Origin of the sequence: Rhizobium sp. Root1220 (genome assembly GCF_001426265.1) — a bacterium.
Taxonomy (GTDB): Bacteria; Pseudomonadota; Alphaproteobacteria; order Rhizobiales; family Rhizobiaceae; genus Rhizobium.
On record NZ_LMDG01000001.1, the window covers coordinates 173015 to 229014 of the forward strand.

Below are 56000 nucleotides of genomic sequence, written 5' to 3' on the forward strand. Positions count from 1 at the left end.
AATCCAATTGAATTATTAATTCCATCTGGCATGCTGCAGGAAAATAGCGCATAGGCCAACGACGGGAGGAGTGGCCAATGTCGTCGCTGGACGATCCGGTGCAGGCGCCGGTACAACTACCAATTTTGAACCCGGCCGGAGGTGCGAACCAGATTAGGGTGCGCGCCTACAACGAACGACTCGTGCTTTCGCTGGTGCGCCTCTACGGCTCGCAGTCGAAGGCTGATATCGCACGGCGCACCGGCCTCTCGGCGCAGACCGTTTCGGTCATCATGCGGGCGCTGGAAAAGGAAGGCCTGCTGTCGCGCGGGGAGCCCGTGCGCGGCCGTGTCGGCCAGCCATCGATCCCGATGCGCCTCAACCCCGACGCCGTCTATTCCTTTGGCGTGAAGATGGGCCGGCGTAGCGCCGACCTCGTGCTGATGGATTTTGTCGGCCGCATCCGGATGCAGAAGCGCAAGACATACGCATATCCATTGCCCGAGGAATTCCTGAACTTCATCACGTCGGGTATCCGCGAACTGGAAGCCCGGCTCGATCCGCAGCAGCGCAACCGCATTGCCGGCATCGGCATCGCAGCCCCCTTCGAACTGTGGAACTGGGAGGAGGAGGTCGGCTCGCCGAAAGGCGCCATGGATGTCTGGCGCGACGTCGACCTGCAAACCGAAGTAGCCACGCGCGTGTCCCACCCGGTCTTCCTTCAAAATGACGCGACCAGTGCCTGCGGCGCAGAACTGGTCTTCGGCGTTGGACCTTCCTATCCCGACTTCGTCTACTTCTTCATCGGTTCCTTTATCGGTGGCGGCATCGTTCTCAATTCGGCAATCTTTTCCGGGCGCACGGGGACCGCGGGGGCCATCGGCCCCCTGCCGGTACGCGGAAAAAACGGCGAGACACTTCAGCTTCTGGAGGTCGCATCGATCTTTGTATTGGAGAACCTGCTGCGAGAACGCGGCGTCGATCCCCAGCCGCTCTGGTATTCCGCCGACGACTGGATCGATTTCGGCGAGCCGCTGGAGACGTGGATTCAGGATACGGCAAAAGCGCTCGCCCAGGCGATCGTCGCCGCAGCCTCGATCATCGACTTCAGCGCAGCCGTGATCGACGGCGGTTTTCCCGCCTGGGTTCGCGAACGCATCGTCAAGGCAACGATCATGGAGGCAGCGAAACTCGACCTGCAAGGCGTCGTCATGCCGGATATCATGGAAGGCGCCGTCGGCGCGCAGGCGCGAGCGATCGGTGGAGCGAGCCTTCCAATCTTCGCGCGCTATCTCACAGACCAGAATGTGCTTTTCAAGGAGGTCGACAATGCTGAAGGGACTTGATCCGCTGCTGAGCCCGGAACTGCTTTCGACGCTGCGGGCCATGGGCCACGGCGACGAGATCGCCATCGTCGACGGCAACTATCCTGGCGTCGAACACGCTCGTCGCCTGATCCGGCTCGACGGGCACGGCATCGTGGCGGTTCTCGACGCCGTGCTCAGTGTGCTTCCCATCGACGACTTCGTCCACGACGCCATCTTCCGCTCAACCGTCAAGACAGACCGCGACAAGCTCGATCCGGTACACGAGGAAATGATCGACTGCTGCGCCAGGCACGAGCCGCATCGCCAGGTGGTGCCGTTGATCGGGCAGGACTTTTACGGACGGGTGCGCGCGGCCCACGCCCTCATCCAGACTGGTGAGCCGCGGCTCTATGCCAACATCATCCTGCGCAAGGGAGTCATCTACCCGGGCATAGCGGGAGATCACTCCGTCACGAAGGCCGAGGTTGATCCGTTCACCTACTGAGGTTCAGATTTCGCCCGCGGAAGGCCCCCACACATCCGTCAGCGCAAAACCGCCCGGATGAGGATCGAACGGATCGAGCGCCACCTGCGAAAGGCCGAAGGTGAATCCCCGTCCAGTGATCGTCGGAATGATCGCCAGACGACCGGCAACCTCCGTCTCGGCCAACAGACCGACCTCGAACTCGGAATCGATGATCGAGCGCGACTTGAAGACATCGCCCACCTTCGCCTTGCCGCGTGCATGCAGCGTGGCAAGATTGGCGGAGTTGCCGGTGCCGCAGGGGGAGCGATCCGCCCTGCCGGGCCACATTGTCGTGCATGTGCGCACGGTGCCGTCCGCTTCGGTATCGCGGAACATCACGTAGGCGACGCCCGATATAGCCGGGATTTCGGGATGAACGACCGAAACGCTCCGATTGATCATATCCTTCAGGACCATGCCGGCCTGCACGAGCGCGGCGGCGTTGCCCTTTTCAATCGTCAGCTTGATCTGGCCGACATCGACCAGTGCATAGAAGATGCCGCCATAGCAAAGATCGGCCTTGATCGTTCCCCAATGCGGCGTGTCGATCTCGACGTCCAGCTCGTGCACGAAGGACGGCACCATGGTGAGCTTCACCTTTTCGCAACGGCCGTCACGGCAGGTCGCCGTCGCCTTGACGAGACCGGCCGCGGTTTCGAGCGTGACGATCGTTTCCGGCTCCTTCATCTCGACGATGCCGGATTCGAGCAGGGCCGTGGTGACACAGATCGAGTTCGATCCCGAGCTTGCATGTGCTTGGTCCGGCTGGAGGATGATGAACGCGGCATCGGCATCAGGATGCTTGGGAGGCAGCAGCAGGTTGACCGAGCCGATCGGTGCGCCGCGCGGCTCGAGGCAGAGGAAGCGGCGAAGCTCCTGACCCTTCGGGTCGGTGTTCAGCCAGTAAAGCTGCTCGGCGACCGTGTTGCCCGGTATCTTTGGCACGCCGCCGATTGCGACCTTGCCGATCTCACCCTCGGCGTGAACGTCCAGAAGCTGGATCGTGCGCTTCCATCTCATCAGTCAACTCCCATCAAACGTGACGCGTGATGCCGCCATCGACCCGGATATTCTGCCCGGTGATATAGCCGGCGCCATCGGACAGCAGGAAAGCCGCGGTCTTGGCTATCTCTTCCATGTGGCCGATGCGCTTCATCGGGATCTTGTCTGCCGTTTCGGGCTTGTGGTTCAGACTGTCGATGTAGCCTGGAAGGAGGCAGTTCATGCGGATGTTCTCCGCTGCATAACGGTCCGAATAGAGCTTGGTGAAAGCCCCGGCCGCCGCGCGATACGTGCAGGAAACCGGGAAGACCAACGACGGCTCGTAGGCGGCGAAGGTCGTGATGTTGACGAACGCACCCTTGCCCTGCTTCTGCATGACGGGCGTCACAAGGCGCGCCATTCGCACCAGCGATAGGACCATCATGTCGGAACCGAGCGTCCAGTTCTCGTCCGATATATCGAGCAGATCGCCCTTCGGCGGGTGGCCTGTGTGGTTGACCACGGCATCCACTCGACCGTAGGTCTTCATCGTTAGATCGAAGATTGCCTGAATGTCGTCGGCCTTTTCGGCCACTCCGCGCGAGGCGACGCCGCCGAGTTCGGCCGCCAGCTTCTCGCAGCTTTCGGACGGCGACATCAGCGCCAGCCGGTATCCCTGCGCGTGCAGTTCGCGGGCGATGGCCTCGCCCATGCCTCGGCCACCGCCGGTGATGAGCGCTACGGGTTTTGAGCTGTCGGACATGGGTTTCCTCCTAGTAACGATCGATGCGGAACGGTTTCATATCGATTGCGGGTTTGGTTCCGGTCACCATATCGGCGATCAGACGGGCTGTCGTGGCCGAATAGGTCAGGCCCAGATGGCCGTGTCCGGTCGCGTACCAGATGCCCGGCATCCGCGAAGACGCAGAGATGATCGGAATCGTATCCGGGAGCGCCGGCCGATGTCCCATCCACTCCGTCGTCTCCTCGACCTTGAGGGCCGGCACCGCGCGCTGCGCATGGCGAACGAGAACCCGCGGGCGGCGGAAGTCCGGCGCCGCATCCAGGCCAGCCAGTTCGACATTGCCGCCGACGCGGATGCCACCGGCGGTCGGGGTGATCATGAAGGCGCGATGCGGCCAGATGACCGAATAGCGCATTGAGACACCGGGCTTCATGATCTGGGTGTGATATCCGCGTTCCGTTTCGAGCGGAATCGGTTCGCCGAGCTTTTCGGCGAGGGCGCGGGTATGAACGCCTGTGGCAAGAATGACGGCATCTGCCGTGAGGCGCTGCCCGTTGTCGAGCAGCACGACCGAAGTGCCAGCCCCGCTCTTTTCGATGTTACGAACCGCGCCGGATATAAAGCCGGCGCCGAGCGATTGCGCAGCGGCGGCAAGCTTTACCACCAGCTCATAGGGATCGCGGATCGACTTGTTGTCCGGCAGCAGCACTGCCTTGACGATTGAGGGTGAAAGAGCTGGTTCCAAGGCGCGAATGTCGGCACCGCTCAGCACATCAAAATCCAGACCGTATCGGCGCATCATGTCGATGTGCGCACGATCTCCGGCAAATTCTGCCTCGTTTTCATAGATGGCAAGGCAGCCCTCCTCCGTCATCAGCTGCGGCGCCGCGATTGCCGACAACATGGAGCGAAAATCGGCCAGCGCATGTGCCGAGAGGCTCATGCCCGCATCTTCGATCTCGCGAAGCCGCGAAGGTCGACCGGCAGCGACAAAGCGCAGGAACCACGGAAGCATTTTCAATGCATAGGAGGGGCGAAGCCAAACCGGACCCTCGGGATCAAGCAGCCAACCCGGAATTTTGCGCCAGGTCGCCGGACCGGACCCTGCGGCAAAGTCGAGCGCTACGCTCGCCATGTTGCCGTAGGAGGTTCCCCTTCCCGGTTCACCCTTGTCGATCAACGTCACCTGCAAACCGCGACGCTGAAGCTCGAAGGCGATCGCAGCACCGATCACGCCTGCGCCGACAACTGCTACTGTCCTTTTTTTCTCATCCACCATGTCTTCGCCCACCAGGCAGCCGGGACTCAGCGGCTGCTCATTCATCCTGATATATCAGAACGGAATCGATTGACTATGGGAATTTTGCTCCGTGGGAATGCTGGCTCCGACAGTGGCGCCAACCGACCGCGCGGTATTTGCCATCGACTGACCTAACCGCTTCAATTGGCCATCATAGTTGCGCCGCGTGCGCTACGCACTCCAACGGTGCCAAGCGTCTGCTTGCCTCTTTCCCAAATGGGTTGCCCCGGCGGAGCGAGTCAAATCTCGACGAGGTCCGAAACTTTCCGCTGAATTTCGCCGTTAATGTCGATCGCGCTCAAAACAACGGGAGGACTGACATGAAGGCCCCGAATTTCGCCCTGCTTTTGACGCTGCTGCTTCTGCCGACGTTTGCCGTCGCTGATACACTTCTTGCAAACGACATCCGCCGCGACATTATCGGAAGGACCATCTACCTGGCGACGCCGCTCGGTGGCGAGCTGCCGCTGAATTATCACATCTCCGGTCAGGTGGACGGCAGCGGCGAGGCGATCGGCCTTGGCAAATATTTCAAACCAAGCGACACCGGAAAGTGGTGGATTCAATCCGATCAGCTCTGTCAGAAATTCCGCACCTGGTACAAGGGCGCTCCAATGTGCTTCGAGCTGGAAAGCGTAGGGCCGGGCAAGATCAGGTGGACACGGGATAACGGCGAGACCGGCATGGCACGGATCCGCGAGTGACTTCAGGGGAAGCAGAATAGAAAAAAGCCCGGTGCGGGAGGAGGTGCACCGGGCTCTTGATCCTGACTGACAACTGGGAGGAGGAGTGTTGCCAGTCCGATGAAGGAGCGCTGGGAGGAGGAGTGCGCTGCCTTCGAGACAATAGATAGCGCATTGGTTCGATTGGGAATAGCGAAATTACCGCAATGCAGCAATGCAAACGAAGCATGGCTTGCGGTTTAAAATTCCACGGAAGCCTATTTTTGCAGCAATTTTGATCAATCGGTCAATTTATTGGGCGAAAATGCAATTCGCCGTGGCCAAGTGCCACAAACGAGGGCAGCAGGAGGAAGAGGCGGTTGAAGCCGCCCTTCCTCCGTTGGCCCAATCAGTAGCCGTTGTCACACGGCATGCTGCCATCGCCATTGGTGCCACCGAAGGTTCCTTGGCAATATGTCTGGCGCTGGATGGGTTTTGCGGGATGGCGGACGATTGAACCAGTCGTTCCCGCCGCGACGCCAAAGGCCGAAAACGGGTACCAGTAACCGTCCGCGTAGCGGCGCGTGCCGGGGCGTTCCGTGCGGGAACCGCGATAGCCGTGCCAATGTCCGACGCCACTCTGTACCATTGCCACATTCGAGATAGTTGGGAGCGTGGGCATCGCCTGGACGGGAACCGCCGATAGTGCCAGGAGAGCACCGAGTGATAAAGTGGATGAAGCAACTCTGAGCATTTTCATGATAAACCCTCCTTACGGATTTACGTGAACAAAATGCGGTCGTTGCTTGCATAGTTCCCGGGTCGCAAGCGACCTCCAGCACTCGTGATCGCAGGCGACTGGGCGTGATGGAAAAGGCTGATCTATCCGTCTTGGACGACGCGATAGCCCTGGCTCGACAGGCAGGTCACATACTGCCGGCGCGCCGCTGCAGTGGCGGTGACTTCCTCGTTGGCGACGTCAATCGGCGTGTTCGTCATCCGCGCGCGGAGCTCGTATTGCTTCCGCGCCTCGTTGTACATGAAATTGCCGTCCGCAACGCAGATGCCGTGCGCAATACCCTGTGGGTTGAGCGGCGGGTCGAGCGGTGCTGCCACCGGAACGAGGATCGGCGCGTTGGCACGATCGACACAACCGGCAAGCGTGGCGGCAAGTCCGCACACGACAACCACCCGAACCATTATACTTGGCATATTCCCTCCGGCCGCGGGCCGCCATTCGCACGGCAACGCTCCGCCCGACGCACAACGCCGGGCCAACATCACCGAGCAACATTGCGTCAGGCTAGCGCGATGTCGGATCTGGCCTAGAAAATTGCTGCTTCGCCGCGCGGTTGATCGTCGGTGGCCAGCTCCTCCGCTGTCGACCGGAGGCCGCGACGCAATACTTGTTCCACGAAGAGCCGAAGGAGATCCGGGCGCGAGGAGTGACCGCCCGTATCCAGGGCGGATTTCGCAGCCAGGACGGTTTCCATCGAGCCTTCGCAGCCGGATGCCTGCGGCAGCGATGACATAGGATGCTGCTTGTGAATGCCCGGGAAAGAAGAAGCTGCCGTGGCCAAATCATATCGGGGTAGGCGGGTGCGGGATCGACCTCCCGGCCCGGCCAGGCCGCAACGTGGATCTGGGTAGCCTGGGCTGCAAGCGCATGCGTGGGAAGAATAATGTTGTGCTCCCAGCAATTGAAGCCGCTGATCCGGGCATATGGCCGCTCATGAACCCTGAGCCCGCTTGCAACGCCGTCGCCCCAAACGGCTCGCTCGACATGGGTCGGCTTGAGTTTCCTGTGGCGACCGAGAATGATGCCCTCACGGCCGATGAACAACAGCGTGCAGTAGATGCTACCGGACGTATTGGCATCGCGCACGGCAATCCCGATGACGACATCGATATCCGCCCGGCGAGGCAGACGGCAACCCCTTGTACAGGGGATTCAAAGCAGCGAATTGCTAAGACAGGAGATAGCGAGTAAAATTTCAGCCATTGGTTCGACTGGGGAGTAGGCTAATGAGCAGACTGTTGATCCTGTCGGCTGGTGCCATCCTGGCGCTAACGTCCGTGGCGTCCGCTGCGCCGGCTATGCAACCGCTAAAGATTTCTAAGGAATGCAGCCAGTACACCGGCGATACGCCGAGCTTCTGCACCATTACGGAATCGAACCTCGCGTCGATCCCGGCAGGCACCAAGATCTTATATTATGGGCCGGTGACCGGCAGTCCGCTTTTCGGCAGCAGCACGACGGTTATTGCCGTCGGAAACGGAGACACGGCGGTCGGGTACTGCGTCACCTACGACACCGCCAGCCCGATGCAAGGAACCTGTGCGTTCCACGCCGGCAGCGGAACGCTTGCCGGATTCCAGGCGGTCGTCAAGGTCACGGTCGACGACAAGCAGATCTATCACTGGGACGGAGGCTACCTGCTTGGCCCCGCCAAGTGAGTGCGAAAGAATGGTGCTCACGGCTGGCTGTTTGACGTGAATTCGTGCCCTGACTCATAAGCATGCGAATCGGGTTGCCGCTGGCGTCCCCGGAAACCCAAGCTGACTGGCAGCGAGGGTCAAAGGGTCGCGCTTAATGTGCATGGATGGCCAGAGCCGTTCCAGGAGAGTCCTCGCCGACTAAAATAGGGATCCCTTTTGCAAGATGACCTCCCGCTCGAAATGCTGGGTCTTGGGACTAACCAGCTTTCCGAGGACGGCCCGCAGGCGCGGTAGGCAGGCCTTCCTGGCCAACTCGGTGGGAAGCCGCGCCGCCGCAACAGACGTGAGCCCAGTCATCGTGTGTCCATCCTTGCGTCACCCCGTTGTGTACCACACGGAGTCCGCCAAGGTCCTGAGACCGTCGATGTATTTGGCTTTCAATGCATTAGGAAAAAAATGGCGCACCCGAAGAGATTCGAACTCCTGACCCCCAGATTCGTAGTCTGGTGCTCTATCCAGCTGAGCTACGGGTGCGTACCGGCAGCGGTCAAACCGCTTGCGTGGGCGGTTCTCTAAAGGGTCCTTTGAGTGATTGCAATAGGCTTTCTCAAAAAATCGCGCCTTTCGCACAGCAGGACGGGAATACGGAAATTGCTCTATTTTTCCTGAAGGCTGCGACTGCGGTAATCTTCCAGCGAAACCGGGCGATCCGGTATTTCGATGCGGAACTGCGTCCCGACCGACGGCTTTTCCACAAGCGCGATCGTGCCACCGTGCGCCAGCACGAGTTCGCGCGCGATCGCCAGACCAAGCCCCGTTCCACCCGAGCGCACCGATCCGCGGAAGGCGGCGAAGAGATTCTGCCGGGCCCTCGGCGGCATGCCTGGCCCGGTGTCATCGACGATAATGCTGACAACGCTGCCGACACGCTGGGCCGAGACGGTGATGCGCTTGAGCTCCGACGCCTGCCCTACCCCCGGCGCGGTCGACAGCGCCTGTATGGCATTGCGGCAGAGATTGTGGATCACACGGAAGAGCTGCTCGCTGTCGGCATCGATTTCGAGATCGTTGGCCATCTGTTCAATAAACTCGATTCCGGCCTGCGCGTCGAGCGCCAGCATGTCTCTGACATCCTGGGTCAGATCGTACAGCCGGATGCGGCGCCGGCGCGGGGTCGATTCGCTCGCCTGCCCGTAAGACAGCACCTCCGTGGTATAGCCGACAGCGCGGTCTATGGTGCGCAGCAGCTTCGGCGCGAACGCCTTCACCATCGGGTCGTCCACATGCACCAGTCGATCCGACATCAGCTGCGCCGCGGCGAGGATGTTGCGCATGTCATGATTGATCTTGGAGACCGCGAGGCCAAGCGCCGCAAGATTCTTTTGCTGCTTCAACGTCTTCTGCAGTTCCATCTGCATCGAGGTCAGGTGACGGCCGGCCACCGCCAGTTCGTCGCGCCCGCCATCCCCGACGAAGACGTGCTGCGGGTTCTCGGGATCGATCGAGAACTGCTGCATGCTGCCCGTCAGCATGCGGATCGGGCGAATCAGAATGCGATTGATGGCGAAGAACACGAGCGTCGCGGTGAAAAGCGAGATCAGGATCGACAGCAGGAACACATTGCGCGAATAGACGAGCATCGCATTGCGAAGATGCTTGTCCTTCATGACGACCTCGACGCCGGTATTGGTATCCTGGACCGGGCCGTAAACACGGATCAGGCGGTCGCCACCGAAGATCAGCGTGTCCAGCGCGTCGCGAATCGCAGTCGAGGCCGGCACGTCGGTCAGGTCATACTGTTCATCGACGGACGTCGGCATGTCAGCGGTGGCGAGCAGGCGGGAGGTGCCGTCCTTGCGCAGGACAATCGCCTTGGTGCCGGTGGCGTCCAAAATTTCCTTCTGCAAGGCGCGCGGCAACTCGACCGGCTGCAGACCGTCGATGACGATTGCAGCCGCGGCGGCGGCATTCAGCCTCTCGTCCAGCCAGCGCAAACGCATGCTGGCGACCGACGGAATGAAGATCAGCACTTCCGCCAGCATGATGCAGACGACCGTCAGCCAGAGAAGCTTGCCGGAAAGCCCCCTGAACTTGCCTGAACCTGCGCGTGCTGCCCTGCCGGCCTCGGCGGGCACCACTCTGTTCTCGGGAAAATTGTCGGCTTGACCTTGGTCTTGCATGATTTTGTGTCCGCTCAGCGCTCGGCGCCATGCCAAGTCTTTTACATTAGACGATCACAGTGCGTTTTCAAATCTCCGCGAGCAGAGGCAAGACGGCGCAACGAAAAACGCCGCCCGAAAGCGGCGTTTCCTCGCTATGGAAGGAAAATCAGAACTCTTCCCAACTCTGATCGGCAACGGCGGCGTTGCCGTTAAACGCGCGCGCGACGGTCCCCATGGCGCGGCGCGCCGGGGATGCAACGGGGCGATGCTCTTGATGCCGAGTGACGCCAACCGGTGCAGCCGGCGCATTCGATAGCTTGAACCTCGCGATCAGACGCACCAGCCCATCGGCCTCGCCAGAGAGCTTGTGGGTCGCCGCCGATGTCTCCTCGACCATCGCCGCGTTCTGCTGCGTCACCTGGTCCATCTGGTTGACGGCGGTATTGACTTCCTTGAGGCCGGTCGACTGTTCCTTGGCGGCGGTGGCGATCGAGTGGATGTGATCGTTGATGGCGTTGACGCGGCGTTCGATCTGCGAGAGCGCCTCGCCGGTTTCCTGCACCAGCTTGACACCGACCTGCACTTCGCTGCCGGACTTGGTGATGAGCCCCTTGATGTCCTTGGCGGCCGTGGCAGACCGCTGGGCCAGTTCGCGGACCTCCTGGGCGACGACGGCAAAGCCCTTGCCGGCTTCACCGGCGCGCGCTGCCTCGACGCCGGCATTCAACGCCAGCAGGTTGGTCTGGAAGGCGATCTCGTCGATGACGTTGATGATCTGGCTGATCTCGCGGGAGGCCTGCTCGATGCGACCCATGGCATCGACGGCATTGCGAACCACCACGCCCGACTTTCCGGCATCGGCCTTGGCTTCGGATACCATGACGCTGGCTTCCTGGGCACGTTCCGTCGAGTTGTTGACGACCGCCGTGATCTCGTCCAGCGCCGCCGAGGTTTCCTCCAGGGCCGCGGCCTGCTGCTCGGTGCGCTTGGAGAGATCGTCGCTGGCCGAACGCAGCTCGTTGGTATTGCCGTGAAATCCTTCGGCGGTCTCGCGCACTTCGCGCATCGTCGACTGGAGCGTCGCGAACGTGTTGTTGACGTTCTGCTGCAATTCGGCAAAGGCGCCCTGGAAGCTGCCGCGCATGGTCTGTGTCAGGTCGCCATCGGCCAGGCTTGCAATGACGCGGCGGGTTTCGCCGACCCCGCCGTCGACGCTGGACAGCAGATGATTGATGTTTCCCGCGAACTGATTGAGGTTTGCGTCGCCATAATCCTTGTCGATGCGACGGCTGAAATCGCCGGCAGCGGCCGCGGCCACCACGACCGACATGCTCGATTGCAGGTCGTCACTCTTGGCGCGCATCGCCCCTTCCTGCGCATTCATCCGGCGGACGGCAAGACCGTTTTCCTTGAAGACGGCGACGGCAGCGGCCATTTCGCCGATTTCGTCCTGACGTGCGGCAAAGGGCACGTCAGCATCGAAGTTGCCGTTTGCGACTTCCTTGATCGCGTCGGTGACCTTCTTGATCGGACGACCAAGCTGGACAGTACCTATGTAAAAGCCCATGCCCATGCCGACAGCGATACCGATCGCAGTGATGGCGAGCACCAGCCAGAGGATGAAAGCACGCGAGCTTTCAACGTGCGCGTTGACGGCATCAAGCGTTGCCTTGTCCGTTGCAACGACCGCATCGATTTCGGCCTGGAAGGCCTTGCGGTTTGCGCGGTTGGCATCGTTATTGCCCTGCTCGTTGGCAGCCTGCGGAGTTACTTCGGTACCGAGACGCGCGGTTTCGGTGCGGAAGGCGCGGAATTCCTTGGCGCGCTCGGTCAGCTTTGCGAAAGCGTCCCTCTGTGCCACGGGAACCAGCGGCGCCCAGGATGCAATGACCGTGTCAATCTGGTCGAGATCCGTCATCAGGCCCTTGGCAAACGGCCCGGCTTCCTTCGTGGAGGGGGCACCGTAGATGCCTCGGGCTTCCATGACGGTCGCGGTCACGAAACGGTTGAGACGCTCGCCGGCATAGGCGCGATCGGACGCATCTTCGTAGGCCGAAAGATTTTGATCGTATTGATGCACTGCCCACAAAGCAGTCGCGCCAACAAGTAACGCAACGCCGCACATGGCAGAGACGAGTAGATTGATCTTACCGCGAATTTTCAAAGAAGGCCCCCCTGGAACGAATGACGAGCCGAGAAAGCGTTCCGGCCGATAGCTAAATTTGGCCTAAATAAATTAATGCTACATTTCAGCCGCCTGATTTCAGCACTATAAAAAATTACCTGTACTTAGTCGTTGGAGCATGTTTTTTTGCGCGCAGTGATGCAATTCAGGCTAATTTCCGCACGCTTCAGTTGAATTATGGGAAAAAACGTCGAATGCGCGACCTGTCACAATGCTTAAGGGCGGATGCTAATTTTCACAGCGACGGCGCAGGAAATCCGGAAATTTCCGGCGATAATTGACTTTGAGGGCCTTCGTCCGTATAAGCCGCGCACGTTCGGGCATATAAGACTTTTGATAGTCTCTCCCGTTCGAAAAACAACGCTCCTTGCTATATGCAAATTCAAGAAGGGCCGCACTCCGCGGTGTTTAAAATAAATGAAGCGTACCTACCAACCATCCAAGCTTGTTCGCAAGCGCCGTCACGGTTTCCGTGCACGTATGGCTACCAAGGGCGGCCGTAAGGTCATCGTTGCTCGCCGCGGCCGCGGCCGCAATCGTCTTTCGGCCTAAGGCCGGAATTGCCCGATAAGATGGCGGGCGAATTGACGATCGAAGAATCCCAAAATACTGCCGGGCGGCTGAAAAGCCGCCCGCAGTTTCTTGCTGTCCGCAATGGCGAAAAACGCAGGGGCGGCTTCTTTTTGCTCGAGGTCCTCGATCGCAAGGAGCCCGAAACCGAAGCCCGCGTCGGCTTCACCGTCACCAAGAAACATGGCAACGCGGTCGAAAGAAACCGCATGAGGCGGCGCCTGAAAGAGGCGGTGCGACTTCATGCAGGGTTTGCAATGCAGCCCGGACACGACTATGTGGTTGTCGCGCGAAGGGATGTGCTCAAAGCATCCTTTAGAGAATTAGCCGCAGAGCTCAAGGCTCGCGTCGAGACCAAGCCGAAACACAAGCGGTCCGGAGACGGCCGCCCCAGGAATGTATGATGCAAAACAACCGCAACTACTTCATTGCGATCGCTCTCTCTGTGCTGATCGTTCTCGGGTGGCAATTCCTCTACATGAACCCGCGCATCGAGGCCCAGCGCAAGGCCGAGCAGGCACGGAAGGCGCAGCAGCAGACTGAACAGACGCAGGCGCCTGCCGCCGGCGGCACCAGCCCGGCCCAGCCGAACGGTGCAGCTCCAACCGCAACGACGACCCCGTCGCTGATCGACGCGCTTGCAAAGTCGCCGCGCATTACCATCGACACGGCCGCACTGGCAGGCTCCATCAACCTTGCAGGCGCGCGCCTCGACGACCTGAAGCTCAAGGGCTACCACGAGACTGTCGACGACTCGAGCCCGATCATTACCCTGTTCAGCCCGTCTGAAACCAAGGACGGCTACTTCGCAGAACTCGGCTATATCGGCGGCGACGCCACCGGCAGCGTTCCCGGCCCTTCGACACTCTGGACAGCCCCTGAAGGTGCCAAGCTCACTGAGAAGACACCCGTCACGCTGACCTACACCAACGAGAAGGGCATCACCTTTGCCCGCACGATCTCGGTGGATGAACACTACATGTTTACGGTCGCGGATAAGATCACCAATGCCGGCCAGGCGCCCGCCGCGTTGTCTTCCTATGGTCGCGTCACCCGCTACAACAAGCCGGCCGTCGCCTCGACCTACGTGCTCCATGAAGGTTTCATCGGCGTAATCGGCGACAGCCTGATCGAGAGCAAGTATGCCGCCGTCGAGAAGGAAGCCGTCAATCCGGCCACCGCAACCGGCGGATGGCTCGGCATCACCGACAAGTACTGGGCCGCGACGATCATTCCGCCCCAGCAGACACCCTACGATGCGCGCTTCACGCACTTCACCGACGGTCAGCCGCGTTTCCAGGCCGACTACAAGCAGAACGCCGTCACAGTCGCGCCCGGTCAGTCGATCGAACTCAAGAACCTCGTCTTCGCGGGCGCCAAGGAAGTTCCGGTCATTGACGGGTATGAAAAGACGTACTCCATTCCGAAATTCGACCGCCTGATCGACTGGGGCTGGTTCTACTTCCTGACGAAGCCGATGTTCCGGCTGATGGACTTTTTCTTCCGGTACTTCGGCAACTTCGGCGTCGCGATCCTTATGACGACGATTGTGGTCAAGGCGCTGTTTTTCCCGCTCGCCAGCAAGCAGTACGCTTCGATGGCGAACATGAAGCGCATGCAGCCGAAGATGGAAGAGCTCAAGGCGAAATTTGCCGACGATCGCATGGGTCTGCAGCAAGCGACGATGCAGCTCTACAAGGAAGAGAAGATCAATCCGATTGCCGGCTGCTGGCCGATCCTGTTGCAGATTCCGATCTTCTTCTCGCTCTACAAGGTGATCTACATCACCATCGAGATGCGACACGCACCGTTCTTCGGCTGGATCCAGGACCTTTCCGCGCCTGATCCAACCTCCTTCCTCAACCTCTTCGGCCTGCTGCCGTTTGCGGCTCCGACCTTCCTGCATCTCGGCGTGTGGCCGCTGATCATGGGTGTAACGATGTTCCTGCAGATGCGCATGAACCCGACGCCGCCTGATCCGACGCAAGCGATGATCTTCAACTGGATGCCGCTGGTGTTTACCTTCATGCTGGCGAGCTTCCCGGCCGGCCTTGTCATCTATTGGGCCTGGAACAACACGCTCTCAGTGATCCAGCAGGCGGTTATCATGCGCCGCCACGGTGTGAAGATAGAGCTTCTCGGCAATCTCAAGGGTCTGTTCAAACGAAAACCGGCTCCGACTGAATGACGATAAGCCCCGCTTCGGCGGGGCTTATGCGTTGAGGGCCCATTGGGTTGACAAAGCTACACTAAACCTGAATGCCATAGGCTCACTGGATATGGACGTGCTGGAACAAGCCGAATGACCGATAACAACGACAAGCCGCTCTTCGGGCGTCCGTGGATCTTCATCCGCGGTGTACCCTCCCTGAAATTCCTGCCACCGGAAGGACCGCTGGAAGTGGCTTTCGCGGGCCGCTCGAATGTCGGCAAGTCGTCGCTGATCAACGCGCTGGTCAACCACAAAGGATTGGCACGCACGTCCAACACGCCGGGCCGCACGCAGGAACTCAACTATTTCGTGCCCGAGGGATATTCCGGAGATGCCGGCGATCTGCCGCCTATGGCGCTGGTCGACATGCCGGGCTACGGCTACGCCAAGGCGCCGAAGGAAAATGTGGACGCCTGGACGAAGCTGGTGTTCGACTATCTGCGCGGTCGTGCGACGCTAAAACGTGTCTATGTACTGATTGACAGCCGCCACGGCATCAAGAAGAACGATGACGAGGTGCTTGACCTCCTCGACAAAGCCGCGGTGTCGTATCAGGTAGTCCTCACCAAGACCGACAAGATCAAGCCGCCGGCGGTCACCAAGCTTCTTGCTGATACAACTGAGAAAATCAAGAAACGCCCGGCTGCCTACCCGGGCATCATCGCCACCTCGTCCGAGAAGAGCGACGGATTGGATGACCTGCGCGAAGCAATCGCACGGACGGTTGGAATCGCCACCTGGCAGTGAAAGAGGGCGCCCCGAGCAGAAAGGGCGCGCCTCCCAGTAGCTGCCTGAACTGGTTTACATCTTCGGCAGCAGAACCTTGTCGACGACGTGAATGACCCCATTCGACTGCTTGACGTCTGCTATCGTCACATGGGCCACGTCGCCGTTTTCATCGGTCAGCGTAATCTTGCCCATGCTTTCCTTGGCCTTCAGCACGCAACCACCAACCGTCTTGATGTCGTGTTCGCCGCCATCGGCCTTGATCATCTTGGCCACCGTCTTGGCCATCGCGTCAGCTGCGACGACATGGCAAGTCAGGATCTTTGTCAGTTTCGCCTTGTTCTCGGGCTTCAGCAACGTATCCACCGTGCCGGCCGGAAGTGCCGCGAAGGCCTCGTTGGTCGGAGCGAAGACGGTGAATGGGCCTTTGCTCTCGAGCGTCGACACGAGGCCAGCCTCCTTGACGGCGGCAACGAGGGTCGTGTGATCCTTTGAATTCACCGCATTCTGGACGATGTTCTTCGTCGGATACATGGCGGCGCCGCCAACCATGGGGTTCTTGGCCTGCGCGGCGAAAGCGAGTGCTGAAACGGCAGTTGCTAGCGCGATGATGCGCAGCGCGGATTTCATCATGATTGTTCTCCTCTTGCGTCCGCTTGAGTATCGCCGGCCGAATGCCGGTGAACCGCGCGGATAGGAGGATCTACGTGCGGGTGGCAAAAAGAGTTTCAGGGGATTCACGGCCTGCGTGCTGTACCGCTGGCAACGACCGGGCCGGTCGCCACACCCGTCGGCGATCCGCCGAAGGGCTCCAGGCTAACCGCAAACGTCGTGCCATCGCCAATGCCGTTGCGCATATCGGCCGGAATGGTGAGTTCGCCGCTTCGACCCGGCGGAAAGACGCCGAGCGATTTGGGCGCGCCCGTTGCAGGGACCATCCAGAGTTCAAGCGATTTTTCCTCCGGCTTGCCGGCGGCAACAGGGACGATCTTCAAGCGGCCGCTTTCCGCCTCGTACGAGACCAGCAGGTTGACTTGGCTGTTCGGTGCCGAGAGTTCGGCCACAAGCGGCGTACTGGACCTCGGAGGAGAGACCGAAGCAAACGCAAGGACAAGCGCCGCAGCAGTGAGAAGCAACGACGCCGCTGTCAGCGACCGCCAGAAAACAACGGAATTCCAAACGCCGCGCGAAGGCAACGGGGCTTTCTCCGACGTGCCGAACAGCCGGGCCTCAACCTGCCGGAAGGTTTCCTGACTTGGGCTGACCACGTCATAGTCGTCATTGAACGTGGAAAGATTGGCTTCCCAGCGGCTGACGATGGCTGCGAATTGACGGTCGCGGCGCATGCGTTCTTCAACGACCCGCCGATCCTCGAAGGAGAGCACACCGAGCACATACTCGCCTGCAAGCACTTCGTCCCGGGAGCGCCCTCCCTTGCTTTGATCCGACGATGTCATCGTTCCATGCACTCTCTCAGCTTCAAGAGGCTGCGCCGCAACCAGGTGCGCATCGTATTCAGGGGTACGCCGAATTGATCCGCCAGTTCCTGATAACTCAATCCTTCGACATAAGCGTTTCGCACCGCTACCGCGCGGTCAGCTTCCAACTCTTCCATGCAGGTGTCAATCCGCCTTCCTTCGTCTCGGATCACAGCCTGCTGTTCCGGGTCGAGAGCGTCATCCGAAAGGTCGTATGCGCTATCCAGTTCACTCGCGGCAGGTTTGCGCGCGCGCATGATGTCAATCGCCTGGTTGCGCGCGATCGTGGCCAGCCAGGATGACGGCGCCCCCGTGGAGGCCGCGAATACCGAAGAGCGTTGCCAGATCTTGATATAGACCTCCTGCAACGCATCCTCCGCCTCTGCGCGGTCCTTCAAGATACGCACGCATATGGAAAGAAGTTTCGGCCCGGTTGCCCGATAGAGCGCGGCAAAGGCTTTTCTGTCGCCGATGGCGACACGCCCGATCAGTCCCGCGATTTCCTCGCTCGTCATGCCGCCTCCCCCGTGCCGCTTTCACCCATGGGCGTTCCGCAGCGCTTGGAAACACACCTAGATGCAGCAGTTACGCTAAACTATTGCCGTCTGGATTATTCCATCTGTCAAAAACTTGAGATAAAAGGCCGCAACCAGTTCCCGCGGGGTATCCCATGATCGAGACCGAAAGCGAAACCCAGGCACGCCTCCTTGCGCAAGCCCTGCCCTTTATGCAGCGTTATGAAAACAAGACGATCGTCGTCAAATACGGCGGCCATGCCATGGGCAACCCCGAGCTAGGCAAGGCGTTCGCGAGCGATATCGCTCTGCTGAAGCAATCCGGCGTCAACCCGATCGTCGTTCATGGCGGCGGTCCGCAGATCGGCGCCATGCTTACGAAGATGGGCATCGAATCGAAATTCGAAGGCGGCCTGCGGGTCACCGATGCCAAGACGGTCGAGATCGTCGAAATGGTTCTTGCCGGTTCGATCAACAAGGAGATCGTGGCGCTCATCAACCAGACAGGCGAATGGGCAATCGGTCTTTGCGGCAAGGACGGCAACATGGTCTTCGCCGAAAAGGCGCGCAAGACCATCAAGGATCCCGATTCGAACATCGAGCGGGTGCTGGACCTCGGCTTTGTCGGCGAAGTGGTCGAGGTAGACCGCAGGCTGATCGATTTGCTGGCGCGCTCGGAAATGATTCCGGTTATCGCGCCTGTTGCGCCGGGCCGTGATGGCGCTACCTACAACATCAACGCCGATACCTTTGCCGGCGCAATCGCCGGAGCATTGAACGCCACGCGTCTGCTGTTCCTCACGGATGTTCCCGGCGTGCTCGACAAGCAGGGCAACCTGATCAAGGAACTCTCCGTCGCCCAGGCGCATGAACTGATCGCCGACGGCACGATTTCGGGCGGGATGATTCCGAAGGTCGAGACCTGCATCGACGCCATTAAATCCGGCGTTCAGGGCGTCGTCATATTGAACGGCAAGACGGCCCACTCCGTCCTGCTCGAAATCTTCACCGAGCATGGCGCGGGAACGCTGATCGTTCCCTGAGCCTTCGCCTTTGCGCCATTGCGGGCAAAAGCCCGCTTTTGCCCTTTCCTGAATTTTCTTCAGCCTGTGGCGGCATAGACCGCCGAGGCCGCTTCCTTCAGCTTTTCCATCATGATCCGATAGGGTCCCGGTCCGTAGCTGACGCGGCTCACACCAAGGCTTCCGAGCGTTTTCACGTCAGGCGCGCCCGGCCTCATCATGATGTTGACCGGCAGTGGCGACGCATCGCAGATTTTCTGGATCAGCGCTGGATCAATCAGCCACGGCACGAAGAAGCCGTTGGCGCCGGCGGCGGCATAGGCCTTGCCTCGCTCAATTGCTTCATCGACCAGTCCCGCATGTTTCGACAGGTCGCCTTCGCGCAGAAATAGATCGGTGCGTGCATTAATGAAGAAGGCAATGCCCTTTGCATCTGCCATCTCGCGAATGGCCTTGATACGGGCCGCCTGCTTTTCGACCGGATGTAACCCGCTTCCACCGACCACCTGGTCCTCGAAATTGATCCCGACGGCTCCTACATCGATGAGCTTTTCAACGTTGGCGGCAGCGCCTGTAGCGTCGGTCGAATAGGCACCCTCGAAATCGACCGAGAGCGGCAGTTCGTTGACTGCGGTGATCTGGCGAGCCGCGGCCACCAATGAGGCCAGCGGAATCTGCTCGCCATCGCCATAACCTTGCGCGGCCGCGACAGACCAGCTTCCCGTCGCCAGCGCCTTGGCGCCGGCCTCGGTCACTGCCTTCGCTGTTCCGGCATCCCATATGTTGTAGAGGACGACTGGATTGCCCTTCTGATGCAAAGCATCGAACGCCTTTGCCTTCTCTGCCAGGTTCATTCGTTTCTCCCCCGTGAGCTCCCAATTGCTGGGAACTTAGTCCGATTGCTCGACATCATCAATCAAGCGACTGGAATGAATGCATTCCGGATTTCAATTGAACGCACCGCGTGCCATAACGCCGGCATGACCAAGATAGATCGCACGCCCACCGAGGCAGACTTCTCGCATGTGACCGAGTGGGTTTTCGACCTCGACAACACGCTCTATCCGCATCACGTCAATCTGTTTTCGCAGATCGACAAGAACATGACAGCCTACGTTTCGACGCTCTTGCAAATGGAGCGGGACGAGGCGCGTAAGCTGCAGAAGCAATATTATCTCGATCACGGCACGACCCTGCAGGGATTGATGATCCATCACGGCATCGACCCCAACGACTTTCTCGAGAAAGCCCATGCGATCGACTATTCGAGCCTGACCGCGCAGCCGGAACTCGGCACAGCGATCAAGGCGCTGCCCGGGCGCAAGTTCATCTTCACCAATGGCAGCGTCAAGCATGCGGAGATGGCGGCCGGCGCGCTTGGTATTCTCGAGCATTTCGACGATATCTTCGACATCGTTGCAGCCGATTATGTGCCGAAACCGGCACAGGCCACCTATGACAAGTTCGCTGCGCTGAAGCGCATCGAGACCGGCAAGGCAGCCATGTTCGAAGACCTGCCACGCAATTTGAAGGTCCCTAAAGCACTTGGCATGCAGACGGTCCTGTTGGTGCCCAACAACCTCGAGGATACGGTTGTCGAATGGTGGGAAAAGACCAGCGGCGACGAGGATCACATCGACTTCGTCACCGACGATCTCACTGATTTTCTTGGCAAGATTATCGGTTAGATTACCAAACTTTCATCCAGCTTACCGATCTTTAATTCGTCAGATCGGAGCCTGCGCCCTACCCTTTCGCGTGCAATCCGCAATGAGATTGCACACCGAAAGGAATTGAGATGTCACGCAACAAGCTGATACTGGCCGCACTTTCCTCCGTCATGTTTGCCGGTGCTGCAGCCGGCAGCAGTTTTGCCGCATCCGGCGACAAGCCCCGCCATCCGTCGCGTCCTCACCAGATGATGGGCGGCGGTCTCGGTTCGCCTATCATGCGCGAGGTCGTGTTCGTCCGAATGCTGCAGCAATTCGACACGAACAAGGACGGTCAGATTACCAAACAGGAAGCCAAGGACGGCATGGAGGCGATCTTTGCCGCAATCGACACGAACAACGATGGCTCGCTGACACCAGGTGAGATCCGCAAGTATCATGAAGCACAGATGGCCAAGGTCAAGGCATCGAAGGAGGATACGACCGACGACGAAAGCCTGGGTCAAACTGATGACGATGCCATGCAGCCTGCGCCGCCTCCCGGCGGCCCTGATGGCGGCGCCGGCCGTCACGGCATGCGCGGCGGCATGATTCGGGAATTGTTGCTCATTCAACGCATCGACACCGACGAAAACGGTCAGATTTCCCAACAGGAAGCCGACGCCGCCTTCGACAAATTCTTCAGCTTCATGGACAACAACAAGGATGGCGTGATCTCGATCGCGGATATGCCGGATCGGCCATTTCCGTAAGCAATGAATTACGAAAATAGGCGCCGCCGCGTCATCGCGGCGGTTTTTATTCGTGGTGCTCGTAGAAATCCCGGATGATCTTCCAGGCATCATCGGCGGTATCGACGAAGCTGATCAGATCGACGTCGTCCGGGGCGATCGTGCCGAACTCGGCGAGCGCCTCGAAATTGACGATGCTCCGCCAGAATTTCTCGCCGAACAGGATGAGTGGCATCTTTTCCATACGCCCCGTCTGAATGAGCGTCAGGCATTCAAAGAATTCGTCGAGCGTGCCGAAGCCGCCTGGGAAGACCGCAATCGCCTTTGCCCGCACCATGAAGTGCATCTTCCGGATCGCGAAATAGTGGAAGTTGAAGCTCAATTCCGGCGTCACGTAGACGTTCGGCGCCTGCTCGTGAGGCAGCACGATGTTGAGGCCGATCGAGGGCGCGCCCTCATCGGCCGCGCCGCGGTTTCCGGCCTCCATCACGCCGGGGCCGCCGCCGGTCACAATGACATACTCGTGAAAGTCGAAGCTCGCCGAATATTTCGAACATAGCCGCGCAAACTTCCGGGCCTCGTCGTAATAGACCGATGCGGCCTCCAGATTGGCGCGCTGCGTCTCGTTTCGCGCCGCCCACGCGCTCTGGCCGGGCGCCGGGATGCGGGCACCGCCGAACATCACTACCGTTGATTTTATGCCCCGCTCCGAAAGCATCATCTCGGGCTTCAGCAGTTCCAGTTGCAGCCGGATCGGGCGCAGCTCCTCGCGGCACAGAAAGTCCTCGTCGGCATAGGCAAGACGATACGATGGCGAAAGCGTTTGGGGCGTTTTAGGCACTGACTCGGCGCGGCGTTTGTCGGTCACGCTCGACTTCAGCGGGTCCCAGACGCCGTCCTTGCGCCGCAACCTGCCGTTTCTTCCTTTTGCCATGCCGAAATGCCTTTCAGTCGACCGGCAGCCACTGCCGGTCATGTCGTTAGCGCCTTGAATCGGGAGAGCGATCCTGCCCCGAAAAATCATTCCATTTTAGCCGTGCATGCGATAGAGCAGATCGCGTCCCGCCAATCACAATTCCCGGAGGCTTCGGTCTCCACGATAGAGATCGAAGTTTAAGGAATTCCAATGAGCGCCAACGACCTTTCTTCCCTCGAAAAGACCATCGAAGCCGCCTTCGATAGCCGCGACAGCGTGACCACGTCAACGAAAGGCGAAGTGCGCGATGCGATCGAAGCAGCACTCGAACTTCTCGACGGCGGCAAGGCACGCGTCGCAGAGCGCGGTGCCGATGGCGTGTGGAAGGTCAACCAGTGGCTGAAGAAGGCGGTCCTGCTTTCCTTCCGCCTGAACGACATGGAAGTCGTCAAGGGCGGGTCCGGCAATTCGACGTGGTGGGACAAGGTACCATCGAAATTCGAAAATTGGGGCGAGAACCAGTATCGCGCCGCGGGCTTCCGCGCCGTGCCGAACTGCATCGTCCGCCGCTCTGCCTTTGTCGCCAAAAACGTCGTGCTGATGCCGTCCTTCGTCAACCTCGGCGCTTATGTCGATGAAGGCACGATGGTCGACACCTGGGCAACCGTGGGCTCGTGCGCGCAGATCGGCAAGCACGTGCATCTCTCCGGCGGCGTCGGCATCGGCGGCGTTCTTGAACCGATGCAGGCCGGCCCGACGATCATCGAAGACAACTGCTTTATCGGCGCGCGGTCGGAAGTCGTCGAAGGCTGCATCATCCGCGAGGGATCGGTCCTCGGCATGGGCGTCTATATCGGCAAGTCCACCAAGATCGTCGATCGCGCCACCGGCGAAGTGATGTACGGCGAAGTGCCGCCCTATTCGGTTGTCGTTGCTGGTTCCATGCCGTCGGGCAATGCTACGATGGCCAACGGCCTGCCGGCGCCGCATCTCTATTGCGCCGTCATCGTCAAGCGCGTCGATGAAAAGACCCGTTCGAAGACAGGCATCAACGAGCTGCTGCGCGACTGATAGTGCCAGAGCGTTCGCAGAAGGCGCTTCGCCCGTCGCGAACCGCCGGACAGCTCGCCGCGAAATGGACGGCATACCTCGACAGGGCGACGACGCCGCCTTGCCTTTTCTTTGCCACTACCCCCGGATAACTCCACTGCCATGACCGCTACCGATCCCGTCGCCAATCTCCAGACCCTGATTCGCTGCCCGTCCGTGACACCCGCCGAGGGCGGCGCGCTGTCGGCGCTTGACGCGATGCTCTCGCCGCTCGGCTTCAAGGTCGAGAAGGTGAAGGCGACAGAGCCGGGAACACCGGATATCGAGAACCTCTATGCGCGCCTTGGCAACGATGGCCCGCATTTGATGTTTGCCGGGCACACGGATGTGGTTCCAGTCGGTGACGAAGCCGCATGGACACATCCGCCCTTTGCTGCTGAAATCGCAGGCGGCGAGCTCTTCGGCCGCGGCGCGGTCGATATGAAGGGCGGCATCGCCTGTTTTGTTGCCGCCGTTGCCCGCCATATCGAAAAGCATGGCGCACCGAAGGGTTCGGTTTCGTTCCTGATTACCGGCGACGAAGAAGGACCGGCGGTTAACGGCACGATCAAGCTTCTTCAATGGGCGACGGAGCGTGGCGAGCAGTGGGATGCATGCCTTGTCGGCGAACCCACCAATCCCGACAGACTCGGCGACATGATCAAGATTGGCCGCCGTGGTTCGCTATCCGGCAAGATAACCGTGCACGGCGTTCAGGGCCACGCTGCCTATCCGCACCTCGCGGACAATGCAGTGCGCGGGATCCTGCAATTGACGCAGTCGCTGATGGACCCGCCGTTCGACGGCGGCACCGATAATTTCCAGCCGTCCAACCTCGAAGTGACGACGATCGACGTCGGCAATCCGGCAACCAACGTCGTTCCCTCCAAGGCGACGGCCAGTTTCAACATCCGCTTCAACGACACATGGACGGCGGAAAGCCTGCAGCAGGAGATCGTACGACGGCTGGACGATGCTGCCGCGCACGGCTCGCTTCGTCCCGGCCGCGAGCCGCTGCGATACGACATGGTTTGGGCCGAGCGGCCGAGCCATGTGTTCCTCACCCGCAACAACGCGCTGATCGCCTCGCTGTCTTCGGCCGTGGAAAGCGTTACCGGACTAGCGCCGAAACTCTCCACCACGGGAGGCACGTCCGATGCCCGGTTCATCAAGGACTATTGCCCGGTCGTCGAATTCGGGCTTGTCGGGCAGACGATGCACATGGTTGACGAACGTGTCGCGGTTTCCGACCTCGAGCAACTGACCGGAATCTACGAGACCTTCATCGAGCGCTGGTTCGAGAATGCCGGGCTTTAAGGAAGTACAGTATTACCTCGCCGGGCTGTGGCTGCTGATCCGCATGGATCCGCGCGGCTTTGGTTTCCTCGACATGTCCGAACGAGGCGCCAATCGTTCGTTCTGGGCGATATTCTGGTGCCTGCCTCCGATGGGCATTTCCTGGCTCTGGTGGCGCCAGGCCTTTCTGCTGACGATGCCGCCGCATACAGATGTCGGGGTGTTATTCTATTTGCGCCTCGGAATGGTGGAAACGGCAAACTGGTTCGTGCCGCTGATCTTCGCCGGACTGCTGCTGCTCGCCTTCAAGAAGGGCGAACGCTTCGCGCCCATCATCGTTAGCGTCAACTGGCTTGGCGTCCCACTGTCCTATATCAACGGGTTGCTGCTGGCCCTGGTCTTCTTCGTACCCGGTGCGGTTGGTGTTGTCTCGATACTGCTGCTCGCCTTCATGTTCGCACAGGTCTTCGCGATCGCCCGTATTCTGCGGATGATTTTCTTTGGAAACGGCCTGATGGTCGGTGCGCTGACGCTGGTGCTGCTGGTGCCGCCTCTGCTGCTGTCAGAATACCTACAGCGCTTTCTCGGTATCTATCCGGTCTAGGCAGTTATCGACCCGGAACGATTTCGCCGTCTTCCTTGGTAAAGGCGCCGATCGCCGAATTGGGCAATATCTCCAGGACGAGCTCCGACGGGCGGCACAAGCACACTCCCTTCTCCGTGACCACGATCGGCCGATTGATCAGGATGGGATTGGCGATCATGGCGTCCAGCAAATGGTCGTCGCTGAGCGATGGATCATCCAGACCCAGCTCCTCGTAAGGCGTGCCCTTCTCGCGCAACAGCGCACGAACAGGGATATCCATCGCAGCAATCAGTTCGACCAGTCGCTTGCGTGTCGGCGGTGTCTTCAGATATTCTATGACCTCCGGCTCCTCGCCGGATTGACGGATCATGGCAAGCGTGTTGCGCGAGGTCCCGCAGGCGGGGTTATGATAGATCGTCGTCGTCATTGCGCGCTTCCGTCTCCGTCCGCCGATCGGTGATGACCGCGGGATAGTCGACCTGCATGAAATAGAGCCCGTCAGGCGGTGCGACCGGGCCGCAGGCCTTTCGGTCGCGAGCTTCAAGCGCCGCACGCACATCCTCAGGCGTCCACTTGCCCTCGCCCGCGAGCTTCAACGTGCCGGCAAAGGAGCGGATCTGATTGTGCAGGAAGCTCTGGGCGGTGGCCCGAATTTCGATCAGTTCGCCACTGCGGCTCACATCCAGCCGGTCGAGCGTGCGCACGGGGCTGTTGGCCTGGCAGTGCGCCGAACGAAAGGTCGTAAAATCATGATTGCCGACCAGCGTCTGAGCGGCAGCGTGCATCGCCTGGTGATCCAGTGGCTTCGGAACCCACCAGGCCTTGCCGGCCTCGATCGCCAGCGGCGCACGGCGGGTGATGATGCGATAGAGATAGTGCCGCCGTTGCGCCGAAAAGCGCGCATCGAAGAATTCGCTGGCGCTTTCGACATCGACGATAGACACGCGCTCGCCCGCCATCCTCAGATGCGCGTTGAGCGCGTTCTGCAGCTTGAAGGGTGCCCATTCCTTGGCGAGATCGCCATGGACCACCTGCCCCATCGCATGCACGCCGGAATCGGTCCGCCCCGCGCCGCGGATCGACACGGTTTCGCCGCTCGCCGAAAGAATGGCCTTCTCGATCGCCCCCTGCACGGATGGGCCGTTGTCCTGTCGCTGCCAGCCGACATAGGGCGCGCCGTCATACTCGACGGTCATGCGGTAACGGTGCATCAGAACAGCCTCGTGCCTGATGGAAGCGGTGTGCCGCGCAGAAAATCGGCCGCCATCAATGGCTTGCCACCAGCCTTCTGTAGCTTTGTCAGCCTGATGGCACCCGCGCCGCAGGCAACGACGAGATCGTCCGATAGCAACTCACCGGCCGCGCCAGAACCATCCGCGCGTTCGGAACCGAGCACTTTCACGCGCTCCGGCTTACCGCCGACCACAAGTTCGAACCACGCGCCCGGAAAAGGCGCAAGTCCGCGGATATGATTGTGAACCTCGGCCGCACGCTTCGAGAAATCGATCCGCGTCTCGCTCTTGTCTATCTTGGCGGCATAGTGCACGCCGTCGACAGGCTGTGGCGTAAGTGACAGACTGCCCATTTCGAGATCGACCATCGCCTTGGCCATTGCCTTGGCGCCGGCATGCATGAGCGTGTCATGCAACTCGCCGGCCGTCATGTTCTCGCCGATAGCGACCTCGCTGGTGATCGCCACGTCGCCGGTGTCGAGCCCCTTGTCCATCTTCATTACCATCATGCCGGTCTTTTCGTCGCCCGCCATGATCGCCCGCTGGATGGGTGCCGCACCGCGCCAGCGCGGCAGCAACGAGGCGTGCCCGTTGTAGCAGCCGTAACGCGTGCCATTCAGGATCGCCTCGGGGAGCAGCAGGCCGTAGGCAACGACGACGGCAACGTCTGCCTTGTGGGCGGCGAAGCGCTCACGCTCGGCGGGATCCTTGAAGTTGACGGGCGTGAAGACCGGGATGCCCAGAAGCTCCGCTGCCTGATGAACCGGCGACTTCTGCAGGTCAAGTCCACGGCGTCCGCCGGGACGCGGCGGTTGCGTGTAGACGGCCAGGATCGAGTGCCCGGCATCCACCAGCATACGCAGGGTCGGGACGGAGAATTCCGGCGTTCCCATGAAAATGATGCGAAGCGACATTTTTTCTCGCCAGTCTTGAGGTCAGCCGTCTTCAAACGGGTTTACGGGGTCGAAATCAAGCCCTTCTGAAAACCGATGTGGCTTTTGTGGTCGCACGTTGAGGGTTGCCAAGCCTCTCCAGTTTCCCGCATGCACTCGAAACGGGCTTCCAGCACCCGTCCACAGCACATTGATGCTTTGACCCGAGGATTTCAATGCGACCTCAGATCGCCTTCGTGGTCTTGGCCGCCTTGGCAAACTTCTTGACCACCATTTCGCGCTTGAGCCGCGAGATGTGATCAATAAAGAGCACGCCGTTGAGGTGGTCGATCTCGTGCTGCAGGCAGGTAGCGAGCAGGCTGTCAGCCTCCACCATCTGTTCCTTGCCGTCGCGGTCGAGATACTTGACGCTGACTGTAGCGGGGCGCTCGACCTCGGCATAATAGTCAGGGATCGACAAGCAACCTTCCTCGTAGACAGAGCGCTCGTTGGAGGATGTGACGACTTCGGGGTTGATGAAGACGAGAGGCTGCTTCTCCTCGCCTTCGCGCGAAACGTCTATGACCAGAACGCGGCGCAGCACGCCGATCTGGATGGCGGCGAGGCCGATGCCCGGTGCGTCATACATCGTATCGAGCATGTCGTCTGCGAGACGTTGGAGATCACTGTCGACGCGCTCGATCGGCTTGGAAACCTGACGGAGCAGCGGGTCGGGGAGAATGATGAGTGGCTTGATGGTCATGGCGTTCCCATAACCCATCTTTTTGCCCGATGGAATTATCCGAAAGCCGGTGGCGGCGCTTTTTTGCGTCGCCACCGGAATTTAGCCGCATTTCGCCTCAGGCAGCGCGGCGCGAGACGGTCGAGGTCGCACGCTCGTGGCCGCCCGTCCGGAAACGCTGGAGAAGACCGACAAGGCTTTCGACCTCGTTTCTGAGGTGACGCGTTTCGGCCGAAGTGCGTTCGACCATGCCCGAGTTCTGCTGTGTGATGGTGTCCATGTTGCGGATGGCGACACTGACTTCGTTCACACCGGTTGCCTGGTCCCGCGCGGCGGCGGCGATATCGGCGACAAAGCTGTTGATGATGTCGATGCGGGCGATCATGTCGCTCAGCGCCTCGCCGGTGCTGCTGACGATGTCGACGCCCTCGTTGACCTGTACCGAACTTTCCGAGATCAGCTTCTTGATTTCCTTGGCGGCATCCGCGGTTCGCTGGGCAAGCTGGCGGACTTCCTGAGCGACGACAGCGAAGCCCTTGCCCGCATCGCCGGCACGGGCAGCTTCAACGCCGGCGTTCAGCGCCAGCAGGTTCGTCTGGAAAGCGATCTCGTCGATGACGCCGATAATCTTTGCAATTTCGGTCGAGGACTTCTCGATGCCCGCCATCGCCGAGACGGCGCTGGTAACAAGCTCTCCGGAATTCTTCGCCTTCTGCTGGGTGTCGCGCACTGCATCGGAGGCCTTCTCGGCGTTGGCCGCCGTCTGGCCGACGCTGACCGACAACTGCTGCAGGGCGGCAGAGCTCTCCTCGACGCCGGCCGCCTGCTGCGCGGTACGCAATGCCAGATCATCCGATCCCTTGGCAATTGCGTCGGTCCCTTGCAGGATTTCACCGGAAGTTGCCCGGACAGACGCAAAGGACGTCCGCAGGGCGGCGACTGCGCGGTTGTAGTCTTCGGCCATTTCCTTGAAGTTGCCGGGCAGATCAGCCGGCAGGGTGGCTTCGAGGTCGCCGTTCGAAAGGGCTTCGAGGCCGCGGCGAAGATGATCGAGGGCAATCGCCTGATCGGATTCCGCCTTGATGCGCTCCTCTTCCAGCTTCAGTCGTTTTTCTTCCATCGCTTCGAGATAGACGGAGATGGAATAATCCATGTCGAGCATCGCCGCCTTGACGACCGCGGCCAGTTTCTCGGCAAGCACCTTGCCCTGCTGGCGTGCAAACATCGAAGGCCACTGCTTGTCCATCAGCCCCTTGATCAGATCGCTCATCAAAAGCGCGTAGCCGCCGATATACCAGCGTGGCTCGAGGCCGATACGGGCATGCGTCTTGCCGACGGCCATGACCCCCTTGACGTAGGCCTCGTCAAAATTGCCGCCCGCCAGATTGGCCCAATGGGCTTCCTGGCGCGCCTTGGCATGGTTCATATGCGATTTGTCGGCAAAAAAGCTTGCAACGGCCGGCGTGCGCGCCAGCTTGCTGTAGAATTTATCCAGGGCACCGCCCAGCAGCTCCGAAATCGCCGGACGCATCTCGCGCAGCGCCGTGCGAGCGTCATCGTTCAGTTCGATGAAATCGAGGCGCTGCTTGAGGCCGTTGTCGGATGGCTGGCTTGTCATGATATCTCTGCTTTGTAATTGATGCTGAAAGAGAAATTTGAGCAGAGCTTTTGCCGAATATAGTTTAGCAATGGTTAAATGGCGACCTGATTTGTCGGCTGCCAATTCATCGGTCAACCTATGAGATCCGAGAAGACCTGTGGTCTGTTCATGTTTTGATCTAGCCAGCGTCATCGACTTTGCTATGGTGGCGGAATGAATGCTACCTCCGAATCGCTTTCCGCCGTCCTGTCCCAGATCAACCCGGCCATGCTTGCACTTGCAGGCGGTGCTGCCGCCGCGCTGATCGTTCTCATGATCGTCCTCCTCGTGCGCAGCAACCAGTTGCGGCGGGAACAGGCGGAAGACGCGGGCCTGCGCGCTGCGGAAGCCGATGGCCGGATGGCCGAGCTTTTGAAGATCCAGGCCGAGATGCATGGACGCATGTCGACCATGGCCGAGGTGTTCGGCTCCCGGCAGGCCGAGCTCAATCAGGCGATCAACCAGCGCCTGGACGGAATGTCGCAGCGTGTCAGCACGACGATTACCGAGCAGACGAAGTCGACGCATGAGAACCTGCAGCGGCTGCAGGAGCGGCTGGCGGTCATCGATGCGGCGCAGAACAACATCCAGACACTGGCAAAGGATGTCGTCGGGCTGCAGGCCATCCTGTCGAACAAGCAGACGCGTGGCGCCTTCGGCCAATCCCGTATGGAGACAATCGTCGCCGACGGCCTTCCGATGGGGGCCTATGCCTTTCAGCAGACGCTGTCCAACGGGTCGCGCCCGGATTGCACCGTCCGCATGCCGAACGGCGCGCCGCCGCTCGTCATTGATGCCAAGTTTCCCCTCGAAGCCTGGAATGCGATCCGCGATGCCGGTGGTCCTGATCTTGCCAAGGCCGCGTCCCAGCAGTTCCGCCGCGACATGGAAACGCATATCCGCGATATCTCGGAGAAATACCTGATCCAGGGCGAGACCCAGGAAACCGCCTTCATGTTCGTGCCGTCGGAATCGATCTTCGCGGAAATCCACGAGAATTTCGAGGCGATCGTGCAAAAGGCGCACCGTGCGCGTATCGTCATCGTCTCGCCGTCGCTGCTGATGCTGTCCATCCAGGTCATCCAGGCCGTCCTGAAGGACCAGCGCATGCAAGCGCAGGCGCATGTCATCCAGGGCGAAGTCGCCAATCTGATGGACGATCTCGGTCGCCTCGACGAGCGCGTGCGAAAGCTGCAGGGCCATTTCGCGATGGCCCAGAAGGATGTCGACATGATTGTGACGTCTGCCGACAAGCTCAACAAGCGCGGCGCCAAGATCGAGGCCCTGGAATTCGAGGGCGGCGACGGCAAATCCGGACGGGACAGTGAACCCGCCCCGAAATCCGTCGACAGCCGCACAGGGCTTCTCAAGCTCAGGGTGGTTGACGACGAGTAAGCCCTTCGGGCAGTGTCGCGCCAAGGAAAAGCTTTGGATGGAACACCCTTATGATCACAGTTTTCGGCTCCATCAACATGGATCTCATCGCCACGACCGAACGGCTGCCAAAGCCGGGCGAGACGGTTGCGGGTAACAGCTTTTCGACGGCTGCCGGCGGCAAAGGCGCCAACCAGGCACTGGCTGCCCGGCGTGCCGGACGCACCGTTCACATGGCCGGCGCCGTGGGCAAGGACGGTTTCGCAGAGCCGGCGCTTGCACTGCTGAAAGACGCGGGAACCCTCCTCGAAGCCGTCAAGCATGCCGATGAACCAACAGGTACCGCACTGATCCTTGTCGGCGGTGACGGCGAGAATATGATTGCCGTCGTGCCTGGCGCGAACGGCACCGTCACGACCTCGGACGCTGATCTCGCGATTGCCGCGATGAACAAGGGTGACATTCTGATGCTGCAGCTTGAGATCCCCGTTCCGGCGGTGGAGCAGGCATTGGCCGGCGCGCGTACCAGAAACATCACGACGGTGCTCAACCTTGCGCCGCTGATCGACGATGCAGCACGGCTTGGCCGCCTCGCCGATATCGTCATCGCCAACGAGACGGAGTTCGAGCGCCTTGCAGGGCAGGAGAACATGGGGCCGGACGAGCGCGAGGCCGCGCTGAAGCGCCTCAATGGAGAAACCGGCCAGACCCTGATCGTGACACTTGGCGCCGATGGCGTCATCGCCATTCGGGACAGCGTGATATTCCGCACCACCGGACTGAAGATCGAACCAGTGGACACCGTCGGTGCGGGCGATACTTTCTGCGGTTACTTTGCGGCCAGCCTCGATGAGGGGCTTGATTTCGAAGTGGCGCTGCGTCGTGCAGCGGTGGCCGGATCGCTTGCCTGCCTCAAGCAGGGTGCCCAGCCTTCCATCCCCTTGAGGGCTGACGTCGCAAGCAAACTCTAAGTCCCCTCGCCTGCGACATAGTCGGGGCGGGCCCATATGATTTCATAGGATTTCACTCAAATTTAAGAGATTTCTGGCGATGTTCGCGTTGATCGCCAGACCTTCCTCCAAGGCTCAGGCCCTCGTTACGGCTGCTCCATGAAGGGGCGACGCCTTCGTCCCTGCGCCGGTGAATGCCCCGTTCGGCGCATCCTTGATCCCCGAGGAATCCATGTTCATTTTCAGAATGAAATCGCTCGCAGCCAAGCTTATCCTTATTACCGGCGTCGCTATCGCGTGCGTCCTTTTCGTCTCCAACTTCTTCCTGATCGGCGAGACGCGCGACCGTGTCCAGACGCTCACCATGGACCAGGCAAATCTCGAGGCGAAATCGATCGCCAATGAAGTTGCCTCCTCCGTTGGCGAGCTTGCAGGTGCGGCGCGCTCCATGGCCGGCACGATCAGCCGCGGACACGAAGGCAAATACCTCGACCGCAAGGCTGTCCTCGACATGCTGAAGGCCAACGTCGAACGCAACCAGTTTGCCTTCGGCAGCTGGTTCGCAGAAGAGCCGAACGCATTTGACGGTCAGTCCCCCAGCATGGGCGGCAAGGTCGACTTCGGCGCCGCAAAGGATGGCACCTTCAACCCCTACTGGACGAAGCGCAAGGACGGTGGCTTCGCCTTCTCCACCTTCGATTCCGACTACAAGGCGCCGTGGTATGCCTTGGCAGCCGAGAGCAAGAAGGGTGCGCTTTCGCCGCCTTACGCCGAGACGACCACCGGCGAGAATACTGCAATGACGTCGATCGCCTATCCCGTTCTGTCCGGTGGCAAGCTGATCGGCGTCAGTGGCGTCGACATCTCGCTAAAGTCACTGTCCGACAAGCTTTCGACCCTCCACCCGTTCGGCTCCGGCCGTGTCACCCTGCTGTCGCAGGGCGGCAAGTGGATCGTTCCGCCGAAGGCGGAGCTGGCCATGAAGGACTACGACGGAGACGGCACGGCTGCGGTCAAGAGTGCCCTGTCCTCTCAGCAGCCTTCCGTGATCAAGGACCTGACGTTCGACGGGTACGAGCCTTTCGATCGCGTCGTCTATCCGTTCGCCTTGCCTGACATCAACACCACCTGGGTTATCCTGGTCGATGTTCCGCGCAGTGCTATCAACGCGCCGGTACAGGATCAGACCTTTATGATGATCGTCGCCGGCATTCTGGTTCTGGCGGCCGTCATGCTGGCTCTCTACTTCGCTGTCCGGTCCCTCGTCCAGCGTCCGCTCAGCGGTCTGGTCGCCAGCGTCAAGATGCTCAGCGATCGTCGCTATGAGCAGCCGGTGGCCGGTCAGGACCGCGCCGATGAGATCGGCTCCGTTGCGAAGGCCCTCGAAGGCTTCCGCTTCGCACTTGCTGATACGCAACGCCTTGAAGCCGAGGCTAACAGCCAGCGTGATGAAGCGGAAGCGGAACGTGGCCGCTCGGAATCCGAGCGCCAGCAGTCGGTCACGCTGCAACGCCATATCGTCTCGATCGTCGGTTCCGGGCTCGCCGAGCTTTCCCAGGGCAACCTCGGCCATCGCATCACCGACGAGTTCCCGGGCGAATACGACAAGCTGAAGCAGGACTTCAATGCTGCGCTGGCGAGCCTTGAGGAAACGATCAACACCATGAACCTCAGTGTCGTAAACATCGGTTCCGGAACGAGCGAGATCAGTGGAAGCGCGTCCGATCTGGCCAAGCGCACCGAGCAGCAGGCCGCAAGCCTGGAAGAGACTGCGGCGGCACTGAACCAGCTGACCGCACAGGTCAATTCGAGCGCCGAGAATGCCCGTGTTGCCGCCGACAACGTCAACCTCGCCTGCGAGGATGCCGAGAAATCCGGCGAGGTCGTCCGCAAGGCGATCACCTCCATGCACGGCATCGCGCAGTCCTCTACCGAGGTATCGCGCATCATCGGCGTGATCGACGAGATCGCCTTCCAGACCAACCTGCTAGCGTTGAATGCCGGCGTCGAGGCAGCGCGCGCCGGGGAAGCCGGCAAGGGCTTTGCCGTCGTGGCCCAAGAGGTCCGCGAACTGGCACAGCGTTCGGCAAGTGCTGCGAAGGAAATCAAAACGCTCATCAATACCTCGGCCGTGCAGGTCAAGGAAGGCGTCGATCTTGTTGGCCGTGCTGGCGATACGTTGCACAAGATCTCCGAGCAAGTGATGGGCATCAATGGCCTCATTCGCGAGATCTCCGCATCGGCCAGCGAACAGGCGATCGGTCTCAAGGAGGTCAACCAGGCCATGAACCAGATGGATCAGGTGACCCAGCAGAACGCCGCTATGGTGGAAGAAACGACGGCTGCGAGCGTGACCCTCAACGATGAGGCGCAGACACTGAAGCAACTCGTCCTGCGCTTTCGTGTCGGGGGAGCAGGACATGCTGCCGCGCTGCGTTCAACCGCCCAGCAGATGCGCGCACCGGCTGCCGCGTCAGCCTACCGTCCGGCTACTGCACCAGCGCCACGGCGCGCCGTCGCCCAGACGCATGGCTCGGCCGCACTCTCCCAGGACAATTGGGAAGAGTTCTGAACTGGCCCTTTGAGAATCAAAAAAGGCGCCCGAGCAATCGGGCGCCTTTTTTGTGAAGAACCGGCAACGCTCAAGCCGCGTTGGAGGCCTGCTCTTCGTTCAGGAATGAATAGATCGCCGAAGCGGAATCGGTCGCGCGCAGCTTCGCCACAAGATCGTGATCGCGAAGAACGCGCGCAATACGCGACAGTGCCTTGAGATGATCCGCGCCAGCACCTTCGGGCGCGAGCAGCAGGAACACGAGATCAACCGGCTGATCGTCGAGCGCCTCGAAATCGATCGGTTGGTCAAGACGCGCGAAGATACCGACGATCGAGTGGACGCTTGCAAGCTTGCCGTGGGGTATGGCGATGCCATTGCCGACGCCGGTCGAGCCGAGCCGTTCGCGCTGCAGAATAACGTCGAAAACTTCCCGCTCCGACAGCCCGGTGACCTTTGACGCCTTGGCAGCCAATTCCTGAAGGAGCTGTTTCTTGGAATTTACCCTGAGAGCGGGAATGATCGCATTTTGCTGCAGCAAATCTGCCAATGCCATTTCTTTTTCCTTTTGCGCCAAGAGGGAGAGCGGCAGCCGCACTGCCGCCCCTCGCCTTGAATCTCAGCCTTTGATGCTGGCTGCGTCTATCCAGCCGATGTTACCGTCCTGGCGACGGTAAACGATGTTCAGTTGTTCCTTGCCCGGGCTACGGAAAAGCAGCAGGGGTTCGTCCGTCATGTCGAGCGCCATCACGGCGGTCGCAACGGACATGGTCTTCAGTTGCTTCGTGCTTTCGGCAACGATCGCCGGTGCAAAATCGTCCTCAATCTCATCGTCGTGATCCGGCATGCCGTCCATGACTGTGTAGGCCACTTCCGCAAAACCGTTGAGATGGTTTCCGGCATGATGATCCTTGAGTTTACGCTTGTAACGGCGAAGTCGCTTCTCGATCCGTTGAGAAGCGGCGTCGAAAGCCAGCTGTGGGTCCATGGCCTCACCAGCGGCATGCAAAACAACTCCGCTATCGAGATGAAGCTTGCAGTCGGCGGAAAAACGGGCGTTGGCCTTTTGCACGATCACCTGACCAGAATAGCCTCCGTCGAAGTATTTCGTAACGGCCACACCAATTTGGTCCTCGATCCGCTGACGGAACGATTCACCAATTTCCATATGTTTACCGGATACACGCACACTCATGGAGGTTTCCTTCTTATGTGGTTTGCGAGTACCAGTTTACGCCAACGCTGACCCTCATCCAAGCACTTCGCGTGATCTCAAGCAAGATCGGCCGAAGTTCCCGGCTAGACGCGCCTGCGGTTGATGGGGATAACTTGCGACGCCATCCACAGCGCCGATTGCGGCGGGCTTCTAGCGAGAAGTGACTCAAATGTCAATAGACGACTATTAGATTTTACGAATACACCGGAGGATCGTTCGTCCGACCATCAGAAGCCGGCCACCTTGGCCAAAGCCCGCTTCTCCCGCCTGCGCTGAACCGACGAAGCAATGTTCATGGCCTCCCGATACTTCGCCACCGTACGCCGAGCAAGGTCGACTCCGCCATTCTTGAGAATATCGACTATGTCATCGTCGGAGAGGACCGCCTCCGGAAGCTCCTGCACGATCAGGGCGCGGATCTTGTGCCGGACGGCCTCAGCCGAGTGGCTAACGCCCCCTTCCACGGCACTGATCGAGACCGTGAAGAAATATTTCAGCTCGAAGAGGCCGCGCGGTGTCAGCATGTACTTGTTCGAGGTTACGCGGCTGACCGTGGATTCGTGCATCTTGATCGCGTCGGCCACGGTCTTGAGGTTCAACGGCCGCAAGTGATCGACACCATGCATGAGGAAGGCATCCTGCTGTCGCACGATCTCGCTCGTCACCTTCATGATCGTCTTGGCGCGCTGGTCGAGACTGCGCGTCAGCCAATTGGCAGTCTGCAGGCATTCCGAGAGAAAGGCGTGATCGTCGCCGCTTTTCGTTACCTTTGAGAAATAGGTCTGATTGACAAGCACGCGCGGCAGGGTGTCCGGGTTCAGTTCGACCAGCCAGCCGCCGTCAGCGGCAGAACGAACAACCACATCCGGCATGATCGCCTCGGAAACGCCGGCTTCGAAACCACTGCCCGGCTTCGGATTGAGCTGCCGGATCTCACCCAGCATATCGAGCAGATCCTCCTCGTCGACGCCACAGATCCGCTTCAACGTCGCAAAGTCGCGGCGTGCAAGAAGGTCTAGATTTGCGACAAAAGCCTGCATGGCTGGATCATAGCGATCTTTCTGGCGAAGCTGGATGGCCAGGCACTCGGAGAGGCTGCGGGCAAAGACGCCGGGTGGATCCAACGTCTGCAAAGCGGCGACGACGCGATTGATGTCGTCTGCAGCGGCACCAAGCCGCTCGAATGCGTCGGCCGTATTCCCCTGGAGATATCCGGCGTCATCGAGCTGGTCGACAAGGTACTGGGCGATCAGCCGATCGCCCATATCCGGCAGCACGAAGGGTAATTGCTGGGCGAGATGATCCCGCAGCGAAATCTGGCCGGCAACGAAATCGTCGAGATCATAGGTGTCCGCTCCCTCGCCACTGCCAGGCATCGACTTCCACTGGCTGATCAGTTCGGGCGCATCCGCTCTTTGCGGCACACTGTCATCGGGAAAGACATTCGCATAGTTGGAATCGAGCTCGTCGGTCAGGCGGCTGACGCTGGCACTGCCGCCACTTTCGTACCAGTCAGCGGAGAGCACCTCGGTGCGGCTATCGTAACCGTCGTCGGACGTTGCTTCATCCGTCTGCCGCGCATAGACCTCGTCAGCGTCGGCGACCCGCTCGCTGCCCATTTCCGCGTCATTTGACGGAAACTCAAGCAGTGGATTCTTCTCGACTTCCTGAGCGATGAACTGTGTGAGCTCGAAATGCGTCATCTGCAGCAACTGAATGGATTGCATCAGTTGAGGTGTCATCACCAGCGACTGGTTCTGGCGCAAGAAAAGGTTGGCCGATAGTGCCATAATGGACGCGAAACTCCCGTTCGTCTCCTCCGGGAAACCGCATCCTGTCACGGGTTCAGGCCACGGAAATCCAAGTTGGCCCAAAAATTGCCTTTTTATCGTATTTGGTCAAGCGGAACTGTCACAGAAGGTGAATTTCCGTCGCCTTTGACTTTGTCAAAGGCTGAAATTGTCGCCAAGATACAGTCTGCGGACTTCCGGATTATTGACGATGTCGTTGGCCCGGCCATGCGTCAGCACTTCGCCCGCATGGATGATGTAGGCACGGTCGATAAGACCCAACGTCTCGCGCACATTGTGATCGGTGATGAGGACGCCGATGCCGCGGGCCGTCAAATGATGCACCAGATTTTGGATATCCGCGACCGAGATCGGATCGACACCCGCAAAAGGCTCGTCGAGAAGCATGAAGGTGGGGTCCGTCGCCAGCGCACGCGCGATCTCAAGACGCCGACGCTCGCCACCCGACAGCGACACCGCAGCGCTTCCGCGCAGCTTGCGTATGTGAAATTCGTCGAGCAGCTCGTCGAGCTTCTTTTCGCGCGCGCCCTTGTCCTTGATGTGCATTTCAAGAACGGCTCGGATGTTGTCTTCAACCGTCAGCCCGCGAAAGATCGAGGCTTCCTGCGGCAGATAGCCGACGCCCAGCCGCGCACGGCGGTACATCGGCATCGTGGTGACGTCGTTACCGTCGATCTCGATCGTGCCTTCGTCCACCGGCACGAGACCGGTGATCATGTAGAAACAGGTCGTCTTGCCGGCACCGTTCGGACCAAGCAGACCGACAGCCTCGCCGCGCCGCACCACCAGTGACACCCCGTTCACAACACGCCGAGTGCTATAGGTCTTGGTCAGACCGCGCGCAATAAGGGTGCCCTGGTAACGGCTTTTGTCACCGGCGCTGGTTTCGGTCGCGGCCTGCGGGCCCGACCTGCCGAACATGGTCGATAGCGAGAATAATTTCACGTGAAGGCCGGGGTCAGTTCTTTTTCTGTGATTTTGGATCAAGCTGTATCTGGACGCGCCCCCCGCAGCTGTCCAGTTGCGCCTGTCCCGTCGCCATATGGACCGTCAACTGGCAACCGGTGAATACGTTGGGTCCGTCCGAAAGGACAACCTTGTCACCCTTCAGGATAAAAAGCTGCTTGGCCATATCGAAGGAGCCGTTGTCGGCCGTCGCGGTCTGGGTGCCGGAGGTGAGAAACACCTTGTCGGTGACTACGATGTGATCGATATCGGCATTGCCGGACGAAATCGAGGCGGGCGCCTGCTTGTCAGCTGCCGGTGTGGTGCCGGCGCTCGCTGCTTCATCCTTTGGCTTGTAGAAAACCGTCATGTGACCAGCCTGCAGAGTCGTCGCTCCCTGCACCACCTTGACGTTGCCCGAAAAATCGGCGGTGTGCTCCTGATCGTGAATTTCCAGCTTGTCGCTCTCGATCTGGATCGGCTCATCGTTGTTGAGCTTCAAACCATCCATTTGGCTGGTCGTCGCCTGCGCAACAGCGCCTCCGGCCAGCAGCAGGAGCGCGAGTGCACCGTTGAGAAATATTGCACCCGTGTTGCGGGCTGAGATGCGACGATCGTTTGTCATGGTGACCCGGCTGTTAGTTGCCCTGTTTGCGAATGGCTGATGGATCGACATTCATGCGAACATTCCCCTCGAATGTGATCGTCCGCCCCTTATCCGTCATCTTGAGCGACTGCGCAACAATGGAAGCACCATCTTTTTGGATCGCGACAGGATCGTCGGTCAAAAGCTTCCCACCCTTGATGTCGACCTTGGCTGTCTGGAAGTCCGCCTTGAGCCCGTTGCTCAAGAGAATGGCGAAGGGCGCCTTGATATCCAGGTTGTCGGTCGACCGGTCGTAATCGGCCGTCGTCGCCTCGACGCGGGCGATCAGATCGTCCTTCATCGGCACGGCCGCCTTGATGGTTTCGAGCGTGAGCAGGTTCGGATTCTTGATGTCCTGCAGGGCACGTTCGGCAATCATCGAATAGTTGATGCCGTCGGAATTGCGACCGGATATGGCCGGTTTTTCCATGACCACCTTGCCGTTTTCGATCTTGGCGCCTGCGATCTTGATGTTTTCCGGCAGATAGGTGCGGATAACGGAGACCCCGATGAAAACCAGCGAAACCGCGACAGCCGCGATCGGCAATAGAACCTTGAGACGCCGGACGCGTGCGGAATGGAAGCGCGCATCGCCATACGGCCCCCTCCCGGGCCGGGCAAAGGCAGCCTTGCCGCTGGTGTTCACTGTATTCAGCATAAAATCAGTCCATGTCGATGTCGGAGCACGTATATAGGTATCGTCTCGCCCGATCACAGTTCGTTTCGCATTATTACACTGACTTGCCAATATGGATTTTTTTCTGCAACAAGCAACAAAGGCAATGAAACCGCGGTAAACCGGCATTTCCGGCCGCCCTGACAGCCCTAGATTGGGATTGCTCGGCGTGTGCCGCCTGGAGGAATGAATGGACAGCTCGATGATTGCAGATCGCCGCAGGCTTCGCCGAAAGCTCGGGTTCTGGCGCATCGTCACAGTTCTGCTGCTGGTGGCGCTCGGTCTAGCCGCCTATCGATTTGTCTGGGGTGATGCCGGAACAGGCCGGCCGCATGTCGCTCACGTGACAATTTCCGGTCTCATCACCGACGATACGGAACTCCTTGAACGCTTGAAAACCATCGAGATGAGCGATGCGGCCAAGGCCGTCGTCATCTCCATCTCCTCGCCAGGCGGCACGACTTATGGCGGCGAGCGAATCTTCAAGGCGATCCGCGCCATAGCCGTCAAAAAGCCGGTCGTTTCCGATATCCGCACGCTTGCAGCCTCGGCCGGCTACATGATTGCCACGGCAGGTGACACAATCATCGCCGGCGACAGCTCGATCACAGGTTCGATTGGCGTCATCTTCCAGTATCCGCAGGTGAAGCCGCTGCTCGACAAGATCGGTGTTTCCCTCGAAGAGATCAAATCCTCGCCGCTGAAGGCCGAGCCATCGCCGTTCCATCCGGCGAGCGAGGAAGCCAAGGCGATGATCAACAATATGATCGTCGACAGCTACGGCTGGTTCGTCGATCTGGTCGCCGATCGCCGCAAGCTGCCGCGCGACGAAGTTCAGAAACTCGCCGACGGCACCATATTCACCGGCCGGCAGGCGCTCAAGGTCAAGCTCATCGATCAGATTGGTGGCGACGACGAGATTCGTGCCTATCTGGCAACCCGCAACGTCAGTAAGGACCTGCCGCAGGTTGACTGGGACAAGAAAAGCAGCACGCCTTTCCTGCTTGCAGATAGTGCCGCGCAGATACTGACGCTGCTTGGCTATGGCGATCTCGCCAAAGCTCAAGACATAACCGGAATTCTGCCACAGAAGTTGCTCCTTGACGGGCTCCTTTCAGTTTGGCAGGTTGGCCGCGATTGATAAGAAATCAATAATTTAAGGGGGCGACAGTGATCAAGTCCGAACTGGTGCAGATAGTTGCAGCGCGCAACCCGCATCTCTATCACCGCGACGTCGAAAATATCGTCAATGCGGTCCTCGACGAGATCACCGATGCGCTGTCGGGAGGCAACCGCGTCGAGTTGCGCGGCTTCGGCGCATTCTCCGTGAAAAACCGCCCGTCGCGCTCCGGTCGCAACCCGCGTACCGGCGACACGGTCTTCGTCGAAGAGAAATGGGTTCCCTTCTTCAAAACCGGCAAGGAATTGCGTGAACGACTGAATCCGGGGCAGGCTGATCAGGACGACTGATCCTCGTCTGTCACTGCCTGCGGCGAAACCGCACTTGAATTTCATGAAGCCCTTACTATCCTGTGGCTGACAGGGAGCGTTGCGCCGGAGACGGCGCGCGCCAAAGCATGCGGAAGTGAAAAATGACGAAGAAGATCCTCAACCTTCTGATTTTACTGCCTCTCGGCATCATCCTGATCGCTTTTTGCGTTGCCAATCGACAGAGCGTAACGCTCGCGTTCAACCCATTCCGACCGGATGACCAGGTTCTCTCGCTATCGGCTCCCTTTTTCGTCTTCGTGTTTATCGCGTTGATCATCGGCATGTTGGTCGGTTCGGCAGCAACATGGTTCAGCCAGAGCAAGCATCGCAAGCGCGCGCGCTCGGAAGCGAAGGAGGCCGTCCGCTGGCATACCGAAGCCGACCGGCACAAGACGCGCGCCGACGAGATCGCTGGGCAACTGCCGTCGCGATAGATTTCGATCGCGGGATACTTGCGGCGATCGATATGGCTCCATAGCTATGCAGGTATTACCCGTCGCGCTTCTGCCACACAGCAGTTTCAACACCTCAGCGCCACGGCTTATGAGGATGAAACCATGAATATCGATAAGACCCTGCAATCGGTTGTCGCCGTTCGAACCTCCATTCCTGACGATGCCTTTACCGCCGACGCGCTCGGCATCAGGCGGGAAGGCAGCGGCGTCGTCATCCGGGAGGCCGGACTGGTGCTGACGATCGGCTATCTGATCACCGAGGCCGAAGAGGTCTGGCTGACGACCCACGACGGGCGTGTTGTGGCCGCACATGCACTGGCCTACGATCAGGAAACCGGATTTGGCCTGTTACAGGCACTGGGCGAGCTTGGTCTCCCTGCGCTGGATTTCGGAGATGCCGCAAAGGCAGGTATCGGCGATCCTGTCGTGCTGGCGGATGGGATAGGTCAGTTCGTCGAGGCAAGCATCGTCGCCAAGCAGGAGTTTGCCGGTTACTGGGAATATCTGCTGGACGAAGCGATCTTCACGACGCCTGCCCATCCTTCCTGGGGCGGCGGTGCACTGGTGGATTCCGACGGCAAACTCCTGGGCATCGGTTCGCTGCGACTTCAGATGAGCCAGAATGGAGAGGTTGCCGACATCAACATGGTGGTCCCGATCAACCTGTTGCCGCCCATCCTCGACGACCTCCTGGCTCGTGGACGGGTCGACAAGCCGCCGAGGCCATGGCTGGGCGCCTTTTCTGCCGAGAGCAACGGTGACGTGATCGTCATGAGCGTGGCCGAGGGAAGTCCGGCCGCACAGGCGGGACTGCAGCAGGGCGACATCATTTCGGAGATCCGCGACGGGGAAGTCGATGGCCTCGCGGATTTCTACCGCAAAGTCTGGAGCAGCGGCCCGGCCGGCGCTGACATTCCTATGCGGGTATTGCGCGATGGCCGCGAAGCGTGGCTGCGCATCAAGTCAGCAGACCGCAACAGCTTCCTGAAGAAACCGCAACTCCAGTAGGTCGCCGCAAGCGACGTCACGAGGTCGCTAGATCGCAGGAATGAAGCTCATCTCGTCGTAGTCGCCTTCGGCCGAGGTGCCGCCTGCGGTCACCCTAAATCCGTTCGCGAGATAGAACGCCTTTGCGCGGGCGTTCCTGACCAGGCACTTCAGCCGGTATTTCTGGCGAGGCCAGTTGGGCAGAGCCCTCAGCAGGGCGGTCCCCGCACCCTTTCCCTGCCAATCCTTGCGGATGTAGAGCATGTGAATGAAGTCGTCGGGCGCCCACAGCGTCATGAAGCCGGCGATCTCGCCTTCCGGCGTCTCTGCCAGCCAGACGATCTCCCCTTGCGTGTGAGCGAAGAAATCCTGGTGGCGGAAAGCCAGCGGCTCGACCCAGGCGAACGTCTCGCGGCGAACCGCGAGATAGATGTCGGCGAGCGCTTCCTGATCCGCCTGGTCCGGCGATCTGATTGTCCATTTCATGGACATCGGATTAGACGATGCCGCGGGGCCTGCCAACTCCCTCCACCCGCTTTATTCCGCCGCCTCGGAACTGACGGCAGCGTTGAAATCCGAGAAAAACTGCCGTGCCAATTTCTGTGAACTCGAGTCGATCAGCCGAGCGCCCAACTGCGCAATCTTGCCGCCGACCTGAGCGCTCGCCTGATACTGCAGGATCGTTTCGGCGCCATCTTCCGTCAGGGTGACGTCCGCGCCGCCCTTGGCGAAACCGGCGATGCCGCCCTTGCCTTCACCCGAGATGGTGTAACTTTCCGGTGCGTTGATGTTGGACAGGGTGACCTCACCATTGAAAGTCGCGGAAACCGGGCCAATCTTTATCTTGACGGTCGCGGTCAGCTCTGTCGGCGACCTCAGCTCCAGGGCCTGACAGCCCGGAATGCACCGCTTGAGTATCTCGGGATCGTTCAAGGCCGCCCACACCACGTCACGTGGCGCGCTGATGCGCTCTTCGCCGGTCAAGTCCATGTGAAATCCTCCCATTTGGATGTCGGTAAACTTATCACGACGGGAAAGCGCTTTGCCAAGCAGAAACGGAATGCTATTTGCACGGGCTCAATCCAGTTCAGCACGCGGAAGACCACGTTGAGACAGAAAGAACGCCGGCCGGGCCAGAAATCCGGCGCCGGGTCATCCGGCGGACGCCGCGGCGATGAGCGCAGCAGCAGCCGCCCACTGAAGCCCGTGAGCAGTCCCGTGCCTTTGCGGGAGGCGGCACGCGAAGCCGCCGCAGCGACGATCGAACGCCCCTTGACGGTGCGGACGGGCGAGCGGCCTGCCGAGCGCGTGCCTGTGATCCTTGAATCGCTCGGTGCCGGTGACTTCCACCTGATCGACAGCGGTAACGGCGAAAAGCTGGAGCAGTACGGTCCCTATCGCATCATCAGGCCGGAAGGCCAGGCGCTGTGGCAGCCTTCGCTTCCGGCGCATACCTGGGAAAAAGTAGACGCGGCCTTTACCGGCGACACCGACGAAGAAGGCACGGGGCGCTGGCGTTTTCCGAAGGAAGCGCTTGGCGAGACCTGGCCGCTGAACCTACTCGGCGTCGATTTCTTCGGCCGTTTCACCTCGTTCCGCCATGTCGGCGTGTTTCCCGAGCAGATCGTCCACTGGACGTGGATGAAGCAGCAGGTCGAGGCGGCAGGACGTCCGCTCAAGGTGCTCAACCTCTTCGGCTACACCGGAGTCGCCTCGCTCGTCGCCGCCGCCGCGGGCGCGGAGGTGACGCATGTCGATGCTTCCAAGAAGGCGATCGGCTGGGCGCGCGAAAACCAGGCGCTCAGTCGTCTGGACAAGGCGCCGATCCGCTGGATCTGCGAAGACGCGATGAAGTTCATCCTTCGCGAGGAACGCCGCGGCAACACCTATGACATCATCCTGACCGACCCTCCAAAGTTCGGCCGTGGCCCGAATGGCGAGGTCTGGCATCTGTTCGACCATCTGCCACTGATGCTCGATGTCTGCCGCGAGATCTTGTCGCCGAAGGCTGTCGGCCTGGTGCTGACGGCTTATTCGATCCGTGCCAGCTTCTATTCGATCCATGAACTGATGCGCGAAACCATGCGCGGTGCCGGCGGTGTGGTCGAGTCCGGCGAATTGGTCATCCGCGAGGCAGGGCTGGACGGCAACACACCGGCGCGCGCGCTCTCCACCTCCCTTTTCTCCCGCTGGGTGCCGAAATGAGCCATGAACACAGGGGCTCCGGCCCGCACAAGGTCGGGCAGGTGAAGGAAGTCACCTCGCTTGCCAATCCGATCATTAAGGACATCAAGACACTGAGCGACAAGAAGGCGCGCGAACAGAGCGGCACCTTCATGGCCGAGGGGCTGAAGCTTGTCATCGACGCGATCGAGCTCGGCTGGACGATCCGCACCCTTGTTTATGCCAAGGCCGCCAAGGGCAAGCCGCTGGTCGAGCAAATGGCGGCGAAGACCGTCGCCTCCGGCGGGCTGGTGCTCGAGGTCAGCGAGAAGGTGCTTTCCTCGGTCACCCGGCGCGACAATCCGCAGATGGTGGTCGGCATCTTCGAGAGCCGCTGGAAGCCGCTTCGCGACATACACCCCGGCCAGGGCGAAACATGGATCGCGCTCGACCGCGTCCGCGATCCGGGCAATCTCGGCACCATCATCCGCACCGCAGACGCGGCGGGCGCTTCGGGCGTCATTCTCGTCGGCGAAAGCACTGATCCATTTTCTCTGGAGACCGTTCGTGCGACCATGGGCTCGGTGTTTGCCGTACCCGTCACCCGCGCGACGCCGGAGGAATTCATCGCCTGGAAGAAGCATGCCGGCGTTTTGGTCGTCGCGACCCATCTTGCCGGCTCCGTCGACTACCGGACGATCGACTACAAAAAGAAACCCGTTGTCATCCTGATGGGCAACGAGCAATCCGGCCTGCCGGAGCAACTGGCCAGGGAAGCCGACGCGCTTGCCCGCATCCCGCAACAGGGCCGCGCCGACTCGCTCAATCTTGCCGTCGCCAGCGCGGTCATGATGTTTGAAGCTCGCCGCCACCTTCTCTCACTCTCAGAGGCCAAATGACCGAGCAGACGCTAGAAAGACCGGCGCTCTTTTCACGACCGCTGCCGATACTGATCTTTATCGTCGTCGCCGTCGTGCTCGACCAGATCGTCAAGATCGTTGTCGATCATACGCTGCCGCTGCAGGAAGTCGTTCCGGTTGTTCCGATGCTCGCGCTTTACCGCACCTACAATCTCGGCGTCGCTTTCTCGATGCTCTCGGGCATGGATGGATGGTTCATCGTCGGCATGCGGCTGGTCATCGTCGCCTTTGTCATCTGGCTCTGGCACCGCACCGACAAGCAGCGCACCTTCGCGCACCTCGGCTACGCCCTCATCATCGCCGGGGCACTCGGCAATCTGATCGACCGCTTCCTTTACGGTCATGTGATCGACTACATCCTGTTCCATACTGAAACATGGTCTTTCGCTGTGTTCAACCTCGCCGATAGTTTCATCACAATCGGCGCGGGATGCGTGATATTGGACGAGCTGATGCAACCTAAAAGCACGGATCGCTAAAGTTTTAGTGGATTGCTGAAGGCATTCGGAACGGCCGGCGTGCTAGGCAGACAGCATGCACGGTCTGGGTCAACTGCAGGAAAGACTTGCCGCCGCTTTTGGCGGGCACGCCGCTCATCACGATGATCAGCGGTCTGAGACAGCCCATGCTCTCAAGGAAGTGGATCCGTCCTCGCAACGTCATCCGACCGGCGCCACAAAGCGCAAGCTGCTTTTCCTCTGGCTCGGCGGCATGGGCCTGGTTACCGGCACCACACTGCTAGTACTAGCCCAGATCGGCGGGCTGCTTCTGTTTGCGATTGGGCTGGGCATCGCCGCGCTGTCGTTCATCGCGGTGCTCGCGGCTTTCGCAGACCCCAGGCGCTTCGGCAAGAGGAACGCAACCCGCAAGTCCTCTTCGGAATGGACCAGGAGCGCGGCCCTCTTTGCAGATATTCACGATGCGCTCGGCGATATCACCGTCACGCGTGACATGGACCGGCGCATCGTTGGTGCCAACGAGATGTTTCGCAAGCTGACAGGTCGCCTCAAGCCGGAAGGACAAACCTGCGAGGAGATTGGCATAGCCTTTCGTCCCGGCACTCAGCCCCATCGATACGAAGTCGAAATCTCGACGCCAGAAGGTCAGCGCGTCTATTTCTGGAGCGACGTCATCACTCGCAACCCGGCGGATGGTCGCCTGCTCCTGCAAAGCATCGCCCGCGACGTAACGGAGGAGCGCCTGACGGCGCAGGCGCGCGAAGAGGCGCGGCATAAAGCGGAGTACAACAGCGCGGCCAAGTCCCGACTGCTTGCCACCGTGAGCCACGAAATCCGAACACCGCTTTCCGGCATTCTCGGCATGACGCACCTGATGAGCGAAACCCGCCTGACGCAGGAGCAACATAACTACCTGACCGGCGTCCGGCAGTCGGGCTACGCACTCACCCAGCTCGTCGAAGACCTTCTCGATTTCACGACCATTGAAGTCGGCCGCTTCCAGCTGCGTCCGCGCTCGGAATCGCTGCGCAAGCTGCTTGAAAGCGTCGTCGAAATGCTCGCACACCGCGCCCACGAAAAAGGTATCGAGATCGGCGCGACGGTATCGTCAGATGTACCGGAGCTGACGAACTTCGACGCAGCACGCCTGCGGCAGGTGCTCTTCAACGTGATCGGCAACGCCGTCAAGTTTACGCAGGCGGGCGGTGTCCTAATTCGTGTTTCACTGCAGGACGAGGACTTGCTGATCACGGTGACGGATACCGGCCCCGGCATGACGGAAGAGGAACAGGCACGCATCTTCGGTGAATTCGAGCAGGGCGGAACCACGATCCAGAAGAGCGCGGGTACAGGTCTCGGGTTGACGATCTCCGCGCGCATCATGCGCGAATTCGGCGGATCCTTGACGGTTGCGAGTGCGAAGGGAACCGGCAGCGAGTTCAGCATCCGCTTCAGCCTCGACCCGAATGAGGAAACCCGTGCGCAGCGCAACATCTTGCTTGCCGGCAACGTGGTGATATTGCTTGCCCCGGCCGGGGCAGCCCGCATGGCAATCGGAGAAACGATCGCCACGCTCGGCGGCAACTGCCATTTCGTCGAGGACGGGGAAACCGCCCGGCAGACGCTGCTTCATATGGCGCGCGACGGCCGGCGCCCGACGGATATCATCGTCGACCATCGGATGTCCGCTGAATTTGCCACGCATCTCGCCGACCGTGTCGAAATCGCGGCTCTCGGGTTGCGCAAGATCCTGCTCGTCAACCCCGAAGAGCGTAACGCCCATCCGCTCGACCTGTTCGACGCATGGCTTATTCGGCCTTTGCGCGAGCAATCGCTGATCGACGTGCTGCGCGGGCGAATCCGCGGCATGGAAAAGCGCGATGCGCTGAACGACAATCAGCCGGGCTTCAGTGTCGCCATCCCCGAGGCCGGAATTCAGGGCGGACTGAAAATCCTGCTGGCCGAAGATGATCCCATCAACGCCATGCTTATCCGTGCCATGCTTGAAAAAGCCGGACATACCGTCGAGCACGTCGACCACTTCGAAACGCTTCTGGACCGCGCGCTCGCGGAAGGAAGCGTACGCCCCGACATCGTCATCAGCGATCTTTCCATGCCGGGCGGTGACGGCATCGAAATGCTTGGCCGGCTACGCGGCCACGAACGCCGGCTCGACGTGCCGGCCGTCCCGATCATCGTCCTGACAGCCGACAAGCGTGACGAATCGCGCAGACAAGTCTTGCTGAACGGCGCAAACCGCGTCATGCTGAAGCCTGTCGATCCGATAAGACTGTTGACGGAAGTTCAAGCTGTCGCAGCCCTGTCCGCGCGCCGCGCGGAAGCACTTTAATCGCAGAACCAGCCTGGCATTTCTCCGAAATCGGGGGGTTTAAAATGTCACTTTCCTGTCGCATATAAGTGTTTTATGGCGTTTCATAACGCCGGCAATGAAAGAATCATCATGTCTGTGAACGTCTTCAACCGTGACACCGTTGCCGAGGCTCATCGGCCATCGAGCACGGCTGACGCGCCGAAGGAGGCGGATGTGTTTGGCCGCATCGGCAACCTCGAGACCCGACTCGCCCGAACCGAGAGCGAAATCGATGCCGCCCAGGCGGTCCGTTATCGTGTGTTCGTCGAGGAAATGGAGGCCAAGCTCTCGGCCGAAGCCATGCGTCGCAAGCGCGATTTCGATGCCTACGATGCCTTCTGCGACCATCTGTTGGTGCTCGATCGCTCGATTGAGGGCGACAGCGAGGACCAGATCGTCGGCACCTACCGCCTGTTGCGCCAGGAAGTCGCGATGGCGAACGGCGGATTTTACTCGGCTTCCGAGTTCGCCATCGACGAGCTGCTTGCGCGCCATCCGGATAAACGCTTCATGGAGCTTGGACGCTCGTGCGTGCTGCCCGACTATCGCACCAAGCGCACCGTCGAGCTTCTGTGGCAAGGCAACTGGGCTTACGCCCTGAAGCACGGCATGAGTGCGATGTTCGGTTGCGCCTCCTTCCCGGGGATCCATCCGGAAAGCCACGCATTGGCGTTGTCGTTCCTGCATCATAACGTTGCTGCAAAAGACGAATGGGCCGTCGATGCCCTGCCGCACCTTGCGCGTGCCATGGATCTGATGCCGGCGGAAGCGGTAAACCCGAAGAAAGCCCTGGTGGCCCTTCCTCCCCTCATCAAGGGCTATCTTCGCCTCGGTGCCATGGTCGGCTCTTCGGCGGTGGTCGATCGCGCCTTCAACACGACGGACGTGTTGATTGTCCTGCCGATAGCGAGCATTTCCGACCGTTACCTCAACTACTACGGTGCCGACGCCGGTCGCTTCGCAAGCTGATTTCCATAGACGATTAACTGGATGAACGTAGCGTCTTCCCGTTTCCGAGAAGAAGCACGACCTTTGAAGGCTACGATCCGGCGGTGTAAGCCGCGATTGCTGCCATATTGACGATGTCGGAGTCCTTTGCACCCATCGAGGTGATCTGCACCGCCTTGTCAAGGCCGACAAGGATCGGACCGATCACCGTCGAGCCACCGAGTTCCTGCAGCATCTTGGTCGAGATCGACGCCGAGTGAAACGCCGGCATGACCAGCACGTTGGCCGGTCCGGACAGGCGGCAGAACGGATACTGTTCCATAACCTTCCGGTTCAACGCCACATCGGCCGCCATTTCACCATCATACTCGAAATCGAGTCGGCGGCCGTCGAGGATATTGACTGCCTCCCGCACGCGCTCCGAGCGTTCGCCGGATGGATGGCCGAAGGTCGAGTAGGCAAGCATGGCAACGCGCGGGTGGTAGCCCATGCGGCGTGCAAAACCTGCCGCCTCCACCGCGATGTCGGCGAGCTCCTCGGCCGAGGGCATGTCGTGAACGGCGGTATCGGCGACGAAGACGGTGCGGCCGCGGCAAAGGGCGATCGATACGCCGATGACGCGATGACCCGGCTTCATGTCGATACAGCGGCGGACATCCTCCAGCGCGGTCGAGTAGTTGCGCGTGATACCGGTCACCATTCCGTCCGCATCGCCGAGCGCCACCATGCAGGCAGCGAAATGGTTTCGGTCGTTGTGGATCAGGCGCTGCGCATCGCGATGCAGGTAGCCTTTGCGCTGCAGCCGCGCGTAGAGATAGTCGATGTACGTCTCGACCCGGGTCGATATACGGGCATTGACGATTTCCAGCCCCGGCCGGTTGAGATCGATCCCGGCCCGTTCGGCGGTCGCATGGATCAGGTCCTCACGCCCGAGCAGGATCGCAGTGCCCAGCTCCTGGTTGGCATAGGACAGCGCTGCGCGCATCACCTGTTCTTCCTCCGCCTCGGCGAACACCAGCCGCTTCGGGCGACGGCGGACCCGCTCGTAGAGGCTGGCCAATGTCGAGGCAATAGGGTCGCGTCGCGCGGAAAGTTCGCGGGCATAACCCGGCATGTCGGCGATTGGCTTGCGGGCGACGCCACTTTCGATCGCCGCCTGGGCCACCGCCACCGGAATCGCCGAGATCAGGCGGGGATCGAAAGGTACCGGGATGATGTACTGCGCGCCGAAGCGTGGTCGGTTGCCCTGGTAGGCGGCGACCACGTCATCGGGCACGTCTTCGCGGGCGAGATTCGCAAGCGCGTTGACGGCAGCGATCTTCATGTCGTCGTTGATGGTGGTCGCGCGGACGTCGAGCGCACCGCGGAAAATATAGGGGAAGCCCAGGACGTTGTTGACCTGGTTCGGGTAGTCCGAACGGCCGGTCGCCATGATGGCATCGTCGCGGACGCGCGCGACTTCCTCGGGCGTGATTTCCGGGTCGGGGTTGGCCATGGCGAAGATGATCGGCCGCTCGGCCATCGAACGGATCATCTCTTCGGAAAACGCGCCTTTCTGCGAGAGTCCGAAGACGACATCGGCGCCTTTCATCGCTTCGTCCAACGTGCGCGCCTTGGTCTTGACCGCATGCGCCGACTTCCACTGGTTCATGCCTTCGGTGCGACCCTGGTAAATGACGCCCTTGGTGTCGCACAGGATGATATTCTCGGGTGCGAAACCCATCGCCTTGATCAGCTCGACGCAAGCGATTGCCGCAGCGCCTGCACCGTTGCAGACAAGCTTCGTCGTCTTCAGGTCGCGACCTGTCAGCTCCAGAGCATTGATGAGACCGGCAGCGGCGATGATCGCGGTGCCGTGCTGGTCGTCGTGGAAGACCGGGATGTCCATGAGCTCGCGCAGGCGCTGCTCGATGATAAAGCAGTCCGGTGCCTTGATATCCTCGAGATTGATGCCACCGAAGGAGGGACCGAGGAAGCGCACGCAATTGATGAATTCGTCCACGTTTTCGGTATCGACCTCCAGGTCGATAGAGTCGACATCGGCAAAGCGCTTGAAGAGCACCGACTTACCCTCCATCACGGGCTTGGACGCCAGTGCGCCGAGATTGCCCAGGCCGAGGATCGCGGTGCCGTTCGAGATGACGGCGACCATGTTGCCGCGCGTCGTGTAGTCATAGGCTGTGGCCGGATCGGCAGCGATCGCCTTCACCGGAACGGCAACGCCGGGCGAATAGGCAAGCGACAGGTCGCGCTGCGTCGCCATCGGCTTGGTCGCGTTGATCTCCAGCTTTCCGGGCCGCCCCATCGCGTGGAACTCAAGCGCCTCGTTGTCGGTGACGGACGTCACCGGCCGCTGCTTCTTCTCGGTATCGGACATTTTCCCTCCAACGTCCTGTGGGTGACGCTTTGCTCTTCCTCAATCCCAGTTGTCATCTATAGCGGCGGGCGGCTAGGGTTGGCACCTCTTTTTTAGGAAAAACTGCACCTCCGTGAACGAACGAATGGACACTCGAAACGACGCCTTTTCGGCTGCCGAGCTCGCAACGGAGGAAAGTCGCGCCTCGGCGACGCCGATGATGGAGCAATTCATAGAGATCAAGGCCAACAACCCTGACTCGCTGCTCTTCTATCGAATGGGCGACTTCTACGAGCTGTTCTTCGAAGATGCGCTGGAAGCGTCACGCGCGCTCGGCATCACGCTAACCAAGCGCGGCCAGCACATGGGGCAGGATATCCCGATGTGCGGCGTGCCTGTCCACGCGGCCGACGACTACCTGCAGAAGCTGATCGGGTTCGGCTTTCGTGTTGCGGTGTGCGAGCAGATCGAGGATCCGGCCGAGGCGAGGAAGCGCGGTTCAAAATCGGTGGTCAAGCGCGACGTGGTGCGGCTCGTCACGCCGGGCACGATCACAGAGGAGAAACTGCTTTCGCCATCGGAATCGAACTACCTGATGGCGCTTACCCGGATTCGCGGCGCAGCCGAGCCGTTGATGGCTCTGGCCTGGATCGACATCTCCACCGGCGTCTTCCGGCTTGCGGAAACGGAAACGTCGCGGCTGCTGGCCGATATCCTCAGGATCGATCCGCGCGAACTGATCCTACCGGATACGATGTTTCACGATCCCGAGCTGAAGCCGGTCTTCGACGTGTTGGGCCGCACCGCCGTTCCGCAGCCTGCCGTGCTCTTCGACAGCGCGACGGCCGAAGGCCGAATTGCCCGCTACTTCGGGGTATCGACGCTCGACGGCTTTGGCACCTTTTCGCGCGCCGAACTGGCCGCGGCTGCGGCTGCCGTCGCCTATGTCGAAAAGACCCAGATCGCCGAGCGCCCGCCGCTTGGCCAGCCGGAACGCGAGAGCGCGGCTTCCACGCTTTTCATCGATCCGGCGACACGGGCCAACCTAGAGCTTGCCCGCACGCTGTCGGGCGACCGCAACGGCTCGCTTCTGAAGGCAATCGACCGCACGGTGACCGGCAGCGGCGCACGACTGCTCGCCGAGCGGCTGATGTCGCCGCTGACAGACCCCGCACGCATCAGCGAGCGGCTCGACTCGATCGGCTTTCTGATAGAGGAGCCGTCTCTTTGTGGCGACCTGCGCGGCCACCTGAAGCATGTGCCTGATATGCCGCGCGCGTTGTCGCGCCTTGCGCTCGACCGCGGCGGCCCGCGCGACCTGGCCGCAATAAGGCAGGGTCTGAGCGCAGCATCCGACGTCGCCCGACTGCTGGCGGATGCCTTGCTTCCTCAAGAGCTGGACCAGGCGCTGTCCGGCCTGCAGGCGTTGCCGACCGATCTGGCGCTGCTGCTCTCGGAGACTCTGGGCGACGAACTGCCGCTGCTGAAGCGCGACGGCGGGTTCTTGCGCGACGGCGCCAATGCCGAACTCGACGAAGTGCGAGCACTACGCGATCAGTCAAGGCGGGTCATCGCCGGCCTGCAATTGCAATATGCCGACGAAACCGGCATCAAATCGCTGAAGATCAAGCACAACAATGTACTCGGCTACTTCATCGAAGTCACGGCCGGGAATGCCGGCCCGATGACCGACACACCCGAGGGGAAGGCTCGCTTCATCCATCGCCAGACGATGGCGAACGCGATGCGCTTCACGACGACCGAGTTGGCCGATCTCGAAAGCCGGATCGCCAATGCCGCCGACAGGGCACTCACGATCGAACTCGCGGCGTTTGACCACATGACATCAGTGGTCGTGGCCGAGGCGGAATCGATCAAGGCAGGCGCTCGGGCGCTTGCGGTCATCGATGTTGCCGCCAGCCTTGCGCTGCTCGCCGAGGAGCAGGCCTATTGCCGCCCGCTCGTCGACGGATCGAAGATGTTCGCGATCGAGGGTGGACGCCATCCCGTCGTCGAACAGGCGCTGCGCCGTCAATCTTCTGGCCCGTTCGTAGCCAACAACTGCGACCTCTCCCCGGATGCGGACGGCAAGGACGGCGCGATCTGGCTGCTAACCGGCCCGAACATGGGTGGAAAATCGACATTCCTGCGTCAGAACGCCTTGATTGCAATTCTTGCCCAGATGGGTTGCTTTGTGCCTGCGACGTCAGCCCATATCGGTATCATCGACCGGCTGTTTAGCCGTGTCGGCGCCTCCGATGATTTGGCCCGGGGGCGTTCGACTTTCATGGTCGAGATGGTCGAGACGGCAGCGATCCTCAACCAGGCGTCCGATCGCTCGCTGGTCATCCTCGATGAAATCGGCCGCGGTACAGCGACGTTCGACGGGCTTTCCATCGCCTGGGCATCGGTCGAGCATCTGCATGAAGCAAATCGCTGCCGCGGATTGTTCGCCACCCATTTCCACGAGCTGACGGTCTTGTCGGAAAAACTTGCCCGGCTTTCGAACGCCACGATGCGCGTGAAGGAGTGGGATGGCGATGTCATCTTCCTGCACGAAGTCGGACCAGGCGCGGCTGACCGCTCCTACGGCATCCAGGTCGCCCGCCTCGCCGGTCTGCCTGCGTCAGTGGTTGCGCGGGCTCGCGACGTGCTGACGCGGCTTGAGGATGCCGACCGCAAGAACCCTGCAAGCCAGCTGATCGACGACCTACCGTTGTTTCAGGTGGCAGTACGACGCGAGGATGCAGCTCGCGGGCCGTCGAAGGTCGACGAGGCGCTGAGAAACATGAGCCTCGATGACCTGACGCCACGCGAGGCGCTTGACGCGCTCTATGACCTCAAGAAGAAGCTGAAGCAGGGTTAGCCGATGTTCATGGACCGTCTGCTTCGTGAAATCCAGCTGCTGGCCAATATCTTCACCGCCATCGAGGCGCTTCGCCTGGCCGACGAGCATGGCAATCCGCGCGGCTGGGCCTCGCCTTTCGGCCTGCTGCAGATCACCCGCTGCTGCTCGACGATTTCCGATCTCGTATCGTCGATCGCCAAGGCCGGATATCGCGAGTGTGACAAGGCGATGCTTGAGGAAATTGCCCGCGAAACCCGCAAGGTTCTCTATTCGGTGAACGCACACGTCGGCGCTTGAATGTCCGCCGGCCGGGCCTGTCCTGTGACACCGCACCGGCCCAATTGCCGCGGCAACACCTTTTCGCCAAAATTAAAGGTTCATGCAGTATGAAAGCCCGTGTCAATCGGCGGGCAAAGAGGCTATAGCGCATGCATACGAAACGAGAGGCCCAGCAGGAAATGGCTGCGCCGCGCGAACAGGAAGCCGCCCCGCGCATGGCGACGACGAACGACATCGATTTCTCCGACATTCTCGATACCGCCTATCTGCTGAAGATGTGCGACGCGGTTGCTGAAGCCAACAAAAGCCGGCCAGACGTCATGCGCTCGGATCTGTTGGCGATCCTGAAGAAGGCAAGCACCGACGGACGCAACAAGGCACGCGAGCTCCTGTCTGTCGACGGCAGCGGCCTGAAATGCGCAGGGCGCATATCCTGGCTCCAGGACCAAATCATCACCGTCCTCTACCAATTCGCGATCACGCATATCTTCCCCGGACAGAAGGACAAATTCGCAGTCACCGCCGTCGGCGGCTACGGTCGAGATACGCTGGCGCCCGGCTCGGACATCGACCTCCTGTTCCTGTTCCAGCCGAAGCCGACGGACGAGACCCACAAGACCGTCGAATTCATGCTCTACGTCCTATGGGACATGGGTTTCAAGGTTGGGCACGCGACCCGGACGCTGGAAGAGTGCATCGCGCTTTCCAAGTCCGACATGACAATTCGCACCGCAATCCTCGAAATGCGCTACATCTGCGGATTGAGGTCGCTCGAATTGGACCTGGAATCCCGGTTCGACAAGGAAATCGTCACCGGCACGGGGCCGGAATTCATCGCCGCCAAACTTGCCGAACGCGACGATCGGCACCGCAAGGCGGGCGATACGCGCTATCTGGTCGAACCGAACGTCAAGGAAGGCAAGGGCGGTCTTCGCGACCTGCACACGCTGTTCTGGATCTCGAAGTACTACTA

The 56000-nt window shown here is 60.4% G+C and carries 56 protein-coding genes and 1 tRNA gene (1 of these 57 cut by a window edge); 29 read left to right on the top strand and 28 right to left on the bottom strand.

Going from position 1 to position 56000, the window contains the following annotated elements; all coding sequences use genetic code 11:
* The first annotated feature begins 77 nt into the window (after positions 1–77).
* Together ASC90_RS00830 and ASC90_RS00835 are read left to right on the top strand one after the other, a co-directional pair.
* Positions 78–1325, top strand: a complete 1248-nt coding sequence (locus ASC90_RS00830) for an ROK family transcriptional regulator (RefSeq protein ID WP_056534330.1) — start codon at positions 78–80, stop codon at positions 1323–1325.
* A complete protein-coding gene (locus tag ASC90_RS00835; RefSeq protein ID WP_056535188.1) occupies positions 1309–1791 on the top strand; it encodes an RbsD/FucU domain-containing protein in 483 nt (160 codons plus the stop codon). The genes ASC90_RS00830 and ASC90_RS00835 overlap by 17 nt, the downstream gene beginning before the upstream one ends.
* A gap of 3 nt (positions 1792–1794) precedes the next feature.
* Here ASC90_RS00835 and ASC90_RS00840 read toward each other — a convergent pair whose 3' ends face one another.
* From ASC90_RS00840 to ASC90_RS00850, 3 genes are read right to left on the bottom strand one after another with little or no spacing between them, the layout of a single operon-like run.
* The gene (locus ASC90_RS00840; protein WP_056534332.1) at positions 1795–2832 is read right to left on the bottom strand and encodes a 4-hydroxyproline epimerase; all 1038 of its coding nucleotides are present in this window, start codon (positions 2830–2832) and stop codon (positions 1795–1797) included.
* Between the two features lie 13 nt (positions 2833–2845).
* Complete coding sequence (locus ASC90_RS00845) at positions 2846–3556, bottom strand: SDR family oxidoreductase (protein ID WP_056534334.1); 711 nt, start codon at positions 3554–3556, stop codon at positions 2846–2848.
* Between the two features lie 10 nt (positions 3557–3566).
* Complete coding sequence (locus tag ASC90_RS00850; RefSeq protein WP_056535190.1) at positions 3567–4817, bottom strand: FAD-dependent oxidoreductase; 1251 nt, start codon at positions 4815–4817, stop codon at positions 3567–3569.
* A gap of 341 nt (positions 4818–5158) precedes the next feature.
* Between ASC90_RS00850 and ASC90_RS00855 the strand changes: the two genes are divergently transcribed.
* The gene (locus tag ASC90_RS00855) at positions 5159–5542 is read left to right on the top strand and encodes a hypothetical protein (protein WP_056534336.1); all 384 of its coding nucleotides are present in this window, start codon (positions 5159–5161) and stop codon (positions 5540–5542) included.
* Between the two features lie 367 nt (positions 5543–5909).
* Here ASC90_RS00855 and ASC90_RS27580 read toward each other — a convergent pair whose 3' ends face one another.
* The 3 genes from ASC90_RS27580 to ASC90_RS29575 all read right to left on the bottom strand — a co-directional run bounded on the left by ASC90_RS27580 (position 5910) and on the right by ASC90_RS29575 (position 7032).
* Complete coding sequence (locus ASC90_RS27580; RefSeq protein WP_082519769.1) at positions 5910–6260, bottom strand: surface protein; 351 nt, start codon at positions 6258–6260, stop codon at positions 5910–5912.
* Between the two features lie 122 nt (positions 6261–6382).
* A complete protein-coding gene (locus ASC90_RS00865; protein ID WP_056534340.1) occupies positions 6383–6712 on the bottom strand; it encodes a hypothetical protein in 330 nt (109 codons plus the stop codon).
* 113 nt (positions 6713–6825) lie between these two features.
* Positions 6826–7032, bottom strand: coding sequence for a hypothetical protein (locus ASC90_RS29575; RefSeq protein WP_056534342.1), 207 nt, complete (start codon positions 7030–7032; stop codon positions 6826–6828).
* 493 nt (positions 7033–7525) lie between these two features.
* Here ASC90_RS29575 and ASC90_RS00880 point away from each other — a divergent pair, with 493 nt between their 5' ends.
* Positions 7526–7957: a hypothetical protein gene (locus ASC90_RS00880; RefSeq protein WP_056534346.1), complete on the top strand. Its 432-nt coding sequence runs from the start codon at positions 7526–7528 to the stop codon at positions 7955–7957.
* Positions 7958–8396: 439 nt separating this feature from the next.
* Here the strand turns inward: ASC90_RS00880 and ASC90_RS00885 are convergent.
* The 3 genes from ASC90_RS00885 to ASC90_RS00895 form a co-directional block, all read right to left on the bottom strand.
* Positions 8397–8473 (bottom strand) — tRNA-Arg (locus tag ASC90_RS00885).
* A 122-nt stretch (positions 8474–8595) separates the two neighbouring features.
* Positions 8596–10119, bottom strand: coding sequence for a HAMP domain-containing sensor histidine kinase (locus ASC90_RS00890; RefSeq protein ID WP_056535192.1), 1524 nt, complete (start codon positions 10117–10119; stop codon positions 8596–8598).
* A 148-nt stretch (positions 10120–10267) separates the two neighbouring features.
* A complete protein-coding gene (locus ASC90_RS00895) occupies positions 10268–12265 on the bottom strand; it encodes a methyl-accepting chemotaxis protein (RefSeq protein WP_056534348.1) in 1998 nt (665 codons plus the stop codon).
* A 438-nt stretch (positions 12266–12703) separates the two neighbouring features.
* On the opposite strand from ASC90_RS00895, the gene rpmH reads away from it, so the two are divergent.
* The 4 genes from rpmH to yihA all read left to right on the top strand — a co-directional run bounded on the left by rpmH (position 12704) and on the right by yihA (position 15815).
* Positions 12704–12838 (top strand): 50S ribosomal protein L34, encoded by a 135-nt coding sequence (gene rpmH, locus ASC90_RS00900; RefSeq protein ID WP_056534350.1) that lies wholly within the window; start codon positions 12704–12706, stop codon positions 12836–12838.
* Positions 12839–12858: 20 nt separating this feature from the next.
* Positions 12859–13260: a ribonuclease P protein component gene (rnpA, locus tag ASC90_RS00905; RefSeq protein WP_056534352.1), complete on the top strand. Its 402-nt coding sequence runs from the start codon at positions 12859–12861 to the stop codon at positions 13258–13260.
* Positions 13260–15044, top strand: a complete 1785-nt coding sequence (yidC, locus tag ASC90_RS00910) for a membrane protein insertase YidC (protein WP_056534354.1) — start codon at positions 13260–13262, stop codon at positions 15042–15044. Before rnpA ends, yidC begins: the two co-directional genes overlap by 1 nt.
* A 114-nt stretch (positions 15045–15158) precedes the next feature.
* Positions 15159–15815 carry a ribosome biogenesis GTP-binding protein YihA/YsxC gene (gene yihA, locus ASC90_RS00915; protein ID WP_056534356.1) on the top strand — a complete coding sequence of 219 codons (657 nt, stop codon included), beginning with the start codon at positions 15159–15161 and terminating at the stop codon, positions 15813–15815.
* Between the two features lie 54 nt (positions 15816–15869).
* Here yihA and ASC90_RS00920 read toward each other — a convergent pair whose 3' ends face one another.
* From ASC90_RS00920 to ASC90_RS00930, 3 genes are all read right to left on the bottom strand, one after another.
* Entirely contained in the window at positions 15870–16427 is a 558-nt protein-coding gene (locus ASC90_RS00920; protein ID WP_056534357.1) for a fasciclin domain-containing protein, read from the bottom strand.
* 104 nt (positions 16428–16531) lie between these two features.
* Positions 16532–17251 carry an anti-sigma factor gene (locus ASC90_RS00925; protein ID WP_056534359.1) on the bottom strand — a complete coding sequence of 240 codons (720 nt, stop codon included), beginning with the start codon at positions 17249–17251 and terminating at the stop codon, positions 16532–16534.
* Positions 17248–17787: a sigma-70 family RNA polymerase sigma factor gene (locus ASC90_RS00930; RefSeq protein WP_056534361.1), complete on the bottom strand. Its 540-nt coding sequence runs from the start codon at positions 17785–17787 to the stop codon at positions 17248–17250. Before ASC90_RS00930 ends, ASC90_RS00925 begins: the two co-directional genes overlap by 4 nt.
* Positions 17788–17942: 155 nt before the next feature.
* On the opposite strand from ASC90_RS00930, the gene argB reads away from it, so the two are divergent.
* Positions 17943–18830 (top strand): acetylglutamate kinase, encoded by an 888-nt coding sequence (argB, locus tag ASC90_RS00935; RefSeq protein WP_056534363.1) that lies wholly within the window; start codon positions 17943–17945, stop codon positions 18828–18830.
* Positions 18831–18889: 59 nt separating this feature from the next.
* On the opposite strand, the gene ASC90_RS00940 is transcribed toward argB, so the two are convergent.
* Positions 18890–19663 carry an isocitrate lyase/phosphoenolpyruvate mutase family protein gene (locus tag ASC90_RS00940; RefSeq protein WP_056534365.1) on the bottom strand — a complete coding sequence of 258 codons (774 nt, stop codon included), beginning with the start codon at positions 19661–19663 and terminating at the stop codon, positions 18890–18892.
* Positions 19664–19789: 126 nt separating this feature from the next.
* On the opposite strand from ASC90_RS00940, the gene ASC90_RS00945 reads away from it, so the two are divergent.
* Both ASC90_RS00945 and ASC90_RS00950 read left to right on the top strand, forming a co-directional pair.
* Positions 19790–20497 (top strand): pyrimidine 5'-nucleotidase, encoded by a 708-nt coding sequence (locus ASC90_RS00945; protein WP_056535194.1) that lies wholly within the window; start codon positions 19790–19792, stop codon positions 20495–20497.
* A gap of 110 nt (positions 20498–20607) precedes the next feature.
* Positions 20608–21231, top strand: coding sequence for a calcium-binding protein (locus ASC90_RS00950; RefSeq protein ID WP_056534367.1), 624 nt, complete (start codon positions 20608–20610; stop codon positions 21229–21231).
* 46 nt (positions 21232–21277) lie between these two features.
* Here ASC90_RS00950 and ASC90_RS00955 read toward each other — a convergent pair whose 3' ends face one another.
* On the bottom strand, positions 21278–22144 hold the full coding sequence (locus ASC90_RS00955; RefSeq protein ID WP_056535197.1) for an LOG family protein: 867 nt from the start codon (positions 22142–22144) through the stop codon (positions 21278–21280).
* Between the two features lie 192 nt (positions 22145–22336).
* Between ASC90_RS00955 and dapD the strand changes: the two genes are divergently transcribed.
* The 3 genes from dapD to ASC90_RS00970 all read left to right on the top strand — a co-directional run bounded on the left by dapD (position 22337) and on the right by ASC90_RS00970 (position 25115).
* On the top strand, positions 22337–23197 hold the full coding sequence (gene dapD, locus ASC90_RS00960; RefSeq protein WP_056534369.1) for a 2,3,4,5-tetrahydropyridine-2,6-dicarboxylate N-succinyltransferase: 861 nt from the start codon (positions 22337–22339) through the stop codon (positions 23195–23197).
* Positions 23198–23338: 141 nt separating this feature from the next.
* Entirely contained in the window at positions 23339–24532 is a 1194-nt protein-coding gene (dapE, locus tag ASC90_RS00965; protein ID WP_056534371.1) for a succinyl-diaminopimelate desuccinylase, read from the top strand.
* Positions 24519–25115, top strand: a complete 597-nt coding sequence (locus tag ASC90_RS00970; protein ID WP_056534373.1) for a hypothetical protein — start codon at positions 24519–24521, stop codon at positions 25113–25115. The genes dapE and ASC90_RS00970 overlap by 14 nt, the downstream gene beginning before the upstream one ends.
* 4 nt (positions 25116–25119) lie before the next feature.
* On the opposite strand, the gene arsC is transcribed toward ASC90_RS00970, so the two are convergent.
* The 5 genes from arsC to ASC90_RS00995 all read right to left on the bottom strand — a co-directional run bounded on the left by arsC (position 25120) and on the right by ASC90_RS00995 (position 29561).
* Positions 25120–25524 carry an arsenate reductase (glutaredoxin) gene (arsC, locus tag ASC90_RS00975; protein ID WP_056534376.1) on the bottom strand — a complete coding sequence of 135 codons (405 nt, stop codon included), beginning with the start codon at positions 25522–25524 and terminating at the stop codon, positions 25120–25122.
* Complete coding sequence (gene truA / locus ASC90_RS00980; RefSeq protein ID WP_056534378.1) at positions 25502–26308, bottom strand: tRNA pseudouridine(38-40) synthase TruA; 807 nt, start codon at positions 26306–26308, stop codon at positions 25502–25504. The genes arsC and truA overlap by 23 nt, the downstream gene beginning before the upstream one ends.
* Positions 26308–27243 (bottom strand): methionyl-tRNA formyltransferase, encoded by a 936-nt coding sequence (fmt, locus tag ASC90_RS00985; RefSeq protein WP_056534380.1) that lies wholly within the window; start codon positions 27241–27243, stop codon positions 26308–26310. Before fmt ends, truA begins: the two co-directional genes overlap by 1 nt.
* 202 nt (positions 27244–27445) lie before the next feature.
* Entirely contained in the window at positions 27446–27964 is a 519-nt protein-coding gene (def, locus tag ASC90_RS00990; RefSeq protein WP_056535199.1) for a peptide deformylase, read from the bottom strand.
* Positions 27965–28061: 97 nt separating this feature from the next.
* Positions 28062–29561, bottom strand: coding sequence for a globin-coupled sensor protein (locus tag ASC90_RS00995; RefSeq protein ID WP_056534382.1), 1500 nt, complete (start codon positions 29559–29561; stop codon positions 28062–28064).
* 195 nt (positions 29562–29756) lie between these two features.
* On the opposite strand from ASC90_RS00995, the gene ASC90_RS01000 reads away from it, so the two are divergent.
* From ASC90_RS01000 to ASC90_RS01010, 3 genes are all read left to right on the top strand, one after another.
* The gene (locus tag ASC90_RS01000) at positions 29757–30977 is read left to right on the top strand and encodes a DNA recombination protein RmuC (RefSeq protein WP_056534384.1); all 1221 of its coding nucleotides are present in this window, start codon (positions 29757–29759) and stop codon (positions 30975–30977) included.
* Between the two features lie 50 nt (positions 30978–31027).
* Positions 31028–31927, top strand: a complete 900-nt coding sequence (locus ASC90_RS01005; protein ID WP_056534386.1) for a ribokinase — start codon at positions 31028–31030, stop codon at positions 31925–31927.
* 211 nt (positions 31928–32138) lie between these two features.
* The gene (locus ASC90_RS01010) at positions 32139–34478 is read left to right on the top strand and encodes a methyl-accepting chemotaxis protein (protein ID WP_056534388.1); all 2340 of its coding nucleotides are present in this window, start codon (positions 32139–32141) and stop codon (positions 34476–34478) included.
* A 70-nt stretch (positions 34479–34548) separates the two neighbouring features.
* Here ASC90_RS01010 and ptsN read toward each other — a convergent pair whose 3' ends face one another.
* From ptsN to lptC, 6 genes are all read right to left on the bottom strand, one after another.
* Positions 34549–35013, bottom strand: a complete 465-nt coding sequence (gene ptsN, locus ASC90_RS01015) for a PTS IIA-like nitrogen regulatory protein PtsN (RefSeq protein ID WP_056534390.1) — start codon at positions 35011–35013, stop codon at positions 34549–34551.
* Positions 35014–35076: 63 nt separating this feature from the next.
* A complete protein-coding gene (gene raiA / locus ASC90_RS01020) occupies positions 35077–35652 on the bottom strand; it encodes a ribosome-associated translation inhibitor RaiA (RefSeq protein ID WP_056534392.1) in 576 nt (191 codons plus the stop codon).
* 248 nt (positions 35653–35900) lie between these two features.
* A complete protein-coding gene (gene rpoN, locus ASC90_RS01025; protein ID WP_056534394.1) occupies positions 35901–37463 on the bottom strand; it encodes an RNA polymerase factor sigma-54 in 1563 nt (520 codons plus the stop codon).
* Between the two features lie 156 nt (positions 37464–37619).
* A complete protein-coding gene (gene lptB, locus ASC90_RS01030) occupies positions 37620–38405 on the bottom strand; it encodes an LPS export ABC transporter ATP-binding protein (RefSeq protein WP_056534396.1) in 786 nt (261 codons plus the stop codon).
* Positions 38406–38442: 37 nt separating this feature from the next.
* Positions 38443–39054: an LptA/OstA family protein gene (locus ASC90_RS01035; protein ID WP_200950826.1), complete on the bottom strand. Its 612-nt coding sequence runs from the start codon at positions 39052–39054 to the stop codon at positions 38443–38445.
* Positions 39055–39067: 13 nt separating this feature from the next.
* Positions 39068–39733: an LPS export ABC transporter periplasmic protein LptC gene (gene lptC / locus ASC90_RS01040; RefSeq protein WP_056535201.1), complete on the bottom strand. Its 666-nt coding sequence runs from the start codon at positions 39731–39733 to the stop codon at positions 39068–39070.
* A gap of 208 nt (positions 39734–39941) precedes the next feature.
* Here lptC and sppA point away from each other — a divergent pair, with 208 nt between their 5' ends.
* From sppA to ASC90_RS01060, 4 genes are all read left to right on the top strand, one after another.
* On the top strand, positions 39942–40892 hold the full coding sequence (gene sppA / locus ASC90_RS01045; protein WP_056534400.1) for a signal peptide peptidase SppA: 951 nt from the start codon (positions 39942–39944) through the stop codon (positions 40890–40892).
* A 29-nt stretch (positions 40893–40921) separates the two neighbouring features.
* Positions 40922–41221: an integration host factor subunit beta gene (locus ASC90_RS01050; protein ID WP_056534402.1), complete on the top strand. Its 300-nt coding sequence runs from the start codon at positions 40922–40924 to the stop codon at positions 41219–41221.
* A gap of 122 nt (positions 41222–41343) precedes the next feature.
* Positions 41344–41676: a LapA family protein gene (locus ASC90_RS01055; protein WP_056534404.1), complete on the top strand. Its 333-nt coding sequence runs from the start codon at positions 41344–41346 to the stop codon at positions 41674–41676.
* Between the two features lie 123 nt (positions 41677–41799).
* Positions 41800–42705, top strand: coding sequence for a S1C family serine protease (locus ASC90_RS01060; protein ID WP_056534406.1), 906 nt, complete (start codon positions 41800–41802; stop codon positions 42703–42705).
* A gap of 27 nt (positions 42706–42732) precedes the next feature.
* On the opposite strand, the gene ASC90_RS01065 is transcribed toward ASC90_RS01060, so the two are convergent.
* The gene (locus ASC90_RS01065) at positions 42733–43170 is read right to left on the bottom strand and encodes a GNAT family N-acetyltransferase (protein WP_056535203.1); all 438 of its coding nucleotides are present in this window, start codon (positions 43168–43170) and stop codon (positions 42733–42735) included.
* A 51-nt stretch (positions 43171–43221) separates the two neighbouring features.
* Positions 43222–43674, bottom strand: coding sequence for a carbon monoxide dehydrogenase subunit G (locus ASC90_RS01070; protein WP_056534412.1), 453 nt, complete (start codon positions 43672–43674; stop codon positions 43222–43224).
* Between the two features lie 117 nt (positions 43675–43791).
* Between ASC90_RS01070 and ASC90_RS01075 the strand changes: the two genes are divergently transcribed.
* From ASC90_RS01075 to ASC90_RS01095, 5 genes are all read left to right on the top strand, one after another.
* Positions 43792–44889, top strand: a complete 1098-nt coding sequence (locus ASC90_RS01075) for a class I SAM-dependent methyltransferase (protein WP_056535205.1) — start codon at positions 43792–43794, stop codon at positions 44887–44889.
* On the top strand, positions 44886–45746 hold the full coding sequence (locus ASC90_RS01080) for an RNA methyltransferase (protein WP_056534414.1): 861 nt from the start codon (positions 44886–44888) through the stop codon (positions 45744–45746). Before ASC90_RS01075 ends, ASC90_RS01080 begins: the two co-directional genes overlap by 4 nt.
* Entirely contained in the window at positions 45743–46246 is a 504-nt protein-coding gene (lspA, locus tag ASC90_RS01085) for a signal peptidase II (protein ID WP_056534416.1), read from the top strand. The genes ASC90_RS01080 and lspA overlap by 4 nt, the downstream gene beginning before the upstream one ends.
* A gap of 55 nt (positions 46247–46301) precedes the next feature.
* On the top strand, positions 46302–48575 hold the full coding sequence (locus tag ASC90_RS01090) for an ATP-binding protein (RefSeq protein WP_056534418.1): 2274 nt from the start codon (positions 46302–46304) through the stop codon (positions 48573–48575).
* A gap of 108 nt (positions 48576–48683) precedes the next feature.
* A complete protein-coding gene (locus ASC90_RS01095) occupies positions 48684–49565 on the top strand; it encodes a GNAT family N-acetyltransferase (RefSeq protein WP_200950832.1) in 882 nt (293 codons plus the stop codon).
* Between the two features lie 70 nt (positions 49566–49635).
* On the opposite strand, the gene ASC90_RS01100 is transcribed toward ASC90_RS01095, so the two are convergent.
* The gene (locus tag ASC90_RS01100; protein ID WP_056534422.1) at positions 49636–51921 is read right to left on the bottom strand and encodes an NADP-dependent malic enzyme; all 2286 of its coding nucleotides are present in this window, start codon (positions 51919–51921) and stop codon (positions 49636–49638) included.
* 112 nt (positions 51922–52033) lie between these two features.
* Between ASC90_RS01100 and mutS the strand changes: the two genes are divergently transcribed.
* From mutS to ASC90_RS01115, 3 genes are all read left to right on the top strand, one after another.
* Complete coding sequence (mutS, locus tag ASC90_RS01105; RefSeq protein WP_056534424.1) at positions 52034–54766, top strand: DNA mismatch repair protein MutS; 2733 nt, start codon at positions 52034–52036, stop codon at positions 54764–54766.
* Between the two features lie 3 nt (positions 54767–54769).
* Positions 54770–55045 carry a hypothetical protein gene (locus ASC90_RS01110; RefSeq protein WP_056534425.1) on the top strand — a complete coding sequence of 92 codons (276 nt, stop codon included), beginning with the start codon at positions 54770–54772 and terminating at the stop codon, positions 55043–55045.
* 131 nt (positions 55046–55176) lie between these two features.
* Positions 55177–56000, top strand: the 5' end (the start) of a protein-coding gene (locus ASC90_RS01115) for a [protein-PII] uridylyltransferase (RefSeq protein ID WP_056534427.1). Its footprint extends 2086 nt past the window's final position; the window shows 824 of its 2910 coding nt (coding positions 1–824); it begins with the start codon at positions 55177–55179; the stop codon falls past the right edge of the window.

Excerpts from the sequence above, each read along its gene's own strand:
- ASC90_RS00830 (WP_056534330.1), top strand. The coding sequence starts at position 78 with ATGTCGTCGCTGGACGATCCGGTGCAGGCGCCGGTACAACTACCAATT.
- ASC90_RS00835 (WP_056535188.1), top strand. The coding sequence starts at position 1,309 with ATGCTGAAGGGACTTGATCCGCTGCTGAGCCCGGAACTGCTTTCGACG.
- ASC90_RS00840 (WP_056534332.1), bottom strand. The coding sequence starts at position 2,832 with ATGAGATGGAAGCGCACGATCCAGCTTCTGGACGTTCACGCCGAGGGT.
- ASC90_RS00845 (WP_056534334.1), bottom strand. The coding sequence starts at position 3,556 with ATGTCCGACAGCTCAAAACCCGTAGCGCTCATCACCGGCGGTGGCCGA.
- ASC90_RS00850 (WP_056535190.1), bottom strand. The coding sequence starts at position 4,817 with ATGGTGGATGAGAAAAAAAGGACAGTAGCAGTTGTCGGCGCAGGCGTG.
- ASC90_RS00855 (WP_056534336.1), top strand. The coding sequence starts at position 5,159 with ATGAAGGCCCCGAATTTCGCCCTGCTTTTGACGCTGCTGCTTCTGCCG.
- ASC90_RS27580 (WP_082519769.1), bottom strand. The coding sequence starts at position 6,260 with ATGAAAATGCTCAGAGTTGCTTCATCCACTTTATCACTCGGTGCTCTC.
- ASC90_RS00865 (WP_056534340.1), bottom strand. The coding sequence starts at position 6,712 with ATGCCAAGTATAATGGTTCGGGTGGTTGTCGTGTGCGGACTTGCCGCC.
- ASC90_RS29575 (WP_056534342.1), bottom strand. The coding sequence starts at position 7,032 with ATGTCATCGCTGCCGCAGGCATCCGGCTGCGAAGGCTCGATGGAAACC.
- ASC90_RS00880 (WP_056534346.1), top strand. The coding sequence starts at position 7,526 with ATGAGCAGACTGTTGATCCTGTCGGCTGGTGCCATCCTGGCGCTAACG.
- ASC90_RS00890 (WP_056535192.1), bottom strand. The coding sequence starts at position 10,119 with ATGCAAGACCAAGGTCAAGCCGACAATTTTCCCGAGAACAGAGTGGTG.
- rpmH (WP_056534350.1), top strand. The coding sequence starts at position 12,704 with ATGAAGCGTACCTACCAACCATCCAAGCTTGTTCGCAAGCGCCGTCAC.
- rnpA (WP_056534352.1), top strand. The coding sequence starts at position 12,859 with ATGGCGGGCGAATTGACGATCGAAGAATCCCAAAATACTGCCGGGCGG.
- yidC (WP_056534354.1), top strand. The coding sequence starts at position 13,260 with ATGCAAAACAACCGCAACTACTTCATTGCGATCGCTCTCTCTGTGCTG.
- yihA (WP_056534356.1), top strand. The coding sequence starts at position 15,159 with ATGACCGATAACAACGACAAGCCGCTCTTCGGGCGTCCGTGGATCTTC.
- ASC90_RS00920 (WP_056534357.1), bottom strand. The coding sequence starts at position 16,427 with ATGATGAAATCCGCGCTGCGCATCATCGCGCTAGCAACTGCCGTTTCA.
- ASC90_RS00925 (WP_056534359.1), bottom strand. The coding sequence starts at position 17,251 with ATGACATCGTCGGATCAAAGCAAGGGAGGGCGCTCCCGGGACGAAGTG.
- ASC90_RS00930 (WP_056534361.1), bottom strand. The coding sequence starts at position 17,787 with ATGACGAGCGAGGAAATCGCGGGACTGATCGGGCGTGTCGCCATCGGC.
- argB (WP_056534363.1), top strand. The coding sequence starts at position 17,943 with ATGATCGAGACCGAAAGCGAAACCCAGGCACGCCTCCTTGCGCAAGCC.
- ASC90_RS00940 (WP_056534365.1), bottom strand. The coding sequence starts at position 19,663 with ATGAACCTGGCAGAGAAGGCAAAGGCGTTCGATGCTTTGCATCAGAAG.
- ASC90_RS00945 (WP_056535194.1), top strand. The coding sequence starts at position 19,790 with ATGACCAAGATAGATCGCACGCCCACCGAGGCAGACTTCTCGCATGTG.
- ASC90_RS00950 (WP_056534367.1), top strand. The coding sequence starts at position 20,608 with ATGTCACGCAACAAGCTGATACTGGCCGCACTTTCCTCCGTCATGTTT.
- ASC90_RS00955 (WP_056535197.1), bottom strand. The coding sequence starts at position 22,144 with ATGGCAAAAGGAAGAAACGGCAGGTTGCGGCGCAAGGACGGCGTCTGG.
- dapD (WP_056534369.1), top strand. The coding sequence starts at position 22,337 with ATGAGCGCCAACGACCTTTCTTCCCTCGAAAAGACCATCGAAGCCGCC.
- dapE (WP_056534371.1), top strand. The coding sequence starts at position 23,339 with ATGACCGCTACCGATCCCGTCGCCAATCTCCAGACCCTGATTCGCTGC.
- ASC90_RS00970 (WP_056534373.1), top strand. The coding sequence starts at position 24,519 with ATGCCGGGCTTTAAGGAAGTACAGTATTACCTCGCCGGGCTGTGGCTG.
- arsC (WP_056534376.1), bottom strand. The coding sequence starts at position 25,524 with ATGACGACGACGATCTATCATAACCCCGCCTGCGGGACCTCGCGCAAC.
- truA (WP_056534378.1), bottom strand. The coding sequence starts at position 26,308 with ATGCACCGTTACCGCATGACCGTCGAGTATGACGGCGCGCCCTATGTC.
- fmt (WP_056534380.1), bottom strand. The coding sequence starts at position 27,243 with ATGTCGCTTCGCATCATTTTCATGGGAACGCCGGAATTCTCCGTCCCG.
- def (WP_056535199.1), bottom strand. The coding sequence starts at position 27,964 with ATGACCATCAAGCCACTCATCATTCTCCCCGACCCGCTGCTCCGTCAG.
- ASC90_RS00995 (WP_056534382.1), bottom strand. The coding sequence starts at position 29,561 with ATGACAAGCCAGCCATCCGACAACGGCCTCAAGCAGCGCCTCGATTTC.
- ASC90_RS01000 (WP_056534384.1), top strand. The coding sequence starts at position 29,757 with ATGAATGCTACCTCCGAATCGCTTTCCGCCGTCCTGTCCCAGATCAAC.
- ASC90_RS01005 (WP_056534386.1), top strand. The coding sequence starts at position 31,028 with ATGATCACAGTTTTCGGCTCCATCAACATGGATCTCATCGCCACGACC.
- ASC90_RS01010 (WP_056534388.1), top strand. The coding sequence starts at position 32,139 with ATGTTCATTTTCAGAATGAAATCGCTCGCAGCCAAGCTTATCCTTATT.
- ptsN (WP_056534390.1), bottom strand. The coding sequence starts at position 35,013 with ATGGCATTGGCAGATTTGCTGCAGCAAAATGCGATCATTCCCGCTCTC.
- raiA (WP_056534392.1), bottom strand. The coding sequence starts at position 35,652 with ATGAGTGTGCGTGTATCCGGTAAACATATGGAAATTGGTGAATCGTTC.
- rpoN (WP_056534394.1), bottom strand. The coding sequence starts at position 37,463 with ATGGCACTATCGGCCAACCTTTTCTTGCGCCAGAACCAGTCGCTGGTG.
- lptB (WP_056534396.1), bottom strand. The coding sequence starts at position 38,405 with ATGTTCGGCAGGTCGGGCCCGCAGGCCGCGACCGAAACCAGCGCCGGT.
- ASC90_RS01035 (WP_200950826.1), bottom strand. The coding sequence starts at position 39,054 with ATGACAAACGATCGTCGCATCTCAGCCCGCAACACGGGTGCAATATTT.
- lptC (WP_056535201.1), bottom strand. The coding sequence starts at position 39,733 with ATGCTGAATACAGTGAACACCAGCGGCAAGGCTGCCTTTGCCCGGCCC.
- sppA (WP_056534400.1), top strand. The coding sequence starts at position 39,942 with ATGGACAGCTCGATGATTGCAGATCGCCGCAGGCTTCGCCGAAAGCTC.
- ASC90_RS01055 (WP_056534404.1), top strand. The coding sequence starts at position 41,344 with ATGACGAAGAAGATCCTCAACCTTCTGATTTTACTGCCTCTCGGCATC.
- ASC90_RS01060 (WP_056534406.1), top strand. The coding sequence starts at position 41,800 with ATGAATATCGATAAGACCCTGCAATCGGTTGTCGCCGTTCGAACCTCC.
- ASC90_RS01065 (WP_056535203.1), bottom strand. The coding sequence starts at position 43,170 with ATGAAATGGACAATCAGATCGCCGGACCAGGCGGATCAGGAAGCGCTC.
- ASC90_RS01070 (WP_056534412.1), bottom strand. The coding sequence starts at position 43,674 with ATGGACTTGACCGGCGAAGAGCGCATCAGCGCGCCACGTGACGTGGTG.
- ASC90_RS01080 (WP_056534414.1), top strand. The coding sequence starts at position 44,886 with ATGAGCCATGAACACAGGGGCTCCGGCCCGCACAAGGTCGGGCAGGTG.
- lspA (WP_056534416.1), top strand. The coding sequence starts at position 45,743 with ATGACCGAGCAGACGCTAGAAAGACCGGCGCTCTTTTCACGACCGCTG.
- ASC90_RS01090 (WP_056534418.1), top strand. The coding sequence starts at position 46,302 with ATGCACGGTCTGGGTCAACTGCAGGAAAGACTTGCCGCCGCTTTTGGC.
- ASC90_RS01100 (WP_056534422.1), bottom strand. The coding sequence starts at position 51,921 with ATGTCCGATACCGAGAAGAAGCAGCGGCCGGTGACGTCCGTCACCGAC.
- ASC90_RS01110 (WP_056534425.1), top strand. The coding sequence starts at position 54,770 with ATGTTCATGGACCGTCTGCTTCGTGAAATCCAGCTGCTGGCCAATATC.